Source organism: Marinomonas sp. A3A, assembly GCF_018336955.1.
In the GTDB taxonomy this organism is placed as follows: domain Bacteria; phylum Pseudomonadota; class Gammaproteobacteria; order Pseudomonadales; family Marinomonadaceae; genus Marinomonas; species Marinomonas lutimaris.
The window spans coordinates 2669465-2727135 of the sequence record NZ_CP025532.1 but is presented as its reverse complement, the minus strand read 5'-3'; the positions used below and the strand labels follow the sequence as shown (position 1 = coordinate 2727135).

The 57671-nt window shown below is 43.2% G+C and carries 53 protein-coding genes, 11 tRNA genes and 1 other RNA gene (1 of these 65 cut by a window edge); 58 read left to right on the top strand and 7 right to left on the bottom strand.

Going from position 1 to position 57671, the window contains the following annotated elements; translation table 11 throughout:
• Both asd and CYL31_RS12725 read right to left on the bottom strand, forming a co-directional pair.
• On the bottom strand, window positions 1-838 hold the 5' portion of the coding sequence (asd, locus tag CYL31_RS12730) for an archaetidylserine decarboxylase (protein ID WP_212915589.1). It extends 23 nt beyond the left edge of the window; only the first 838 of its 861 coding nucleotides appear in the window; it begins with the start codon at window positions 836-838; its stop codon lies beyond the left edge, outside the window.
• A 25-nt stretch (window positions 839-863) separates the two neighbouring features.
• Window positions 864-2336, bottom strand: a complete 1473-nt coding sequence (locus tag CYL31_RS12725) for an HDOD domain-containing protein (protein ID WP_212915588.1) — start codon at window positions 2334-2336, stop codon at window positions 864-866.
• A 120-nt stretch (window positions 2337-2456) separates the two neighbouring features.
• Here CYL31_RS12725 and motA point away from each other — a divergent pair, with 120 nt between their 5' ends.
• The gene (motA, locus tag CYL31_RS12720) at window positions 2457-3311 is read left to right on the top strand and encodes a flagellar motor stator protein MotA (RefSeq protein WP_212915587.1); all 855 of its coding nucleotides are present in this window, start codon (window positions 2457-2459) and stop codon (window positions 3309-3311) included.
• Between the two features lie 36 nt (window positions 3312-3347).
• Window positions 3348-4256, top strand: coding sequence for a flagellar motor protein MotB (locus CYL31_RS12715; protein ID WP_072840555.1), 909 nt, complete (start codon window positions 3348-3350; stop codon window positions 4254-4256).
• Here CYL31_RS12715 and rsgA read toward each other — a convergent pair.
• Window positions 4253-5287, bottom strand: a complete 1035-nt coding sequence (rsgA, locus tag CYL31_RS12710; RefSeq protein WP_072840556.1) for a small ribosomal subunit biogenesis GTPase RsgA — start codon at window positions 5285-5287, stop codon at window positions 4253-4255. The genes CYL31_RS12715 and rsgA overlap by 4 nt on opposite strands.
• A 74-nt stretch (window positions 5288-5361) precedes the next feature.
• Between rsgA and orn the strand changes: the two genes are divergently transcribed.
• The gene (orn, locus tag CYL31_RS12705; RefSeq protein ID WP_212915586.1) at window positions 5362-5919 is read left to right on the top strand and encodes an oligoribonuclease; all 558 of its coding nucleotides are present in this window, start codon (window positions 5362-5364) and stop codon (window positions 5917-5919) included.
• A 102-nt stretch (window positions 5920-6021) separates the two neighbouring features.
• Here the strand turns inward: orn and CYL31_RS12700 are convergent, their stop codons facing one another.
• Window positions 6022-6771 carry a sulfite exporter TauE/SafE family protein gene (locus CYL31_RS12700; protein ID WP_212915585.1) on the bottom strand — a complete coding sequence of 250 codons (750 nt, stop codon included), beginning with the start codon at window positions 6769-6771 and terminating at the stop codon, window positions 6022-6024.
• A gap of 162 nt (window positions 6772-6933) precedes the next feature.
• On the opposite strand from CYL31_RS12700, the gene tsaE reads away from it, so the two are divergent.
• The 33 genes from tsaE (at window position 6934) to mutT (ending at window position 43489) form a co-directional block, all read left to right on the top strand.
• Complete coding sequence (gene tsaE / locus CYL31_RS12695) at window positions 6934-7404, top strand: tRNA (adenosine(37)-N6)-threonylcarbamoyltransferase complex ATPase subunit type 1 TsaE (protein WP_212915584.1); 471 nt, start codon at window positions 6934-6936, stop codon at window positions 7402-7404.
• 86 nt (window positions 7405-7490) lie between these two features.
• A complete protein-coding gene (locus tag CYL31_RS12690; RefSeq protein ID WP_072840560.1) occupies window positions 7491-8819 on the top strand; it encodes an N-acetylmuramoyl-L-alanine amidase in 1329 nt (442 codons plus the stop codon).
• Between the two features lie 59 nt (window positions 8820-8878).
• Entirely contained in the window at window positions 8879-10804 is a 1926-nt protein-coding gene (gene mutL, locus CYL31_RS12685; RefSeq protein WP_212915583.1) for a DNA mismatch repair endonuclease MutL, read from the top strand.
• Window position 10805: 1 nt separating this feature from the next.
• Window positions 10806-11738, top strand: coding sequence for a tRNA (adenosine(37)-N6)-dimethylallyltransferase MiaA (gene miaA, locus CYL31_RS12680; protein ID WP_072840562.1), 933 nt, complete (start codon window positions 10806-10808; stop codon window positions 11736-11738).
• A gap of 87 nt (window positions 11739-11825) precedes the next feature.
• Window positions 11826-12071, top strand: coding sequence for an RNA chaperone Hfq (gene hfq / locus CYL31_RS12675; protein WP_012070321.1), 246 nt, complete (start codon window positions 11826-11828; stop codon window positions 12069-12071).
• Window positions 12072-12106: 35 nt separating this feature from the next.
• Window positions 12107-13396 (top strand): ribosome rescue GTPase HflX, encoded by a 1290-nt coding sequence (gene hflX / locus CYL31_RS12670; RefSeq protein ID WP_212915582.1) that lies wholly within the window; start codon window positions 12107-12109, stop codon window positions 13394-13396.
• 40 nt (window positions 13397-13436) lie between these two features.
• A complete protein-coding gene (hflK, locus tag CYL31_RS12665) occupies window positions 13437-14681 on the top strand; it encodes an FtsH protease activity modulator HflK (RefSeq protein ID WP_072840564.1) in 1245 nt (414 codons plus the stop codon).
• The gene (gene hflC, locus CYL31_RS12660; RefSeq protein WP_212915581.1) at window positions 14681-15562 is read left to right on the top strand and encodes a protease modulator HflC; all 882 of its coding nucleotides are present in this window, start codon (window positions 14681-14683) and stop codon (window positions 15560-15562) included. Before hflK ends, hflC begins: the two co-directional genes overlap by 1 nt.
• A gap of 115 nt (window positions 15563-15677) precedes the next feature.
• The gene (locus CYL31_RS12655) at window positions 15678-15875 is read left to right on the top strand and encodes a DUF2065 family protein (RefSeq protein ID WP_072840566.1); all 198 of its coding nucleotides are present in this window, start codon (window positions 15678-15680) and stop codon (window positions 15873-15875) included.
• Window positions 15876-15887: 12 nt separating this feature from the next.
• The gene (locus CYL31_RS12650) at window positions 15888-17066 is read left to right on the top strand and encodes an ATP phosphoribosyltransferase regulatory subunit (RefSeq protein WP_212915580.1); all 1179 of its coding nucleotides are present in this window, start codon (window positions 15888-15890) and stop codon (window positions 17064-17066) included.
• A gap of 38 nt (window positions 17067-17104) precedes the next feature.
• Window positions 17105-18403, top strand: a complete 1299-nt coding sequence (locus CYL31_RS12645; RefSeq protein ID WP_212918898.1) for an adenylosuccinate synthase — start codon at window positions 17105-17107, stop codon at window positions 18401-18403.
• Between the two features lie 209 nt (window positions 18404-18612).
• Entirely contained in the window at window positions 18613-19311 is a 699-nt protein-coding gene (locus tag CYL31_RS12640) for a response regulator transcription factor (protein ID WP_012070314.1), read from the top strand.
• Window positions 19312-19317: 6 nt separating this feature from the next.
• Window positions 19318-20625, top strand: a complete 1308-nt coding sequence (locus tag CYL31_RS12635; protein ID WP_212915579.1) for a sensor histidine kinase — start codon at window positions 19318-19320, stop codon at window positions 20623-20625.
• Between the two features lie 93 nt (window positions 20626-20718).
• An RNA gene (rnpB, locus tag CYL31_RS12630) (RNase P RNA component class A) lies at window positions 20719-21067 on the top strand.
• A 313-nt stretch (window positions 21068-21380) separates the two neighbouring features.
• Window positions 21381-21836 carry a division/cell wall cluster transcriptional repressor MraZ gene (gene mraZ / locus CYL31_RS12625; RefSeq protein WP_212918897.1) on the top strand — a complete coding sequence of 152 codons (456 nt, stop codon included), beginning with the start codon at window positions 21381-21383 and terminating at the stop codon, window positions 21834-21836.
• Window positions 21833-22771 carry a 16S rRNA (cytosine(1402)-N(4))-methyltransferase RsmH gene (rsmH, locus tag CYL31_RS12620; RefSeq protein WP_212915578.1) on the top strand — a complete coding sequence of 313 codons (939 nt, stop codon included), beginning with the start codon at window positions 21833-21835 and terminating at the stop codon, window positions 22769-22771. Before mraZ ends, rsmH begins: the two co-directional genes overlap by 4 nt.
• Window positions 22764-23042 (top strand): cell division protein FtsL, encoded by a 279-nt coding sequence (gene ftsL, locus CYL31_RS12615; protein ID WP_212915577.1) that lies wholly within the window; start codon window positions 22764-22766, stop codon window positions 23040-23042. The genes rsmH and ftsL overlap by 8 nt, the downstream gene beginning before the upstream one ends.
• On the top strand, window positions 23039-24802 hold the full coding sequence (locus tag CYL31_RS12610; RefSeq protein ID WP_212915576.1) for a peptidoglycan D,D-transpeptidase FtsI family protein: 1764 nt from the start codon (window positions 23039-23041) through the stop codon (window positions 24800-24802). Before ftsL ends, CYL31_RS12610 begins: the two co-directional genes overlap by 4 nt.
• Entirely contained in the window at window positions 24803-26269 is a 1467-nt protein-coding gene (locus CYL31_RS12605) for a UDP-N-acetylmuramoyl-L-alanyl-D-glutamate--2,6-diaminopimelate ligase (RefSeq protein WP_212915575.1), read from the top strand.
• Window positions 26259-27605, top strand: coding sequence for a UDP-N-acetylmuramoyl-tripeptide--D-alanyl-D-alanine ligase (locus tag CYL31_RS12600; protein ID WP_212915574.1), 1347 nt, complete (start codon window positions 26259-26261; stop codon window positions 27603-27605). Before CYL31_RS12605 ends, CYL31_RS12600 begins: the two co-directional genes overlap by 11 nt.
• 14 nt (window positions 27606-27619) lie before the next feature.
• Window positions 27620-28702, top strand: a complete 1083-nt coding sequence (mraY, locus tag CYL31_RS12595; protein WP_212915573.1) for a phospho-N-acetylmuramoyl-pentapeptide-transferase — start codon at window positions 27620-27622, stop codon at window positions 28700-28702.
• A gap of 9 nt (window positions 28703-28711) precedes the next feature.
• Window positions 28712-30061, top strand: a complete 1350-nt coding sequence (gene murD / locus CYL31_RS12590; protein ID WP_212915572.1) for a UDP-N-acetylmuramoyl-L-alanine--D-glutamate ligase — start codon at window positions 28712-28714, stop codon at window positions 30059-30061.
• On the top strand, window positions 30058-31251 hold the full coding sequence (gene ftsW, locus CYL31_RS12585; protein WP_212915571.1) for a putative lipid II flippase FtsW: 1194 nt from the start codon (window positions 30058-30060) through the stop codon (window positions 31249-31251). The genes murD and ftsW overlap by 4 nt, the downstream gene beginning before the upstream one ends.
• Window positions 31248-32321: an undecaprenyldiphospho-muramoylpentapeptide beta-N-acetylglucosaminyltransferase gene (gene murG, locus CYL31_RS12580; protein ID WP_212915570.1), complete on the top strand. Its 1074-nt coding sequence runs from the start codon at window positions 31248-31250 to the stop codon at window positions 32319-32321. The genes ftsW and murG overlap by 4 nt, the downstream gene beginning before the upstream one ends.
• Entirely contained in the window at window positions 32318-33739 is a 1422-nt protein-coding gene (gene murC / locus CYL31_RS12575; RefSeq protein ID WP_212915569.1) for a UDP-N-acetylmuramate--L-alanine ligase, read from the top strand. Before murG ends, murC begins: the two co-directional genes overlap by 4 nt.
• A 1-nt stretch (window position 33740) precedes the next feature.
• Window positions 33741-34694: a D-alanine--D-alanine ligase gene (locus CYL31_RS12570; RefSeq protein WP_212915568.1), complete on the top strand. Its 954-nt coding sequence runs from the start codon at window positions 33741-33743 to the stop codon at window positions 34692-34694.
• Between the two features lie 3 nt (window positions 34695-34697).
• Window positions 34698-35378, top strand: coding sequence for a cell division protein FtsQ/DivIB (locus tag CYL31_RS12565; RefSeq protein ID WP_212915567.1), 681 nt, complete (start codon window positions 34698-34700; stop codon window positions 35376-35378).
• Window positions 35379-35453: 75 nt separating this feature from the next.
• Window positions 35454-36728 (top strand): cell division protein FtsA, encoded by a 1275-nt coding sequence (gene ftsA, locus CYL31_RS12560; protein ID WP_212915566.1) that lies wholly within the window; start codon window positions 35454-35456, stop codon window positions 36726-36728.
• Window positions 36729-36767: 39 nt separating this feature from the next.
• Complete coding sequence (gene ftsZ, locus CYL31_RS12555) at window positions 36768-37997, top strand: cell division protein FtsZ (protein WP_212915565.1); 1230 nt, start codon at window positions 36768-36770, stop codon at window positions 37995-37997.
• 106 nt (window positions 37998-38103) lie between these two features.
• A complete protein-coding gene (lpxC, locus tag CYL31_RS12550; protein ID WP_012070297.1) occupies window positions 38104-39021 on the top strand; it encodes a UDP-3-O-acyl-N-acetylglucosamine deacetylase in 918 nt (305 codons plus the stop codon).
• 143 nt (window positions 39022-39164) lie between these two features.
• A complete protein-coding gene (gene secA / locus CYL31_RS12545; protein ID WP_212915564.1) occupies window positions 39165-41867 on the top strand; it encodes a preprotein translocase subunit SecA in 2703 nt (900 codons plus the stop codon).
• Between the two features lie 15 nt (window positions 41868-41882).
• The gene (gene argJ, locus CYL31_RS12540; protein WP_212915563.1) at window positions 41883-43103 is read left to right on the top strand and encodes a bifunctional glutamate N-acetyltransferase/amino-acid acetyltransferase ArgJ; all 1221 of its coding nucleotides are present in this window, start codon (window positions 41883-41885) and stop codon (window positions 43101-43103) included.
• A complete protein-coding gene (gene mutT / locus CYL31_RS12535; RefSeq protein ID WP_212915562.1) occupies window positions 43103-43489 on the top strand; it encodes an 8-oxo-dGTP diphosphatase MutT in 387 nt (128 codons plus the stop codon). The genes argJ and mutT overlap by 1 nt, the downstream gene beginning before the upstream one ends.
• A 111-nt stretch (window positions 43490-43600) precedes the next feature.
• On the opposite strand, the gene CYL31_RS12530 is transcribed toward mutT, so the two are convergent.
• Window positions 43601-44398 carry a response regulator gene (locus CYL31_RS12530; protein WP_212915561.1) on the bottom strand — a complete coding sequence of 266 codons (798 nt, stop codon included), beginning with the start codon at window positions 44396-44398 and terminating at the stop codon, window positions 43601-43603.
• 140 nt (window positions 44399-44538) lie between these two features.
• On the opposite strand from CYL31_RS12530, the gene ppiC reads away from it, so the two are divergent.
• From ppiC to CYL31_RS12510, 4 genes are read left to right on the top strand one after another with little or no spacing between them, the layout of a single operon-like run.
• Window positions 44539-44817 (top strand): peptidylprolyl isomerase PpiC, encoded by a 279-nt coding sequence (ppiC, locus tag CYL31_RS12525; protein ID WP_212915560.1) that lies wholly within the window; start codon window positions 44539-44541, stop codon window positions 44815-44817.
• 21 nt (window positions 44818-44838) lie between these two features.
• On the top strand, window positions 44839-45264 hold the full coding sequence (locus CYL31_RS12520) for a protein tyrosine phosphatase family protein (RefSeq protein ID WP_212915559.1): 426 nt from the start codon (window positions 44839-44841) through the stop codon (window positions 45262-45264).
• 55 nt (window positions 45265-45319) lie between these two features.
• The gene (locus CYL31_RS12515; protein ID WP_212915558.1) at window positions 45320-45931 is read left to right on the top strand and encodes a helix-turn-helix domain-containing protein; all 612 of its coding nucleotides are present in this window, start codon (window positions 45320-45322) and stop codon (window positions 45929-45931) included.
• 43 nt (window positions 45932-45974) lie between these two features.
• On the top strand, window positions 45975-47321 hold the full coding sequence (locus CYL31_RS12510; protein WP_212915557.1) for a class II 3-deoxy-7-phosphoheptulonate synthase: 1347 nt from the start codon (window positions 45975-45977) through the stop codon (window positions 47319-47321).
• Between the two features lie 96 nt (window positions 47322-47417).
• On the opposite strand, the gene CYL31_RS12505 is transcribed toward CYL31_RS12510, so the two are convergent.
• Both CYL31_RS12505 and CYL31_RS12500 read right to left on the bottom strand, forming a co-directional pair.
• Window positions 47418-48119, bottom strand: a complete 702-nt coding sequence (locus tag CYL31_RS12505; protein ID WP_212915556.1) for a GIY-YIG nuclease family protein — start codon at window positions 48117-48119, stop codon at window positions 47418-47420.
• A gap of 94 nt (window positions 48120-48213) precedes the next feature.
• Entirely contained in the window at window positions 48214-48840 is a 627-nt protein-coding gene (locus CYL31_RS12500; protein WP_212915555.1) for an O-methyltransferase, read from the bottom strand.
• A gap of 238 nt (window positions 48841-49078) precedes the next feature.
• On the opposite strand from CYL31_RS12500, the gene thrS reads away from it, so the two are divergent.
• The 18 genes from thrS (at window position 49079) to CYL31_RS12410 (ending at window position 57628) form a co-directional block, all read left to right on the top strand.
• Window positions 49079-51016: a threonine--tRNA ligase gene (thrS, locus tag CYL31_RS12495; RefSeq protein WP_212915554.1), complete on the top strand. Its 1938-nt coding sequence runs from the start codon at window positions 49079-49081 to the stop codon at window positions 51014-51016.
• An 8-nt stretch (window positions 51017-51024) separates the two neighbouring features.
• On the top strand, window positions 51025-51558 hold the full coding sequence (infC, locus tag CYL31_RS12490) for a translation initiation factor IF-3 (protein ID WP_212915553.1): 534 nt from the start codon (window positions 51025-51027) through the stop codon (window positions 51556-51558).
• Window positions 51559-51651: 93 nt separating this feature from the next.
• Window positions 51652-51846: a 50S ribosomal protein L35 gene (rpmI, locus tag CYL31_RS12485; protein ID WP_012070284.1), complete on the top strand. Its 195-nt coding sequence runs from the start codon at window positions 51652-51654 to the stop codon at window positions 51844-51846.
• Between the two features lie 47 nt (window positions 51847-51893).
• Window positions 51894-52250: a 50S ribosomal protein L20 gene (gene rplT, locus CYL31_RS12480; protein ID WP_012070283.1), complete on the top strand. Its 357-nt coding sequence runs from the start codon at window positions 51894-51896 to the stop codon at window positions 52248-52250.
• A 129-nt stretch (window positions 52251-52379) separates the two neighbouring features.
• The gene (pheS, locus tag CYL31_RS12475) at window positions 52380-53375 is read left to right on the top strand and encodes a phenylalanine--tRNA ligase subunit alpha (RefSeq protein ID WP_212915552.1); all 996 of its coding nucleotides are present in this window, start codon (window positions 52380-52382) and stop codon (window positions 53373-53375) included.
• Window positions 53376-53397: 22 nt separating this feature from the next.
• Complete coding sequence (gene pheT / locus CYL31_RS12470) at window positions 53398-55782, top strand: phenylalanine--tRNA ligase subunit beta (RefSeq protein ID WP_212915551.1); 2385 nt, start codon at window positions 53398-53400, stop codon at window positions 55780-55782.
• Window positions 55783-55786: 4 nt separating this feature from the next.
• Entirely contained in the window at window positions 55787-56083 is a 297-nt protein-coding gene (locus CYL31_RS12465) for an integration host factor subunit alpha (protein WP_012070280.1), read from the top strand.
• A 289-nt stretch (window positions 56084-56372) separates the two neighbouring features.
• Window positions 56373-56449: transfer RNA gene (locus CYL31_RS12460), tRNA-Pro, on the top strand.
• Window positions 56450-56463: 14 nt separating this feature from the next.
• A tRNA-Thr gene (locus CYL31_RS12455) sits at window positions 56464-56539 on the top strand.
• A 69-nt stretch (window positions 56540-56608) separates the two neighbouring features.
• A tRNA-Thr gene (locus tag CYL31_RS12450) sits at window positions 56609-56684 on the top strand.
• A gap of 41 nt (window positions 56685-56725) precedes the next feature.
• Window positions 56726-56801: transfer RNA gene (locus tag CYL31_RS12445), tRNA-Thr, on the top strand.
• Window positions 56802-56848: 47 nt separating this feature from the next.
• Window positions 56849-56924 (top strand) — tRNA-Thr (locus CYL31_RS12440).
• A gap of 45 nt (window positions 56925-56969) precedes the next feature.
• Window positions 56970-57045 (top strand) — tRNA-Val (locus tag CYL31_RS12435).
• A gap of 55 nt (window positions 57046-57100) precedes the next feature.
• Window positions 57101-57177 (top strand) — tRNA-Asp (locus CYL31_RS12430).
• 29 nt (window positions 57178-57206) lie between these two features.
• Window positions 57207-57282: transfer RNA gene (locus tag CYL31_RS12425), tRNA-Val, on the top strand.
• Between the two features lie 34 nt (window positions 57283-57316).
• Window positions 57317-57393, top strand: a tRNA-Asp gene (locus CYL31_RS12420).
• Window positions 57394-57441: 48 nt separating this feature from the next.
• A tRNA-Val gene (locus CYL31_RS12415) sits at window positions 57442-57517 on the top strand.
• A gap of 34 nt (window positions 57518-57551) precedes the next feature.
• Window positions 57552-57628: transfer RNA gene (locus CYL31_RS12410), tRNA-Asp, on the top strand.
• Window positions 57629-57671 lie beyond the last annotated feature (43 nt).

Here is a 57671-nt window from a genome sequence, read left to right as displayed (position 1 = left end):
AATGCATGCCCATTTTTGTTGGGGTTTCTGCTTGCAAAGATTCTTCCCAATCAACCGCATCTTTGCCAAATAATACGATAGCGGTTGATCCCAGTTTAAATCGTCCCATTTCTTCACCTTTTTTGATTTCAATGTTATTTAGTTCGTTGTAGTCCCAAGTGACGACATTTTTATTGAATGGTGTGACTTGACCTGCCCATATAGTTTCTATGCTGGCAACGATCATAGCGCCAACTAGTATCACTGCCATCGGGCCAGCTTCGGTATCAAAGAGACAGACTGTGCGTTCATTGCGAGCAAATACATTAGGGATTTGTTCGGCAGTTACTTTGTTAACTGAGAATAGCTTGCCTGGGATATGTATCATTTTGGTTAGCTTGCCGGTCAGTGGCATGTGAACGCGATGGTAGTCTTTTGGTGATAAGTAAACGGTTGCGAAAGAGCCGCCAAGAAACTGATTTGATAGAGAGGCATCACCTCCTAAAAGGCTTGTTAGGCTGTAGTGGTGGCCTTTTGCTTGTAAAATTGTGCCATGTTCTATTTTTCCAAGTTGGCTTATTGCACCGTCTGCAGGGCAAGCTATACCGTTATCTTTATCACAGATAGGGCGTAGTTCTGGGCGGATAGCCCGAGTGAAAAAGTCGTTAAAGTTGCGGTAGGACAGTGGGTCGCTGTTGATTGCCTCAGACATGTCTACTTGATATTTTTTGACAAATTGGCCAATAAAAGTGTTTTTTACCCAGTTGTTTTCGCATTCGGCTATTTTTCCAATAGCGCGAGACAGTGTTTTTTGCGGAGTAATGTGTTGTGAAAATGCAAAAAGTTGATCTTTAGTCACGTTGTTTATCCTGATATTGGTGAATTTATAATGTGTTGTGGCTGATTAAAGACACGATCTGTTTTAGGTTTTTATAATCTATTTCGTTGAATTCTGTGCGGGTTTCTAGCCAGAATATGACGGTTTCGTTTTTTGATATCTGTGTGGATGCCAAAATTAGGTGGCTATTTGTATCAATTATTTGATCCGATGTATGTGGAAAGTCTTTTAACAAGTTATCAAGTTTTTGTCCAAATATGTGGATGGCAGAGCGTTTGCTAGATAGTTTTTTAAATACGCTTGATGGTGCGCTCCATTGAATGGCTTTGATCACTTCTATGTTATAGCCAAATTGGTACATGGGGGCTGTTTTGTCATTTTCGTGTTTAAAAATAATGCTGTGTTGTGCGTTTGGTATAGCCTGCTTTATGGTTTTTAATGCCAGTCCAGTTTTTTGTTTTGTATCGTATTCACTGTTTTTACAGAGTGCTTTTTTGAGCGCGGCAATGGGTGATAAGGCGGCTTTTAGTTTTGATTTGCCTGTATATAAATCTGGGTTGAGTAATTGCTGTGCAAGCGGGATTTTTCCACCCGTATTATAGAGTTGTGCGGCCTCTGCACTCGCTAAATGGGCTGTTTGGATTATTTCGCCGATTCGACGATGCATTACTGTAGCAACAACGCGATAGAAAAAAGGTAGGTTTTTGGAATCCCACCGCATAAGGCTGGCTTCGTGGGCAACTTTGTTCGCGCAATATGAAAAAATAAGTGGGTTGTTTATTAGGATAATCAATCTTTTATCTTCTACGAAACCTGGTAGTTCTTCTGGGTGGTGCGCTAGGTGCGCTAGTGTTTGTAGCTCTTTTGTGTTGGGTATGTGTTTGGTTAAAAATGATTCGATGACTTTGTTTGGTGTGTTCCAATAGGTGCATAAGTGAACGGTAAGTTCATCTATGCGGCAGCCTAAAATGCTCAGCTCTGCTTGGCTTGCTTTTTCGCCTTGTTGAATCTTTTTGTTGATAGCTAGCATGGTCGGGTAAGCGTAGAACCACAATAACCATCTTGCAGCATCTCGAAACAGGGTTATCCAGAATATATCATCTTCGTGGCTGGTTAGTTTTTCTATCGCCCAATGTCTGGCTATCGTGGCTGCTTCGTAGCTGGTCTGTAATTCACTTAGGAACGCCATTAAATGAGGCTGTTTTTGTTTGCCTTTGGTTTCATAAGCAACAAATTGTGGAAGTAGTTTTGCGATGCCGTTCATGCCAACCATCGCAGCGGCATGGAAAGGGGTTTTTATTTCGCTATTCTTATTCGGTATGATGCGATTTGCTTCATTTAGAATGGCAAAAGCCAATAGTGGGTCTGAGGCTATATTTGCTTGTATTCCATCAAGCGTGTCCTCTGTTCTTTTGGTTTGAGTCTTTAGGCGAGTTAAATTAACTGCTCTAACAGGAAGTTTTTTATTTTTAAGAAAATGTAGCCATTCATTTAGGCCAGAAGGTGACTTGTCTATCATAGCTGGTTACATTAGAGGCTCGGTTGTAGTTGAGTTTTAAATGCTCTTATATTTTTGATCTCATTAATCATACTGTATATTGAGATGAGAGCATACTTTGTCGGTATTAAGGAAGAGAATATGTTTGCATTAGCTGGCTTGCTAGTGGTTATTGTTAGTGTTGTGACTGGCTATTTAGCATCTCATGGGAATATGTTGGCATTATGGCAGCCTTTTGAAGTTGTTATCATTTGTGGTGCGGCTTTAGGCGCTTTTATGGTGGCGAATCCATTCGTGGTGCAGAAAAAAGTGTTAATCATGTTGCCTCAAGTGATTTCTGGGAGTCGTCATAATAAGAAGTTTTATCTTCAGTTGTTGGGGTTGATGTATTGTTTGTTTCAAAAGAGTCGACAAGACGGTTTTTTGTCCATTGAAGAGGATATTGAGTCGCCTTTCACGAGTGAATTGTTCAATCGCTTTCCTGATGTGGTTCGAGATCATGAGGTAGTGAATTTTTTGACGGATAACTATCGAATTTTTACTTTAACGGGTCTGCCTGCTTATGAAATAGAAGCTATTATGGATAATGAAATTGAACAGATACAGGAAGAGCTGGTAGCGCCAAGTCATGCCTTGACTCGGGTAGCTGAAGCTTTGCCAGGTTTTGGTATTGTTGCTGCAGTATTGGGTATTGTTATTACTATGGGTTCTATTGGTGGGCCGTTAGAAGAGATTGGTGCGCACGTGGCTGCCGCTTTGGTGGGGACTTTCTTGGGTATCTTTTTTGGTTATGGCTTTGTTGGTCCTGCCGCTTCGCATTTAGAAAGCTTAGGGACGCATGAGCTGAAGGCCTATTTATGTATTAAGGCATGTTTGAATTCTATTGTTTCTGGCTATGCGCCTCCTGTGGCTGTCGAAACTGGTCGCAAATTACTTCCTCCAGAAATGCGTCCAAGCTTCATTGAGTTGTCAGATGGTCTTAAGCAATATCGTTAGACTGGGTGCATCGTGCTAAGTTGAGGAGAGTGTTAGATGGCCCTAGGTTCTAATGGGTTAGTAATTCGTCGGGTTAAGAAAATCAAAAAGGGCGGTCATCACGGTGGTGCTTGGAAAATAGCATTAGCTGATTTTGCCTTGGCGATGATGGCGTTTTTTCTTGTTTTGTGGATTATGAGTGTCGCTTCTCCAGAAGAGTTGAAAAGTATCGAGGGGTATTTTCAAGATCCTATGGGTGCATCTACGGCTGGATATAGTGCGAACCCTATAGATTTGGGGGGGAGTCCAGCAAAGAGTACAGAGAAAAAATTAGATCTGCAGTTACCTGAAGCGGGTAGTACTGATATGCAATCTAGAGATAAGCTTCTGGGGAATGGTCCTGATTCTGCAGAGTCTAAGAGCATTAATAACATGCTGCGAGAGGAGATGAGTAAAATGAACACTTTACTCTCTCAGCAGAAAAATATGCGCATTGAGATCACACCACTTGGTGTTCGGATTACTCTGTTAGATGATCCAAATAAGCCGATGTTTGAGCGTGGAAGTGCTCGAATGATGCCTGATATTGAGAATACTTTGCTTAGTATGGCGCCAATCTTCAATAGAGTGACGAATCCAATTGTTATCACCGGCCATACTGATTCATCTAAATTTGGTGGGGCTGGTCGAATTGATAATTGGGATTTATCTGCCCTAAGGGCTAATGCGGCGCGGCATATATTAGAAGAAGGTGGTGTTGAGGATAAGCGTATTGCTCAGGTGATAGGTTTGTCTGATACTATTCCTTACAATCGATTTGATACGGATAGTGCAGAAAATAGGCGTATCAGTATTACGTTATTAACGGATGATGCGTATAAGAAATTGCTGGACCAGAATCGTAGTAATTTTGGTAATCCTGGCCAGCAATCTGATTTTAAGTTAACACCTGAAACGGTTTTTTAGAACGCTTGATTCTCTCGTATTGAGTGCTTGATCCTTAAGAAGCTTTGGAAGCGGTGTTCTGTGATTTCACCTTTTTCTAAGGCTTCTAGGATTGCGCACCCCGGCTCTTTTTCATGAGCGCAATCGCGGAATCGACAATAACCAATATGCGGTCGAAACTCGATAAAACCGTTTAGAAGTTCGTCTTCCGAAATATGCCACAAGCCAAACTCTCGGATCCCTGGGGAATCAATAAGATCGCCGCCTTTCGGCATATGAAATAGTCGAGCAGTTGTGGTGGTATGTACGCCTTTTTTGCGCTTCTGTGAAAGCTCACCAACGCTGATGTCTATATCGGGTAGTAGTGTCCCAATAAGGGATGATTTGCCTACACCTGATTGCCCAACAAAAACGCTTGTTTTGTCTTGTAAGAAATCATAAAGCGCTTCCATCCCTGCTTGGTTCTTGATAGATGTCCTGATGATTTTGTAATTCAAATCTTCATAGGTTTTTAGTAGCTTGTCTAAATCTGCTTTGTTGCTGTCATCGATTAAGTCGCATTTGTTAAGTAGTATGACCGGTGGAATACCAACGGTTTCTGCTGCAACTAAGTAGCGATCTATTAAATTGGCGTGAGCAACTGGCTCGGCGGCAATAACAACAATTATATGATCTATGTTGGCGGCAACAGGTTTGATTCTGCCGTGCATGTCTGGACGAGATAGTGATGTATGTCTTGGTGTGGTAGCAACAACGACGCCACCTTCATTTTGTTTTGGGCGCCAGACAACCTTGTCGCCAGTTACAAGTTGGCCTAGATTGGCGCGTAAATTACAGCGTGTAGAGGTGCCAATAAAAGGCTCTTGAGTGCCTTCCACTTCAACTTGTGTGCCGAAGTGAGAAATAATAATGCCTTCAGTTTCAGGTCCTAGGTCGGATGACTGAAGGAGTTCTTCGGCGACATCTCCTCGTTTTTGAGTGCGTTCAACGCGCTCTTTGTGAATTCTTTCGATTCGCCAAGTTTGTTGTTTAGTAAGTTTTCGCTTCGACATTAGATTCGTCTGGTCATAAAGTAAGGCGCATAGAGTATAATGCTTGGCATTGATAATAAAGGACTTGGAAGATTATGAGCTTAAATGAAGAGAATTTAGTGTGGATCGATCTTGAAATGACAGGATTGGACCCAGAAACCGACACTATTATTGAGATTGCCACCGTAGTAACTGATAAGCATTTGAATGTGTTGGCTAAGGGGCCGAGCCTTGCTATTCATCAAGAAAAAGCGGTGATGGATACAATGGATGAATGGTGTACTCAGCACCATGGTGATTCTGGGCTGACGGCTAGAGTGTTGTCTTCGACTATTAGCATGGCGCAAGCAGAAGAGGAAACGGTTAATTTTTTGGCCCAGTACGTTCCGGCTGGAAAGTCACCTATTTGCGGTAATAGTGTTGGGCAGGATCGTCGTTTTTTGTACCGTTATATGCCTAAGTTGGAAGCCTTTTTTCATTACCGCTACTTGGATGTTAGTACAGTTAAAGAGCTTGCAAAGCGTTGGAAGCCAGAGGCGCTGGATGGTTTTTCTAAATCAGGTTCCCATCTGGCTATGGATGATATTTTAGAGTCTATAGGTGAATTGAAGCATTATCGTAAAACCATGTTTGGTTTGGATGATAAGGCTTAAGCGATTTTGTGTTAATCTCTTCTTACGAATTAGCGAGCTTATAAATTGTTTTGAAGCTCGCTAATCGGTTTGTTTCTTCTTTTTTTGTCGTCTATTTCTTTGTTAGCCAAGTCCCGTTATCCCGTCCCATATTAGCTTTACTCCTGTCAGGAAAAGAAAGCTGTACATGACTTTAAAAAATAATACGGTAGATATTTTGTAGTGTAGCCATGCGCCGAGTTGAACGCCTATAAAAGCCACAGGTATAAAGCAAAGTGACAGAAGTATGTTTGAACTATTAAGTTGTCCAAGCATTCCATATGGAATGAGTTTTACATAGTTGATGGCGGTAAAAATAACCGCTGCCGTTGCTACGTACTGTGTCTTGTCTAGATTTGCTCTAAGTAAATAAACGCTCATTGGTGGTCCGCCAGCGTGAGCAATAAAACTTGTAAAGCCGCCAAGTGCGCACCAGAGTTTTCCGGCCAGAGTGCTGAGTGGTTTTAGCGGTGTTGTTCGGCTCTTTTTTGGCCATGAATTTAGCGTGAAGCCTACCGCGATAATCCCTACCATTATTTTTAGCCATTCTGCCGAAAACCATGATGCTGTGAGGCCGCCGATTACAACACCAATAATGGCCGCTGGAATACATCTTATGAGTTGCTCGGTGTTCCATTTGTTCCAAAACTTTTGCACGGTAAATATGTCCATGATGCACAGAATTGGCAGCATTATGGCGGCTGCTAAGGTTGGTGAAGTTTGCAGTGATATTAGCGGGACAGCGATAATGCCAAATGCGCCCGAAAAGCCACCTTTAGATATGCCTGTAATGAAAACAGCAATGGCAATGAGTGAAATGAAAAGCCAGTCCATGTGAATCCTTTGTTGTGTGGTTGTTGTTATGGATGGAAAAGTTAAATTATTATGAGTTATTGGTGCTTGTTTCAAAAGGCTTCTGTATTAGAATTGTCAGAAATAAAATGACCGTGTGGTCAGTGTTTGCTCTATTTTGAGTGGGAAAAGGATCGATAGGTAATGCAAATAGAAAAAGATGTTTATGGCGAAGAAGCAATGGAAAGCTTTGGTGAAGCTTTTTCGTTGGCGCTGGCGTCGGGCGCAGTTGTGTATTTGGAAGGTGATCTTGGGATGGGTAAGACAACTCTTGTGAGAGGGGTTTTGCGCGGTTTGGGATATCAAGGGCCCGTAAAGAGCCCGACGTATACGATTGTTGAGCCTTACGATTTGTCGGGTTTTGAAGCTTTTCATTTTGATTTGTATCGAGTGGCGGATGCTGAAGAGCTTGAGTTTATGGGGATTCGTGATTATTTCACTGACGGAAGTTTATGTTTGATTGAGTGGGCTGAAATGGGGCGCGGAGCCTTGCCGGAAGCGGATTTGGTTATATCATTGAGCTTGATTCGACAAGGGCGTCATGTGTCTGTAGATGCCTATACAGAAAAAGGTAGAGCGGCTTTAGATGTTTTACGAGGCGCTATAACTTCTTGATGTATAGAAGACTTTACTATAAGTAAGATTGAGATCCATTTAATCAGCAGTTATAGTGTGTCAGATATACTAGCTAGCTGTCTGATATGCATACTAAATTTCGTACTTATCTATTTATTTTTGTCAATTTAATTTTGTCTTTGTCAACCTGTAGTGTTTTGGCTGCAGAGGTTCGAGATATACGTGTTGCCCAGCAAGAAGGGGTGACGCGTTTGGTGTTTGAGCTTTCTGAGGCGGCAGAGCATCGAATTTTTCCTCTTTCAAATCCTGATCGCGTTGTTTTAGATATCAGTGGCGTCGATTTGAATGCGTCTGTTGTTAATGGCTTATCGGCATTATCTTCCGATGTGTTGATGCGCGTACGTTACGCTAGGCGAGACACTGGTGTTCGTTTTGTACTTGATCTAGGTCAGGCTGCTAAGGCGAAAAGTACTGTATTGGCGGCAAATGGTACTTATGGGCCTAGGATATTGGTTGAGCTTGAGTATGGTGCTAGAAAGCCTGCGACCATAGTAAAAAGCTTGGCGAGCTTATCCAAGGAAAAACGCGATATTGTGATTGCAATTGACCCTGGGCATGGAGGCAAAGACCCTGGTGCCTTGGGGCAATACAATGTGCGAGAAAAAGATGTTGTGCTCTCTATTGGTCGAGAGTTGGCAAGTAGAATTAATGCGGTTGATGGCTTTAAGGCTGTTTTGACTCGATCAACGGACACCTATCTTCAGCTTCGAGATCGATCGAGGGTTGCTCGTGAGGCCAATGCAGATTTGATGATTTCTATTCATGCGGATGCGTTTACCAAATCTAGTGCTAGAGGTGCTTCTGTTTGGGCGCTTTCATTGAGTGGTAAGAGTTCTGAAATGGGGCGTTGGTTGGCTCAACAAGAAAATTCTGCCGATCTGGTGGGGGGGATTTCGCTGGATGATAAAGATCAGTTACTTGCTGAGGTTTTATTGGATATGTCGATGAACTCTACTATTCAAATGAGTTTGAATATAGGTAAGAGTGTTTTAGGTGAAATGAAAGGGGTTGCTGTTTTGCATAAAGACAGTGTTCAGCAGGCGGGTTTTGTTGTGCTGAAATCGCCAGATATTCCTTCTATATTGATAGAAACTGGTTTTGTTTCGAATAAAACAGAGGCCAAGAATTTGTCGAGCAGAACTTATCGTGTGAAATTAGCGGATTCTATTTCAAAGGGTGTAGTTGAATATTTTACTAAAAATGCCCCTGATGGAACCTTGGTCAATTGGAAGCAAAAGAAAAATTCTGATTATGTTTATACGGTTAGTAAGGGGGACACCTTGTCCGAAATTGCTCGTCGTAATCAAGTGTCTTTACCTGTTTTGCGGCAGGCCAATAATTTGAATAATGATGTTATTTGGATTGGTCAGAAACTTGTTATCCCTGCAGGGTAAAGTCTTATTGAGGCCTTTTTTGTTTTTCAAAAGGGCTGTTTTCACATCAAAGGTCGTTCATGCAAAGAATTAATCTTTTATCTCCACGTTTAGCCAACCAAATTGCCGCGGGAGAGGTGGTTGAACGACCAGCTTCCGTTGTTAAAGAGTTGCTTGAAAATAGTCTTGATGCAGGAGCCTCTCAGCTTGATATTGATGTGGAGCAGGGTGGTGTAAGGCGTATTAAGATTCGTGATAATGGTGCTGGCATCATGAAAGACGATTTGTCTTTGGCTTTAAGTCGTCACGCAACGAGTAAAATTATTACGCTGGATGATTTGGAAGCTGTGCGCACGTTGGGATTTCGTGGCGAGGCGCTGGCCAGTATTAGCTCTGTTTCGAGGATGCACCTTACTTCTCAGGCAGAAAATGAAGTGGAAGCTTGGCGAGTTGAGGCGGAAGGGAAAGATATGGCGACAGCCATTCGACCTGCATCGCATCCTCAAGGTACTACGATTGAGGTGCGAGATTTATTTTTTAACACACCGGCTCGTCGAAAATTCCTTCGTACTGAAAAGACAGAATTTGTTCACTTGGAAGAAGTGGTAAAGCGATTGGCATTGAGTCGTTATGAAACTGGCTTTCGTCTAAGTCATAACGGCAAGCAGGTTTATGATCTTCGTCCTGTTACCGATCAGCTTCATGCTGAACATCGGCTAGCAACCTTACTTGGTAAAAAGTTCATTGAAAACTCCTTGACGCTGGATGTTGAGGCGGCTGGATTGCGTCTATGGGGTTGGATTGGTTTGCCGACTTTTTCTCGTTCTCAGGCGGATTTGCAGTATTTCTTTGTTAATGGTCGAGTTGTTAAGGATAAGTTAGTCGCTCATGCTGTTCGTCAGGCTTATCGTGATGTTTTGTATAATGGTCGCCATCCTACTTTTGTGTTGTATCTAGAGTTGGACCCTTCGACAGTCGATGTGAATGTCCACCCTACTAAGCACGAAGTGCGCTTCCGAGATGGGCGTTTGGTGCATGATTTCTTATTTAGTCGAATTCATAAGGCGATTGCAGATGTGAGGCCTGAATCTGATGCTGCGCCTACGGGTATGAATGATTCCGCTAATAATGAGTCTGCTGCTTATGGTGCGAATATTACGGAACAATCCGCTTTGCCGCTGTCCAATCGACCTGTGTCTAGTTCGATGGATTGGATGCGATCTACTTCAAATTCATTGGGGACTTCAGAAGTGCGTGGGCAGCTTGATGGCATGAGTCGTCTTTCTGGTTATGCGCAAGAATATGTTGCTAAGACTGAGGAAGTTGATCCTGAAACGGGCGAAATAAGAGAGGTTTCTCCCCCTGGCGCTTTAGGGCAAAGTGAAAGTCCGTTTGTGAGGCAAGAGGGTGATTATCAGGCCGTGCCGCCGTTGGGTTTTGCGGTAGCTCAGCTGCACGGAGTGTATATTCTTTCTGAGAGCGAGCAGGGGCTTATTCTGGTGGACATGCATGCGGCTCATGAGCGAATTGTTTATGAGCGAATGAAAACAGCGTTTTATCAGAAAAATATATCGTCTCAGCCTTTGTTAGTGCCGATAAATATTGCGGTTTCGCAAAGTGAAGCTGATCTTGTTGAAGAAAGCGGTGAGGTTTTTGAGGCCTTCGGTTTCCGTGTAGAAAGAACTGGGTTAGAAAGTGCGATGGTTCGCGAGGTTCCCGTTATACTGATTCGAGGTGACGTAGAAGGTCTTGTGCGTGATGTTATTAGTGATCTGTCTGCTAATGGCGTATCGGATCTTATGGAGTCGCGGGCGAATGAATTGATGGCGTCAATGGCGTGCCACGGTGCTGTTCGTGCAAATCGTAAGCTTACGATTGCGGAGATGAATAGCCTTCTTCGTGATATGGAGGTGACTGAACGCAGTGGGCAGTGTAATCATGGTCGACCGACTTGGGCGCATTTGAGTATGTCCGATTTAGATAAACTCTTTTTGAGAGGGCGTTGATATGACAAAACCGCATGTTGTGTGTTTGATGGGGCCGACGGCATCAGGTAAAACAGGTTTGGCAGTTGAGTTGGCTGAGCAGCACAATTTTGAAATTATCAGTGTCGATTCTGCTCTTGTTTACAAAGGAATGGATATTGGTACGGCCAAGCCAGATGCAGCGTTACTTGCAAGGGCTCCACATAGGCTAATTGATATTATCGATCCTCTTGAATCTTACTCCGCTGCTGATTTTGTTTTGGATGCAGTTGAGCATTCGAAAGAGATTATTGCTAAGGGGAAAACGCCACTTTTGGTGGGTGGGACTATGATGTACTTCAATGCCCTACAAAAAGGCTTGGCGGAAATGCCGCAAGCTGATGCGGAGCTTAGGGCGTTAATTGAGGTTGAGGCGGCTGAGAAAGGTTGGGGGTCCTTGCATGAAGAGTTGCAAACCTTTGATCCTGAAGCGGCGTCTCGCATTCATCCTAATGACCCGCAGCGTTTGCAGCGCGCTATTGAAGTGTATCGCTTGACAGGCAAGACCATGACTCAGTTCTGGGCGCAGCAAGAGGCTGTCTCTTTACCATTTGATATGATTAATATGGCGGTGATGCCGAAAGAGCGAAGTGTGCTTCATGAGCGGATAGAGCAACGTTTTTACGACATGATGGATCAAGGTTTTTTGGCTGAGGTGGAAGGGTTTTATCATCGTGGTGATTTGACTGTTGATATGCCCTCCATGCGCTGTGTTGGTTATCGCCAACTATGGCAATATTTAGACGGTGTTGATTTGCTAGATGATGCTATCTTTAAGGGAGTGGTCGCCTCTCGCCAATTGGCAAAAAGGCAGCTTACTTGGTTGAGAGGGTGGGAGGATTTGATGATTTTTGATAGTTTGTCGAAAGATCTTGTACCTGAAGCCTTGAATTACATAGAAAGCAGGATTATATAGGGAAATAAATAAAGATTTGGTGTAGTATCTACAGTATTGTTTTATCAATAATTAATTTAATTTTTTTGCTTGTTTAAGGAGATTACAATGTCAAAAGGGCAATCATTACAAGACCCTTATCTAAATATTCTACGTAAAGAAAGAGTGCCAGTATCCATCTTTCTTGTAAATGGAATTAAGTTACAAGGTCAAATCGAATCATTCGATCAGTTTGTGATTCTATTGAAAAATACTGTTAGTCAAATGGTTTACAAACATGCCATTTCTACAGTTGTACCTTCCCGTACAATTCGCATCCCGTCTCCTGATCAGCCGGAAGATGACGCTGAATAGTTTGTCTGTAATAAGACAAGCAGAGGAATACTAGATTGTTTTTTGAACGTCCAGATAGTGGTGAAATAGCTGTATTGGTCCATATAGATTTTCACGATCAAAGTGAATCTTATGGACCGGAAGAGTTTGTTGAGCTTGCTATTTCTGCTGGTGCTGACCCTGTTGCTGTTGTTTCAGGGACTCGCCAGCGTCCAGATGCTAGATACTTTATTGGTACTGGCAAGCTAGCAGAAATTAAAGATATTGTTGATCGAGAAGAGGCGCAGGTTGTGCTTTTTGATCATGCACTATCTCCCTCCCAAGAGCGTAATTTAGAAAGTGTTTTGCAGTGTCGTGTGCTTGATCGTACAGGGCTTATACTTGATATTTTTGCTCAACGTGCACGTACCCACGAAGGTAAGTTGCAGGTAGAGTTAGCTCAATTACAACATATGTCGACTCGTCTTATTCGTGGTTGGACACACTTAGAGCGCCAAAAAGGCGGTATAGGTATGCGTGGGCCTGGTGAGACGCAGCTTGAGACTGACCGTCGATTGCTTAGAGAGCGTATTAAAGCCATTCAAAAAAGATTGGCGAAAGTGGGTTCTCAGCGTGATCAGAATCGTCGGTCTCGCGATCGATCTTCTGTGCCAACTGTTTCGTTGGTTGGTTATACCAATGCGGGTAAGTCTACTTTATTTAATCGTGCAACGGGTGCAGATGTGTATGCGGCGGATCAGTTGTTCGCAACACTTGATCCAACGTTGAGGCGTCTAGATATAGAGCAGATTGGCTCTATAGTATTGGCTGATACGGTTGGGTTTATTCGTCAATTGCCCCATAGATTGATTAAAGCATTTCAGGCGACATTAAAAGAGTCGTCTGAGGCGGATTTATTGTTACATGTTGTTGATGCTGCTGATATTTCTCGTGATGAAAATATGAAGCATGTTGACTCTGTGTTGGAGGAAATTGGTGCTAATGAAGTTCCAACTTTAACTATATTTAACAAAATTGATGCATTACCGACGGCAGAACCTAGAATTGATAGGGATGCTAACGGGAACCCTTTTCGAGTTTGGTTGTCTGCTCGTGATGGGCAAGGTATTGATTTGCTTAAGCAAGCCATTGCTGAGTTGTTGGCAGAGGATGTTTTTAGTGAAACACTTTATTTGTCGAGCAAGTATGGGCGTTTGAGAGCTATGTTGTTCGAGCATGGAGCTGTAAAATCGGAGCGCTTTGATGAGGCGGGTCGTTTTGTTCTTGAAGTAAAGTTGCCTAAGAAAGATTATTTGCAGATTTTGGCTCGTGCGGGCATGTCTGAGGATCAGATAGAAGCTGTGTGAGCTGTACAGGATTATCATTAAAATAAAGTGGAGATGTAGTATGGCCTGGAATGAACCGGGTAATAACGACAATGACCCATGGAATCCAGATAAAAACCGTAATAATGGTGCTGGGCGCCCCGATGGAGATCGTGAAAAAGAGACCAATAATGACCCGTGGGGTCGTAAGCCTGGAGGTAAAGAACAGGGTCCTCCAGACTTGGATGAAGCCTTTCAGAAGCTGATGGGAATGCTTGGGGTTAAAAAAACTCGCAAATCCGGTGGTTCTAATGGCGGCGATTCCGGTATGTCTGGCAAATTTGGCGGTGGCTTGATTGCTATTGTGCTAATTGCTTTGCTTGCCTTGTGGGCGGCTACAGGTGTTTATCAGGTCGATCAACAGGAGCGTGGTGTCGTCCTTCGTTTAGGTAAATACCATTCTACCGTTATGCCTGGTCTTCATTGGAATCCACCAATGATAGATTCTGTTAGTAAGGTGAATGTAACTAAGGTTCGTTCCCATGATCACAAAGCGCTAATGTTGACGGTTGATGATGCCATTGTTGAAGTGGGTGTTTCTGTACAATATTCTGTGCAGGATCCAAAGAACTTCTTGCTTAATGTTCGTAATCCTGAAGAGTCACTTGCTCAGGTCACTGAAAGTGCGCTTCGTCATGTTGTTGGTGGTTCTGAAATGGATCAGATCTTAACGGAAGGTCGTGAGTTGTTAGCGACGGAAGTTAAGGCGCGTATTCAGGACTACAGTGATGCATATGGCACTGGCTTATTAATTTCAAAGGTTAACGTTGAAAATACTCAGGCGCCTACACAAGTGCAAGAGGCATTTGATGATGTTATCAAGGCGAAAGAGGATGAGTTGAGAGTTCGTAACGAAGCTGAGTCTTATGCAAATGGTATTATTCCTGAGGCTCGTGGTCGTGCTCAACGTATCCGAGAAGAAGCGGAAGCTTACCGATCTGAGATTGTTGCTCGTGCTAGCGGTCAAGCGGATCGTTTTGACAGATTGTATCGTGAGTACACTAAGGCGCCAGACGTAACTCGTCGTCGTTTGTATATAGAGACGATGGAGTCGGTCTATAAAGATGTGAATAAAGTTGTTGTTGATACTAAAGGTGGAAATAACATGATGTATTTGCCTCTAGATCAGTTGATGAAGCAACGTGCGGAGTCGTCTAAAGGGGCGGGTTCTGTAAATTCAGGGAATATTGGGGCGTTAACAGATCAAGTACTTGATGAAATACGTAAGCGCCAAAGTGCAACAGTTCGTAGAGAGGGCAGAAACTAATGAAAGGCTTTTCTTTTTCAGTTTTATTTGTTGTTCTTCTTGGTGTGCTGATTGCTTCCCAGACGCTTTTTGTTGTCAATGAGACCGAGCGTGCGGTTGTACTTAAGTTTGGTGAGGTTGTCCGGGATGATGTGGCGCCTGGTATTCACTTTAAACTGCCGATTATGAACGAAGTCAAAAAATTTGATGCTCGTGTTTTGACAATGGACTCTCGTCCTCAGCGTTATTTAACGTTGGAGAAGAAGGCTGTTATTGTTGATTCTTATGTGAAGTGGAAAATAGACTCCGTTACTAAATTCTATCAGGCAACGTCTGGTGATGAGTTTGTGGCAAATCGTGTATTGTCTTCTCGTGTAGATACTGGGCTTCGAAATAAGTTTGGTGAGCGAACTATGCATGAGGTGGTTTCTGGGGAGCGTGATCAGTTGATGACTGAGTTGCGTGACGACTTGAATAAAGTTGCTCAGAGTGAGTTGGGTATTTCTATTGTTGATATCCGAGTTAAGCGCATTGATTTGCCGCCAGATGTTAGTGAGTCTGTTTATCAGCGTATGAGAACTGAACGTGAGCGTGAAGCTCGAGAGCATAGATCAAAAGGTCTAGAGCTTGCTGAAGGTATTCGTGCGGATGCAGATCGTCAGCAGGTAGTTTTGGAGGCTGAGGCTCAACGTGATGCAGAGATGATTCGTGGTGATGGTGATGCTAAAGCAGCCGCTATTTACTCTAAGGTTTATAAGCAAGATCCTGAGTTTTACGAGTTTTACCGTAGTCTTCAGGCGTACCGTGAAAGCTTTAACGGTAACAATGATTTGTTTGTTCTTGAGCCTGATAGCGAATTCTTTAAGTATCTGAATAGCTCTACTAGTCGTAGTGCTAAATAGAGTAGATATTCATCAATAATCGTACATGAAGCCTATTTGTTAAAATGGGAAACATGGTACTATTACACAAACCGGGCCTGGCCCGGTTTTTTAATGGTCAAAATAAAGAGAATCTATGCAGGAATTGTTGCAGTCGCTGCTGGTTGGCGTCAGCCTTTTATTGATCGCCGAGGGGTTTTTGCCATTTCTCGCTCCAAATATCTGGAGAGAAATAATGGTCAAAGCTATCGCGAGCTCAGATTGGAATTTACGTATTCTGGGCGCGGTTAGTATGTTTCTTGGATTAATGCTTCTTTTGCTGACTCGAAGCTAAGAGGATAATTTAATGACATTAGCAGATCGCTGGTTACTTCCTGAGGGCGTTGATGAGGCGTTGCCTGAACAGGCCGCTAAGATCGAGCACCTTAGAAGAACTCTGCTTAATCTCCATGAAAGTTGGGGATATCACTTAGTAATACCTCCTCTTTTAGAGTATCTGGATTCCCTTCTTACGGGTGCTGGCTCAGACCTAGAAATTGAAACATTTAAAGTTATTGACCAGTTATCAGGTCGACTTTTAGGTATTCGTGCCGATTTTACATCCCAGGTTGCTCGTATCGATGCTCATTGCCTTAAAGATGATGGTGTGCAACGTTTGAGCTATTGCGGCAGTGTTTTAAGAACAATGCCTGCTGGCTTAGATGGTACTCGTAGCCCTATTCAGTTAGGGGCTGAAATTTATGGTCATGGCGGCGTAGAAAGTGATGTTGAAGTTTTGTCTTTAATGTTGCAGACCTTGTCTACGGCCGGCTTGTCTAATCTCGTTCTTGATCTTGGGCATGTTGATGTTGTAAGTGGTGTGCTTGCTGCTTGCGGTCTTAGTGCAGATCAAGAAGGTAAGTTGATTGAGCTTTACAAGGCTAAAGATTTGCCGGAGCTTGATCGATATGTTGAAGGGCTTGATTGTTTACGCGATATTCAGAAGCAGTGGCTGGTTGGTTTGCCGCGCTTGTGTGGTGGCAAAGAAGTGTTGCTGCATGCGACAGATTTGCTTGGAGGGGTTAGTGAGTCAATTCGTGATGCGATTGTCTTGCTGCAAAAAATAAGTGATTCAATTTGTCAGCGTTTTCCTAAGGTTGGATTGCATTTCGATCTGAGTGATTTGGTTTCTTACAGTTACCATACTGGTGTTGTTTTTGCTGCTTACGTTCCTGGTCATGGTAATGCAATTGCTCGTGGCGGACGTTATAACAATATTGGGCAAGTGTTTGGTCGGTCTCGTCCGGCTACAGGTTTTAGTACGGATGTGAAAGCCTTGGTTGCTTTGACTGATATTGTGGTCAATAAGCCAAAAACTGTTCTGTCGCCAATTTGCTCAAGTGATGAGCTTTGGCAGAAAGCGAATTCCTTACGCGCTGAGGGATATCGAGTGATAGAGGTCTTGGACGACATTTACGCTGGAGATGCTGATTTTAAGCTGGAATTTGTTGATGAAGCTTGGCAGTTGATGCCGGTTCAGAGCTAGACTTTTCTTTAAGAACTATCTAAATGAGACCTGAAATTATGGGTAAAAATGTTGTTATTCTAGGCACTCAATGGGGCGATGAAGGTAAGGGTAAGGTTGTTGACCTGCTTACTGAAGATGTTGCTGCGGTTGTACGTTTTCAAGGTGGTCACAATGCAGGCCATACTCTAGTTATCGATGGCAAGAAGACAGTCTTGCATTTGATTCCTTCTGGCATCTTGCGTGAAGGTGTTCAATGTATCATCGGTAACGGTGTTGTATTGTCTCCAGCGGCATTGAAAGCTGAAGTGCTTGAACTTCTTGAACAAGGTGTTCCGGCGGTTGATCGCTTGAAAATTAGCGCGGCTTGTCCACTAATTCTTCCTTATCATATTGCTATTGATCAGGCTCGTGAGCTTGCTAAGGGCGAGAAGAAGATTGGTACAACTGGTCGTGGTATTGGGCCTGCATATGAAGATAAGGTAGCACGACGCGCAATTCGCGTTGGCGATATATTAGACTCTGAGCGTTTCGCTGCTAAGCTTAAAGAGGTGCTTGAGTATTATAATTTTGTCCTAACTCAATACCACAAAGTGGAGCCAATCTCTTTTGATGAGGTTTATGCTGCTGGTTTAGAAATGGCGGAATTCTTGCGTCCTATGGTGGCTGATACTATTACTTTGTTGCATGACTTGCGTAAAGCGGGTGCGAACATTATGTTTGAAGGTGCTCAAGGTTCATTGTTGGACGTCGATCACGGTACTTACCCTTATGTAACGTCTTCAAATACAACGGCTGGCGGCGCTCCGGCGGGTACTGGTTTTGGTCCTTTGTACTTGGATTACGTGCTTGGTATTACCAAGGCTTATACTACTCGTGTTGGTTCTGGTCCTTTCCCGACTGAGCTTTTTGACGAAGACGGTGAGCGTTTGGGTAGTCGAGGTCATGAATTTGGTGCTACTACTGGTCGTTCACGTCGTTGTGGTTGGTTTGATTCAGTTGCTTTGCGTCATGCGGTTCAGATTAACTCAGTTTCTGGTATCTGTTTAACTAAACTGGACGTGCTTGACGGCTCTTCTGTCATTAAAGTTTGTGTTTCTTACGCAGATGAAAATGGTAATCCTGTTGCTGGTTCTTTGGTTGATAGTGAAGGGTACGAAAAAGCTAAGCCAGTTTATGTGGAGCTTCCTGGTTGGACTGAATCTACGGTAGGTGCAGAAAATTTTGAAGCGTTACCAAAAAATGCTCAAGATTATATCCGCTTCCTAGAAGAGCAGGTTGGTGTGCCGGTTGATATTATCTCTACTGGCCCAGATCGTAATGAGACAATTGTTATTCGCGATCCTTTTAAACAATAAATCCTATTTACTGGGTGTGTTGTTAGTAAAAAGCCGCTTATTGCGGCTTTTTTTGTTTTTATGGGTAGCTAAGTTCATCATATTAGTATTCTTTGTAAATAGAGTGAAAAGAGGGGGAGGAGTTTGTCTGGCGCTAGGGTAATATTTACAATTGAAATTAAGGCGATATAACTGCCTGCTAAATAATGAAAAAATGAGAGGAAATATTTATGGTTAAGTTATTGCTTGCTGATGATGATGCTCGTTTGTCGGATTTAATTAAAGAATACTTTGATGGCGAGGGTTATGAAGTAGCGCATGCTTGGAATGGTCGTGAAGCATTAGAGCTTATGGCTGCTGATATGCCTGATATTGTTATTCTCGATGTTATGATGCCGGAATTAGATGGATTTGAAACTTTAAAGCAGATCCGTAATAAAAGCTCAGTGCCTGTTATTATGTTGACAGCAAAGGGTGATGATATTGATCGTATCCTTGGTTTGGAAATGGGGGCAGATGATTATTTGTCTAAGCCATTTAATCCACGAGAATTGTTGGCTCGAATTAAAGCGATTTTGCGTCGAGCTAGTCAGGAGCGTGAGGATGATCCAACTGCTGATATAGATCTCTCAGGTGTATTGCTACGCCGTAAAGATCGTACCGTGTATTTGGAAGGTGAGTTGGTTGAATTGACTACGTCTGAATATACTTTGTTAGAATGTATGTTGATGGCGCCAGGTCAGGTATTAACGAAGCAGGAGCTTTCTGAGAAGGCTTTGGGTCGTAAGCTGACTATGTATGATCGTAGTTTGGATATGCATATTAGTAATCTGCGTAAAAAAATTGGCAATTTAGAAAATGGTGATCCTCGAATCAAAACCGTTCGTGGTGTAGGCTATATTTTTGTGTCAAATGAGCAAGGTGCTTAGTTTTTTATGAAAAATACTTTTCTACGTGTGTTTCTGGTGGTGTTACTGTCCAACATTGTTGTGGTTAGTGTTGGTTTAGGGATGGTTCAGTTTATCCAGAAACGTAATCAGGTATCGGCTGATTTACTGGGAGATGTTGGTGTTCAGTTGGTAGCTGGGTATGAAAAGTTTGGTATTACTTCTTTGCAAGAAGAAACAAAAAAGGCTGAGAAGCGCTTGTCTGGCACCATTTATCTTTATCAAGAAAATGGCCGTCCTCTTTTAAAGCCGTTGCCTCGTAATTTTAGAGAGCAAAATACACCGAGTGTAACCAGTCGACCTGCAGCAGATTTTTTGCACAGTCAGTTTATTCAGGTTATAGGTGGGAATAATGTTCAGTATTTGCTGATTTTTAAACCAAATCCTGAGATTAGCTCTCTTGCTCCTGAGGCGGTGGTGGGGTTCTCTTTATTGGGTTTGCTGGTGTCTAGTGGTGTCTTGGCTTACTGGTTGCTAGGGCCTCTGTTGAAGTTGCAGCGAGTGGCTAGATCTTTTGGTCAAGGTGATATGACTGCTAGGGTTGAAAGTAAGTTGGCCCGAAGGAGTGATGCTGTTGGTAAGCTAGCTCGTGAGTTTAATGAGATGGCGGTTAGGATTGATACCTTACTATCATCGAAAGAGCGGCTTATGCGAGATGTGTCTCATGAATTAAGGACGCCACTAGCAAGGATTGAGGTGGCGCTCACTATTGCAGAGGATAAGTATGCAACGGAGGCGCAAAAAGGTTACTTAAACCGTATTCGCACGGAGCTTCATGAGTTGGATGAACTTATCGGTCAGGTGCTTACTTTGAGTCGGCTCGAAGCTGCATCTCTTATCAAAGAGGAGATGCCTCTTCAGGAGTGGCTTGATGATATCGTGGCTGATGTCAGTTTTGAGAGTCAGTTGAAGGGTATTTCCGTATCTAAGGTGGGTCGTGTTCCAAAAACTATATTGGGTGACCCTCTTCAGTTGCGTCATGCCATTGAGAATGTGCTTCGTAATGCCTGCTTTTATGCGGGTTGTAATGGTGTTATTGAACTCGAAACTCAAGAAAAGGCTGGGACGGCTTTTATCTATGTGCGCGATAATGGGCCTGGCGTTTCTGACGATAAACTAGAGAAAATCTTTCATGCATTTTATCGGTCGTCAGAAGCAAGGGAGGCAAATAGCGGGGGTTTTGGTGTGGGGCTTACTATCTCTCAGCGTATCATTCGGGCTCATAAGGGGCAGATAACAGCTAAGAATCGCGATGAGGGTGGTCTTGAAGTGTGCTTTGAGTTGCCTGTTGCTTGATTTTTAGCCTTATTTTTTTGAATCTGCGATAAAATTTTCTGCTTTCGAGAAAGCGCTTGTTATTGTCTCTATAGATAAGTAATATGCGCCTCGCAAGTTGGCTAGGCAGTCGCCGCTCAATTTATTGGGGGGAGGAAAGTCCGGGCTTCGCAGGGTAAAGTGCCAGGTAACGCCTGGGGGGCGTGAGCCTACGGAAAGTGCAGCAGAAAATACACCGCCTAAGCAGTTTACTGCCGGTAAGGTTGAAATGGTGCGGTAAGAGCGCACCGCGCGACTGGTAACAGTTCGTGGCTAGGTAAACCCCACTTGAAGCAAGACCAAATAGGAACTCTTTGGCGTGACCCGCGCTGAGTTCGGGTAGGTTGCTAAAGACGTGCAGTGATGTACGTATTAGATGAATGACTGTCCACGACAGAACCCGGCTTATCGGCCAACTTGCAATTTTTTCCTCAGTGTTTTACCTGTTTTTTATTTCATAAGCACCATTATAGATGGTGCTTTATGTTTTATCTCATTTCGATATCTTCTACTTCTACTTTTATCTCTTATTTGTGCTTGCTGCTGTAAGCGGCTTTCTTTTGTCTAAAGGTGTCGTTTTGTGTTTTCTTTTCTCTTTTAGCCTCTCTATTTCTCTGCTTTTTGCTCCTTTACAAAATCATTGCATCTATTTTTGCCTATTTGGTTGGTTTTTTTTTACTCTTTTTCATAAATAGTGTTAAATTGTGGGATAAAGTGTCGATAAGTGGGATATGGCAATGTTTCGTGGGATTCATCAGGTGAGTGTAGATGTGAAGGGGCGAATGTCGCTTCCGGCACGCTTGCGCGATGATCTTGCCCAATATGACGACGATGGGGTGGTTGTGACCATTGATCCTGTTTCTCGATGCCTGCTGCTTTATCCCTTGTCTGAGTGGGAAATAATTCAGCAAAAATTAGATAAATTGCCAACGTTTCAGCCACAGGCTCGGCGCTTACAGCGTCTTTTGGTTGGCCATGCTACTGATTTGGAAGTGGATAAAGCGGGACGAATTTTGTTGCCTGCGCCGCTGCGTGAATTTGCTCGGTTGGATAAAAAATTAACGATTCTTGGTCAAGGTAAAAAGCTAGAGATCTGGAGCCAAGAAGAGTGGGAAGCGCAGCGCGAAGATTATTTGTCCCAAGATGCTCTTGAGGACTTACAAACTGAAACCATGATGGATATTTCTTTATGACAAAGACGATGGCAGAACACATAAGCGTAATGCTTAATGAGTCCGTCGATATGCTAGTAACCGATACCAATGGCCTGTATGTCGATGGGACTTTTGGTCGTGGTGGGCATACTCGTTTGGTTTTGGATCGATTAGATAAAGGTCGTTTGCTTGGTTTCGATAAAGACCCAGTGGCGATTGGCTATGGTAAGTTACTAGAACAAGAAGATTCCCGTTTCTCTATTGTTCAAGACAGTTTTGCCAATATGGCTGAACATATTTCTGATGTGTTTGGTGTCGATAAAGTTGATGGTGTGATGATGGATTTGGGTGTGTCTTCACCTCAGATTGATGACGCTGAACGTGGCTTTAGTTTTATGAATGACGGTCCGCTCGATATGCGGATGAATCCAGATAAGGGTATAAGCGCAGCGCAGTGGGTTGCTACTGTTAGTGAAAAGGATATGGCTGATGTGATGTATCAGTATGGCGAGGAGAGATTTTCTCGTCGTATTGCAAAAGCTATCTGTGAATATCGCTCTCATACTCCAATTCTAACAACGCTTCAGCTTTCAAAAATTATCGCTGAAGCGAATCCTGCTTGGGAGAAAGGTAAGAACCCAGCTACTCGTGCATTTCAAGGTATTCGAATTCATATCAATAATGAATTAGGTGATTTAGAAGTTGGTCTTGATGCGGCTGCTGAGGCTCTAAAAGTTGGTGGTCGATTAGCGGTTATTAGCTTCCATTCTCTTGAAGATCGAATTGTTAAGCGCTTTATGAAATTGAAAGCAAAAGGGCCGGAATTGCCGAGACACTTGCCAATTCGAAATGCACATCTTGATATCAAGTTTAAGACAATAGGTAAAGCGATCAAGCCATCTCAATCCGAAGTGAGTGAGAATGTGCGCTCTCGTAGTGCTGTTCTACGCGTTTTGGAGCGTGTCGGTGATTAAGGCGCGCTTTTCACCGTCAGTATTTGCTGTCGGTGTTGTGTTTTTGGCAGCCGTTTCTATTGCTGTCGTGATACAGGTTTACGATTTTAGAAAAGACTTCTCTTACCTTCAAACATTGAAGCAAGACGAAGTGGATTATGAAGTGAAATGGGGACAGTTGCTTCTTGAACAAAGTGCGCTAACCCAGCCGAGTCGCTTAGAGCAGGCGGCTATTAAAGATTTAAATATGCATGCACCCTCTCAGGATGAATTGATAATAGTGAAACCATGAGTATTGATAACAGTGTTCACACCCCAGGAAAATGGCGCTTTAGATTTGTCTATGGCGTCGCTTTGTTATTGTTTCTTATTGCAGGTGGTCGACTTTTCTATTTGACCGTGGTTGATAAGGCATTTTTACAAAACCAAGGCGAGATTCGGGCTGTACGGACTGAGGCTATTCCGGCAACTCGTGGCATGATCCTAGATCGTCGCGGAGAGCCTTTAGCGGTTAGTACGCCGACTTGGACTATTATTGCCAATCCAAGAGCCTTGTGGAAGCTTCCACGCGATCCTTCTCTAAATATTGGTCCAGAACAAGAGATTAAACGTCTGGCTGAAGTTATGGGGGTTGGTCGTGCTTGGTTGCAAGAGCGATTCGAAGCCAATAAAACTCGCTCTTTTATGTACTTGCGTCGTCAAATTCCACCTCATGAAGCGGATGCTATCATGGCGGCTAAAGTTGTTGGTGTTAGTAAAACCAAAGAATACAAGCGTTTCTATCCTGCTGGTGAAGTGGCGTCTCATGTTGTTGGTTTTACTAATATTGATGATAAAGGCCAAGAGGGGATGGAGCTTGCTTATGATCAAGCGTTAGAGGGGCAGCCTGGTCGTCGAAGCTATGTGAAAGATCTTTCTGGCAATATCATTCGAGGTGTTGGCGTTGAAGAGGCTGAGCACCCGGGAGAGAATATTGAGTTAAGTATCGACCTTAGGTTGCAGTATTTGGCTTATCGAGAGCTTAAAGCGGCAGTGACTGAGCATCGAGCTACATCTGCGTCGGCAGTGATTTTGGATGTTAAAACGGGTGAAATTTTGGCGATGGTGAATCAGCCATCCTATAATCCGAATGATCGTTCTAAATTAGAGTATGAGGAGCTACGTAATCGCGCGGTGATTGATTTGTTTGAGCCGGGTTCCACTATGAAGCCGTTTACTATTTCGGCAGCGCTAATGTCTGGTCAATATACAACGGAAACAACGATTGATACTTCTCCAGGTTATTTGCGTTTTGGTCGCTTTACTATTCGTGATGCTGCCAATTACGGTGTGATTGATTTTGAAAAGTTACTTATTAAGTCAAGTAACGTAGGGGCATCGAAAATTGCCTTATCGCTTCCTCAAGATGCGGTTTGGAATATGGATTACGAGTTGGGCATTGGTTCGCCAGTTGGAATTGGTTTCCCTGGGGAGGCCTCTGGTGTTCTTCCATCACATCCTAAATGGCATCCATCAGAGATTGCTACTTTGTCGTATGGTTATGGTTTATCTGTTTCAACATTGCAATTGGCTCAGGCTTATATGACCTTGGCTAATGGCGGTTACCGTGTGCCAGTTACTATTTTCAAACAAGATGCACCCGCAGATGGTAAGCAAGTTATACCGCAAAAAGTCGCTCATGATGTCGTGAAGATGATGGAGTCTGTAGTGACGCGAGGCTCAGGTAAAGCCGCACAAATCCCAGGTTATCGTGTTGCAGGTAAAACAGGTACTGTTCATAAAGTCGGTTCTAAAGGTTATGAATACGATCAGTATATTGCCTTGTTTGCAGGTGTTGCACCTGCATCAAATCCCAGATTGGCAATGGTGGTGATGATCAATGATCCGAAAGGACGTGAGTATTATGGCGGTGAAGTTGCAGCGCCAGTATTCTCTCGTGTGATGGAAGGAGCATTAACGACTCTGAATATTTATCCTGATCTACCTGAAGGGCTTAGGGAGGTTCGCTTAGAGCCTAAAAAAGTGCCTTATCAAGTTGTGCAGGGTGGTTAGATGGGGCAAATAACTCATGCTCAACTGCTTAGCTTAGCGGGTTATCCTTTGGGGGATAATCCGCATTCTGCTTTATATAGTCATCTAGAAACGGATAGTCGTAAAGTCGATGTGGAAAGCGTTTTTTTTGCTTTACCTGGAGTTGCTTCAAACGGGTGGGATTATTTAGATAATGTCGTCGCTCTAGGTTGTGAAGTGGCGGTGGTTCCTGCTGAATTGAATTTGCATCATGATGATATTGAACTTGTTTCTGTTGCCGATCCGGCAAAGCTTTTAATAGCTTGTTTGCATGGTTTTTTTGGGCGAATGCCTCGGCAGATGGTTGCGGTAACGGGAACGAATGGAAAGTCTTCTATTTGTTTTTATATCGCTCAACTTGCTAAATATATTGGTTTTTCCAGCGGCTTAGTTGGAACTTTTGGTGTAGGGCCTTTAGATCGTTTGTCTGAGGCTAAGCAAACCACACCAGATCTTCTTTCTTTGCATCTAACTTTAATGCAAATGGCTGAAACAGGCGTCGATTTTGTTGCTTTTGAAGCGTCGTCGCATGCTTTGGATCAGGGGCGCATTGAAGGTGTGCCTTTTCAAACCGCTGTGTTCTCGAATCTCTCTCGTGATCATCTTGATTATCATGGTGATATGAATTCCTACGCTTTAGCTAAACGGCGTTTGTTTTCTTTTAATAGTTTGTCTCATTCCATATTTTGTCTTGATGATAGTTATGCCAGTTTTATGGCGGAAGGTGCGGTTGAATCAAGTTGTCATTATTACAGTGAGCAAGATACGCGAGCTGATTTTTATGTAAAGCAGTTAACGCTTGAGTCAGCGGGGTGTCGGTTTGTTTTGTGTCATCCAGAAGGTGAAACTCCTGTGTTTTTGCCCTTGCTAGGGCGCTTTAATGTTCAGAATGCCTTGGCGGCTTTAGCTAGCCTTTGGTATGGGGTTAATGATAAAGCGACATTAATAAGTGGTTTATCTACTCTGAGTGGCGCGCCGGGCCGTATGGATAAAGTTCAATTGCCAAATGCACCCCTTGTTGTGGTTGATTTTGCACACACTTCAGATGCTTTGGAAGTGGCTTTGCAGGGATTAAAAGAGCATACCAATGGTCGATTGATCTGTGTATTTGGTTGTGGTGGTGACAGGGATAGAGGTAAACGACCTTTAATGATGGCGGCAGCTATGCAAAATGCAGATTATGTATGGTTGACGTCTGATAATCCTCGTACAGAGCCTATAGAGCAAATTTTTTCAGATGTATTGGCACAAACAAACGATGATGACGCGTTTAGTTTTGAGCCTGATCGAAGAGTAGCTATTCGCCAGGCTGTATTGTCGGCTGGTCCCAACGATGTTGTCCTTATTGCTGGAAAAGGGCACGAGTCTTACCAAGATATTCAGGGTGTAAAGCATCATTTTGACGATAAAGAAGAGGCGCTGAAGGCGATAGAAGCTTATGTTGATTAATCTTACTCTTTCGGATATTGCTCGGGCTTGTGATGGCGAACTTGTCGGTGAAGATTGCGATCTAAATGCAGTTGTTACCGATACTAGAACCATCTCGGCAGGTTGTTTGTTTGTTGCCTTGAAGGGTGAGCGTTTTGATGGGCATGATTATATAGAGCAAGCAGTGCAGAATGGTGCGGTTGGTGTTGTCTCGGATCGAAATGTTGGAGTGCCTAATTATGTTAAAGTGGCAGATACCACATTGGCTTACGGTGCTATTGCGCGTTTGATTCGAGATGCCTTCAAAGGGGTTGTTGTATGTATTACCGGCAGTAATGGTAAAACAACCGTAAAAGATTGGTTGGCGCAGTCTCTTGCTGAGAAAAATGTGCTAAAAACACGCGCCAATTTGAATAATCAGATTGGTGTGCCGAAAACGCTTTTTGAATTGGATGATAATCACGATGTTGCGGTAATTGAGGCCGGAACCAGTTTTACTGGTGAAATACCATTACTGGCAAAAATTGCGTTTCCTGATGTGGTGATATTAACAAATGCCAGCGGAAGTCATTTTGAAGGGTTGGGCGGCCTCGAAAGTATTGCTAAAGAAAAAGGCGCGTTGATTTCAGGTTCTGCGGATAATGCCAGTGTCGTCTTAAATGCTGATGATGAATACTTTGATTATTGGTGTGGTTTGGCGGGTAATCGCCAAGTGTATTCTTTTGGATTTACTGAGTCTGCTGATCTTTATACTTCTGATATTGAATTGGGGGCAGAATCAAGTTTGGCGATGTTTCATTATGATGGAATGGCGTTACCGGTCGTTGTTGCTGGCGCTGGAAGGCATCAAATTGCAAATGGCATGGCCGTAGTTTTGGCTATGTTGATCATGGGGATTGATTTTAAGCAGGCGACTGGTAAATTAGCCGCCCCAGTGCTGGTTTCGGGGCGATTAGAGCGACTTAAAGCGAAAAATGGCGCTGTATTAATCAATGATTGTTACAATGCTAGCCCATCGTCTGTTGAGGCTGCTATTGATGTTCTTGCTATGCAGCCAGTAGAGGAAACTTGGTTGATCTTGGGGGCTTTGGCTGAGCTTGGTGCTCAGCGAGATGCGATTCATCACGGTTTAGGGATATATGCTAGAGACAAAGGGATTTCGTGTTTGATTTGTGTTGGTCCCGTAGCGGGTATTGCAGGCGCTGCTTTTAGAAGTAAAGGTGGCAACGCTATATTTTGTAATACCCATAATGAAGCGGCCACAGTTGTTCGTCCGCTAGATAAAAAACACGCTATTTTAGTTAAAGGCTCTCGCTCCGCTAAAATGGAAAATGTCATTGAAGCATTAATTAATTAGGATATTCCTTACCAATGTTACTTCTGCTAACTGCTTATTTAAGTAAATACCATACATTTTTTACGGTGTTTAACTACTTGTCTCTGCGTGCCATTTTAGGTGTTCTTACTGCATTGGCTATTTCTCTATTGATTGGCAATAAAGTTATTGTTTTATTGCAGCGTTTGCAGATTGGTCAGGCGGTTCGTAGTGATGGCCCTCAAACTCATTTAGCTAAAGCGGGGACGCCAACTATGGGTGGCGCTCTTATTATATTTTCGATATCTGTTAGTACGCTTTTGTGGGGGGATTTACGTAACCAGTATGTTTGGGTTGTTTTATTGGTTATGTTGGCATTTGGGGTTGTTGGTTGGGTTGATGATTACAGAAAAGTGGTTGAGAAAAATCCACGTGGTCTTCCAGGTCGATGGAAATATTTTTGGCAGAGTGTATTTGGTTTAGCGGCTGCATTTTATTTGTACTACACCGCAAGTACACCAGCTGAAACGGCTTTGCTTGTGCCTTTATTTAAAAATGTCGCTATTCCTCTTGGGGCGTTTTTTATTGTGCTGACCTATTTCGTTATTGTAGGTACCAGTAATGCGGTGAACTTAACGGATGGGTTAGATGGTTTAGCTATTTTGCCGACTGTGTTGGTGGGTGGTGCTCTCGGTGTATTTGCGTATCTAACAGGTAATATCCGCTTTGCAGATTATCTGCTTATTCCTTATGTGCATGGCTCAGGGGAGTTGCTGGTGTTTTGTGCTGCTCTTGCTGGGGCGGGTTTGGGCTTTCTATGGTTTAACACTTACCCTGCGCAGATTTTTATGGGTGACGTAGGGTCTTTGGCTCTGGGTGCGGCATTGGGAACCATTGCGGTTATTGTTCGCCAAGAATTAGTTTTGTTTATCATGGGCGGTGTTTTCGTCATGGAAACGGTGTCGGTGATTTTGCAGGTGGCTTCCTATAAGTTGACCAAGCGAAGGATCTTTAGAATGGCACCGATTCACCACCATTTCGAATTAAAAGGTTGGGCTGAACCTAAAGTGATTGTGCGTTTTTGGATTATCACTGTTTGTCTTGTTTTAGTAGGCTTTGCCACCTTAAAAGTACGTTAGGAGTTTTGCATGTCGTTGATCGGGTCAGATCGGGTAAGAGCCGTTGTCGGCTTGGGTGCGACAGGCTTGTCTTGCGTACGCTTCTTAGCTAGCAAGGGAATTGAGTTTTATGTGGTGGATTCTCGTGAAAATCCACCTGGTTTAGAGCAGGCGAAAGAGTTTTGCCCCGAGGAGCGAATTTTTACCGGTAGCTTAGATGCGCTTGAAACTCTAGGTGTAACTGAGCTATTTGTAAGTCCTGGTATTGCATTGCGTACACCAGTCTTGGCTCGATTAGCTGAGCGCGGCGTTGCAATGCGTGGTGATATCGATTTGTTCTGTGACTATGTAGATGCGCCTTTTGTTGCTATTACAGGGTCTAATGCTAAAAGCACGGTTACGACATTAGTGGCTTTGTTGCTTCAGGCAAGCGGAAAAAATGCAAAGGCAGGCGGTAATTTAGGTTTACCTGCCTTAGATCTTCTTGCTCCAAATACTGACTTCTATGTGCTTGAGTTGTCTAGCTTTCAGCTTGAAACAACGCATGCGCTACAGGCCGACTTGGCTTGTCTTCTCAATGTCTCTGAAGATCATATGGATCGTTATAAGGATCTTTATGAATATCAGCGAGTCAAACAAAAAGTCTATCGAGGCTGTAAAGCGGCTGTCTGTAATAAGCAAGATATCTTAACCGCACCACTGTTAGCAGAAGGGGTGCCTGTTCGTGCCTTTACGACAAAAAGCCCAGATTTGAAAGAATATGGCATGCTTAAGGATGGCGATGGTTCTTGGTTGTGTAAAGGTGTTGAAAGGCTTTATCACACTTCTCAAATTGCTTTGAAGGGTTCTCATAATCACGCTAATGTTTTGGCCGCTTTGGCGATGTTGGAATTGCTTGGTGTGGATGTCATGTCTGAGGCGGTTAGAAAAGTATTGGCAGAGTTTGGCGGTTTGCCTCATCGCTGTGAAACAGTTCGAGCGCTTCAAGGGGTGACCTATATTAATGATTCAAAAGGCACCAATGTTGGCGCGACGTTAGCTGCACTTGAGGGGCTTGGATCGGCTTCTGCGAAAAATATTTTGCTTATTGCTGGCGGGGAAGGAAAAGGGGCAGATTTTCGTGCTCTTGCTAAGCCTGTTAAGGATTTTGTGCGGACTGTTTATTTGTTTGGTAAGGATGCTGATCGTATTGCTGAGGTTTTGTTATCGGATACCGAAGTAAAGCACTTTGATACTCTAGATCAAATTGTGGCTAGCATTGGTCGGGATAGTAAAGAGGGTGAGATTGTTTTATTTTCGCCTGCTTGTGCCAGCTTGGATATGTATAAAAATTACGAAATGCGCGGTGCACATTTTGCTCGTTTGGTTGCTGAGCTATGACATGGTTGAAAGTATTTGACCGAGTGTCTCTTCGTGAGTTTGCGCAGGTTGATGCTATTTTTGTTGCTGCAGTTGTCTCGATTTTAGCGCTCGGAATGGTGATGGTGTCGAGTGCGTCAATCTCAATTTCCGAAACGATTCATGGGCATCCTTATTTTTTTATGGGAAGGCAGGGCTTATACCTATTGATTGGTTTGGCCTTTGGTTGGTTGTTATTGTCATTACCAACTCATCAGTTGCAGCAATGGGGCATTTTGATGATGGGGTTATCTCTCATCTTGCTGATTCTTGTTCTCCTGCCTGGTATTGGTAAAAGTGTAAACGGTAGTCGTCGCTGGATTAATCTGATGGTGTTTAACCTTCAGGCTTCAGAAGTTGCAAAAGTTTGTATGGTGGTTTACGTCTCGGGTTATTTGGTACGAAGGGCTGACCGCGTTAGAGAGGGTTGGGTCGGCTTCGTTTTGCCACTTTGTCTATGTAGTATTTTTCTTCTGTTTTTGCTTTTCGAACCTGACTTCGGTGCATCTGTAGTATTGCTGGGTACGGTGATGGTGCTGCTTTTTTTGGGTGGTGCTCCTCTTTATCAGTTTTTGCTGTTGATGATTGGTGCTGTTTCAATGTTGGGTGTTGTTGCCATTTCTGAAAGCTACCGCTTAAAGCGCTTAATGAATTTTATAGATCCTTGGGCGGACCCTTTTAATGAAGGCTATCAGCTTAGTCAGGCCTTAATTGCATACGGTCGTGGCGAATGGTTTGGCTTGGGGTTGGGGAACAGTGTTCAGAAGTTGTCTTATTTACCTGAAGCTCATACAGATTTTGTGTTTTCTATTTGGGTCGAAGAGACTGGCATGTTTGGCGGTTTGTTGCTGATTTTTTTGTTTGCTTTAATGGTTGCTCGCGCCTTTAAAATTGGTCGTCAGGCTATGACCTTATCTCGTCCGTTTGCCGCTTATATGTGCTTTGGTTTTTCTATTCTTATCTTGGCTCAAGTGATTATTAATATTGGTGTAAATACGGGCTTTTTGCCAACTAAGGGGCTCACTCTGCCATTGATTAGCTATGGTGGTAGTAGTCTGATAATTACCTTGGGTAGTTTGTTTGTTGTTGCACGCGTGGATATTGAAAATCGTCGTGCTGAGAATGGTCAGGATTCTGGCGAGTCACCGAAAGCAAAAGAGAGTGCGAAATGAGCGATGTTAAAAGAGTCGTAATAATGGCTGGCGGGACCGGTGGTCATATTTATCCTGCATTGGCTTGTGCTCAGAGTTTTAAAGATAAAGGTTTAGATGTTCAGTGGCTTGGCTCTAAAGGCGGGATGGAAGAGTCTCTTGTGCCTAAGCATGATATTGAATTGCATTCTTTGTCGATCAAAGGGGTAAGGGGAAAGGGGGCGCTTGGACTTTTGGCGGCTCCTTTTAGGATTTTGCATGCGATTGGTCAGGCTGTGGCTGTTTTGCAGAAAATCAAACCTGATGTTGTTTTAGGTATGGGGGGATTTGTTGCTGGTCCTGGTGGCGTTGCGGCTCGACTTTTGGGTATTCCTTTGGCAATACATGAGCAAAATGCCGTTGCGGGAACGACCAACAAATTACTGTCTAAACTGTCGAGTGTAAGGTTGCAGGCTTTTGATGGGGCTTTGTCTAATGCTGTTAGTGTAGGCAACCCTATTCGAAATGACATTTTAGAGCAGCGTGTTCGGGTGCCGAGAAGTGGCACGGCAAGGCCATTGCGATTGCTTGTTGTTGGTGGGAGTTTGGGGGCACAAGCAATTAATGATGTTATGCCTAAAGTTCTGGCTGAATGGCCTTTTTCTCAGCGTTTGGATGTTTGGCATCAAACTGGCATTCGCAATTTTGAAGCGGTATCAGAACTTTATAAAGAGGCGAAAGTGGACGCTCGGGTGGAAGCCTACTTGGATAATATGGATCAGGCATATTACTGGGCTGATATTGTTTTGTGTCGAGCGGGTGCTATGACAGTGAGTGAATTGGCTGTTGCGGGTTTGCCATCGATTTTAGTGCCTTACCCACACGCTATAGATGACCATCAGACGGCTAATGCGCGTTATCTAGAAAAAGTCGGGGCGGCGTATTTGTTGCCTCAGCCACAGTTAAGCTGTGAAAAAATCATCTCTTTGCTTTCTGAGTTTGTCGAAGGTGAAGAGAAATTATTGAAAATGGGAGAGCAGGCCAAATTGGTTGCTCATCCAAATGCGACACGAGACGTTGTTGCACATTGTTTAAGGTTAATAAAATCATGATTGATAATAAAGCTCAGTACGATATTCCTACGATGCGCCGTATTCAAAATATCCATTTCATTGGTATTGGTGGTGTTGGTATGTGCGGTATCGCCGAGGTGCTGCATAATCAAGGTTATCAGGTGTCGGGATCAGATCTTAAAGCGTCATCTACTACAGAGCGTTTGGAAGAGTTAGGTATCAAGATCTATTTTGGACATTTAGAAGAAAACGTATATGACGCTCATGTTATCGTGGTATCTACCGCGATAAATGAAAAAAACCCAGAAATTATCTGGGGTAAAGAGCATAGAATTCCGATTGTCCGAAGAGCGGAAATGTTGGCTGAGCTAATGCGCTATCGTCACGGTATTGCTGTCGCGGGCACTCATGGTAAAACCACAACGACCAGTTTGATGGCATCTATATTGGCGGCTACTGGTGAAGCGCCAACATTCGTGATTGGTGGACGCTTAACCAGTGCTGGTGCGAATGCGCAATTGGGTAGCAGTGCTTATCTTGTTGCAGAGGCAGATGAAAGTGACGCTTCGTTCCTGCATTTGCAGCCTCAAACTGTAATAGTAACCAATATCGATGAAGATCATATGGATACTTATGATGGCGACTTTGAAAAGGTTAAGCATACTTTTATTGAGTTTGTGCATAACCTGCCTTTTTATGGTTTAGCTGTGTTGTGTGTCGATGATGAAAATGTTCGTGAAATCTTGCCATCTTTGAGTCGTCCGGTTTTAACCTATGGTATTGATCAAGAGGCCGATTTTTATGCGACGGATATTGTGCAAACTGGTCGTTATTGTGAGTTTTTAGCGCACCGCCCTGAAGGTGAGCCGCTGAAGATTCGTTTGCCAATGCCTGGGCGTCATAACGTACTTAATGCGCTTGCTACGATTGCTGTTGCCACTGATTTGGGGGTTGAAGCAACAGCCATTCAGGCAGGTCTAATGGGCTTTGAAGGTGTGGGGCGTCGCTTCCAAGAGCAAAAACCACTAGAGCTTCCTAATGGCTCAAGTGTGATGTTTGTGGATGATTACGGACATCATCCAAGTGAAGTGTTGGCAACTATTAAGGCGATACGTGCCGGCTGGCCTGAGAAGCGCTTAGTAATGGTTTATCAGCCACATCGTTATACTCGTACTCGTGATCTGTATGAGGACTTTGTTAGGGTCTTGTCTCAGGTGGATGTTTTACTATTGCTGGATGTTTATGCTGCTGGTGAAACGCCGATTAATGGTGCTGATAGTCGTTCTTTGTGTGGCAGCATTCGTCAGCGCGGTAATGTGGATCCTATTCATGTTGGTGGTGAGGCGGACTTACGTTCCATTTTGAGTAATGTCTTGCGTGAAGGTGATCTGTTAATTACCCAAGGTGCTGGCGATATCGGTATGGTTTCTAAAAACTTATCTGTGAGCGGAATTTAATATGTCTAAAACACTAAAAGAATCTGTCGTTGCAGTGATTTACGGTGGTCGTTCAGCAGAACGTGAAGTTTCAATGCAAAGCGGCCCTTTGGTCGCAGAAGGGCTTAGATCTAAAGGTTTTCAGGTTGTAGAAGTGGATCTTTATGGGCCTGATGCCGCGTTAGATCCAATTGTTCAATTACAGTCTATTGAATTTGATTTTGCTTTTATTGCTCTGCATGGTGGTGAAGGTGAAGATGGTCGAGTTCAAGCCTTGCTTGAGATGTTTGGTAAGCCTTATACGGGTAGTTCGCCTTTGGCATGCGGTCTGGCTATGGATAAAGTCTTAACTAAACGTTTCTGGAATGGCATTGGGATTCCAACTCCTGCTTATTTGTCTTTTGTCGATCATGCGAATGCGGATGTAATCGAGGAGCAGATGTCTTATCCAGTGATAGTTAAACCCTCTAGAGAAGGTTCTACTATTGGTATTAATAAGGCGATGAATAGGGCTGAGCTTGATGATGCTCTTGTGAAGGCGCTTGAGTATGATTCTGATATTTTGGTTGAAGAATTTGTCGATGGGCCTGAGTTTACTATTACGATTATTGATGATGTAGCGTATCCGGCGATAGGTTTAAAACCTGCTCCAGACCATAAGCTCTATGACTATGAGGCAAAATATATAGCAGATGATACTGAATATCTGCTGCCTTGTGGTTTAAATGAAGATGATGAAAATGAGCTGCAAATGCTGGCTCTGGATGCTTATCGCTCATTAGGTTGTTCTGGCTGGGGGCGTGTCGATGTCATGCGAGATCAAGCTGGTGTGTTTTGGGTGTTAGAGGTTAATACCGCGCCAGGTATGACATCTCATAGTTTAGTGCCTATGGCGGCCAAGTATGTAGGGATTGACTATGCTTCGCTCGTAGAAAAAATTGCGCAAGATGCTTGGGATAAAGTAGGGCGTAATTGATTTATGAGAATAGCGGCACTTATTGGGGCGGTTTTGTTGATATTGTTGGCCACTTTTCAGGGAAATGATTCACCAGAAACTTGGTTTGCTATTCAAAAGATCGAGATCAAAGGTGATCTGAAATATGCCACAGAGGAAGAGTTGCAGTCTGACTATTCTTCTTTGCTTGGTCAAAGCCTTCTTAGCGTCTCTTTATCTGATGCTTTAGCCACTGTTTTGTCATCGGAATGGGTGGCAAGTGCAGAGATTCGTAAAGTTTGGCCAAATACGTTGCAGGTGCTTGTTCATGAACATACGCCTCTTGCATACTGGGGGGATGGGCAATTGATATCCACCTCTGCGGTAGTTATTACGCCGCTTAAGGTGCCTGATTTGCCGCTTACTAAACTGTACGGTCCTGAAGATTCAAGTGATGTTGTGTTAGAGCAGTTTGGCTTGGTTAGTCAGGTGTTAGCTTCAACGTCTTTACGTATTTCTACTCTCACCCTGGAGCCAAGGGGGGCGTGGAGCATCATTTTTACGAATGGTGTAGCGGTGAAGCTAGGTAGAGAGGATATTTTAGAAAGATTGCAGCGCTTTATAGCGGTGTATAAAAGTGATTTATCGGGTAGAATAGACCAGATAACCTCAGTCGACGCTCGCTATCCTCATGGGGTAGCGGTAGGTTGGAAAAAAAATAAATGATATTGGCCTGTTTGTTGCTTTTTTATACAGAAGCGCAGGTCTTTTCAAAACAGCACGTAATGCCGGGAAGGTGAAATGATAGTCGGTTTGGATGTAGGCACATCGAAAGTTATCTGTTTGGTTGGCGAAGTTCTGGCTGATGGTAGTTTGGAAATTGTCGGTATTGGCTCTCATAGTTCAAAAGGCATGAAGCGTGGTGTGGTAATTAACATCGAGTCAACGGTTCAATCGATTCAGCGTGCTGTTGAAGAGGCTGAGTTGATGGCGGGGTGTAATATACATTCTGTTTATGTCAGTGTTGCTGGTAGCCATATTCGTAGTTTGAATTCTCATGGTATTGTTGCTGTCAAAAACGGTGAAGTGCAAAAAGAAGATATAGATCGAGTTATTGATGCAGCTCAAGCTGTGCCAATTTCTTCCGATCAACGAGTGCTTCATATTTTGCCTCAGGAGTATCACATTGATTCTCAAGAAGGAATTAAAGACCCTCTTGGAATGTCTGGTGTTAGGCTTGAAGCGAACGTGCATTTGATCTCTGGTGCAGTTAACGCTGTGATGAACGTTGAGAAGTGTATTAAACGATGTGGTTTAGGTGTAGATGGTGTCATCTTATCTCAGCTTGCTTCTAGTGAGTCATCGCTCAGCGAAGATGAAAAAGATTTAGGTGTTTGCTTGATCGATATCGGTGCGGGAACATCTGATATTGCTGTTTGGATTGATGGTGCATTGCATCATACTGCAGTCGTTCCAGTTGCTGGCGATCAGGTTACAAATGATATTTCGATGGCTTTACGCACGCCAACTCAGCATGCGGAAGAAATTAAAGTGAAATATGCGTGTGCTATGTCTTCTATGGCATCAGCAGATCAAGTTCTTCAGGTGCCAAGTGTTGGTGATCGTCAGCCAAGATCAATCACTCGTCATGCTTTAACCGAGGTTGTTGAGGCACGATATGAAGAAATTTATAATTTAATTCTGGATGAATTAAGACGCAGTGGTTATGCGGAGCGTATCCCTGCAGGTATTGTAATTACTGGTGGTACGTCGCTTATGGAAGGTGCGGCGGAGTTGGCTGAGAAGGTTTTTCAGATGCCAGTTCGATTATCTTTACCAGATTGTACTAAAGGAATGTCTGACATTGTCGATAACCCTATATATTCAACAAGTGTTGGATTATTGGCTTATGGTAGTAAAGAGGCTGAAGTAACCGAGATCTCGAAGCGGATGATGTCTAAGACGCAAACTAAACGAGAAACATCAGTTCTGGCTCCTAAAAAAGAAATCGGGCCATCCTTCAGTGCAACGAAGGCATGGCAGAAATTAAAACACTGGTTTCAGAGTTATATTTAGTCAGAATTGATTGTGAATTTATTGAGGAGCGATAAGCCCATGAATGTCTTTGATTTAGCCGAAGATAATTTATCAGATAATGCTGTTATTAAAGTTATCGGTGTCGGCGGCGGCGGCGGCAATGCTGTACGTCATATGCTTGAAAATCGATTGGAAGGTGTTGAATTTATTTGTGCCAACACTGACTCTAAAGCGCTGATAGGTTTTGAGACAGGGGTCTCTTTGCAGTTAGGCTCAACCATCACTAAAGGGTTGGGTGCTGGGGCAAATCCAGAAGTGGGTAGGGATTCGGCATTAGAAGATCAAGAGAAAATTACTCAGTTGTTGACGGGTGCAGATATGGTATTCATCACCGCTGGTATGGGTGGTGGAACAGGTACAGGTGCTGCACCAGTTATTGCTAAAGTGGCGCGAGAGTTGGGTATTTTGACGGTGGCTGTTGTAACTAAGCCTTTTCCTTTTGAGGGTCGTCGTCGTGCAAGAGTTGCTGAGGAAGGTGTTAGGGAGTTGCGTGAAAATGTCGATTCTTTGATTACCGTCCCAAACGAGCGTCTTTTGCCAGTATTAGGTAAAAATATTTCATTGTTGAAGGCGTTTGGCGAAGCTAATAATGTTTTGTTTAATGCGGTTCAGGGTATTACAGATTTGATTATGCGACCTGGTTTAATCAACGTCGACTTTGCAGATGTAAGAACGGTTATGTCTGAAATGGGAATGGCGATGATGGGTACGGGGTCTGCGTCTGGCGAGGATAGAGCTAGAGTAGCTGCTGAGGCTGCAATACATAATCCATTGCTTGAAGATATCAACCTTAGAGGTGCGCGTGGCGTGCTAGTAAACATTACAGCAAACGAAGAAGTTGGTTTGTCTGAATTTACTGAGGTTGGTGGCATTATTGAAGAATATGCATCGGAAGATGCTACTGTCGTGATTGGTTGTGCAATTGATCCTAGTGTAGGTGATGAAATGCGAGTCACGGTAGTTGCAACTGGTTTAGAGGGTCGCTCTGCAGGTGAAATGAAGTCTGCTGTTGGTGAATCTGTTGTCTCTCAACCAGTTATGGCAAAGGTAGAGCAAGTTGTTGAAAGTGATAACGCTAAAATGGCAGTTGCTCAGTCTGTGCCGAAACCTTCACATCATGTGAAGGCGGAAGTGGTGGAGAAAAGCTTGGATGAAAAGAAAGAGTCTGTTGATTCTTCCTCTATTTCAAGTGGCGATAAATTATCGTATTTGGACATTCCGGCATTTTTGCGTCGTCAAGCTGACTAGTTTGAGTAAAAACGATGCAATATCAAGACGTTGGATTGTATAAAAAATGTGTTATTGATACTATTTTTCAAAGAGTAGTATCCAGTCATAAAAATGTAGGAATATAATGGTACGCCAACACACACTTAAAAACATTATTCGAGCAACTGGAGTGGGTTTACACTCTGGCGAGAAAGTGTATTTGACACTGAAGCCTGCGCCTGTGAATACAGGTATTGTATTTGTTCGTACAGACTTGGATCCAGTTGTAGAGATTCATGGTGATGCGCGAGCAGTCGGATCAACAAATTTTGCTACGGCTTTATGTCAGGGTGATGTGAAGGTAAGTACTGTAGAGCATTTGTTATCTGCAATGGCAGGTTTGGGTGTAGATAACGCTTATGTAGAAGTAAGTGCTAGTGAAATTCCTCTTATGGATGGAAGTGCTAGTCCTTTTGTTTTTCTTCTGCAATCGGCAGGTCTAGAAGCTCAAAATGCGCCAAAAAGATTTATTCGAGTCAAGAAGCCTATCAGAGTCGACGAGGGTGATAAATTTGCCTCTCTTGAGCCTCATTCAGGTTTTCGCTTGTCTTTCACAATTGACTTTCAGCATCCAGCTATTGGTGAAGATGTTCAAAGCACATCATTTGATTTCTCAACGACTACTTTTGTAAAAGAGATTAGCCGTGCCAGAACATTTGGTTTTATGAAAGATCTTGAATACTTTAAAAACAATAACCTTGCTCGTGGTGCAAACATGGAAAATGCCATCGTACTCGATGACTACCGTGTGCTAAATGACGAAGGTTTGCGTTATCGAGATGAATTGGTGCGTCATAAAGTATTAGATGCGATAGGTGATCTTTATCTTCTGGGTCATAGCTTGATTGGTGAGTATAAAGCTTATAAATCTGGTCACGCATTGAATAACAAGCTATTGCTTGCCTTGCTTGAGCACCAAGATGCTTGGGAATATGTTGTTTTCGAAGATGAAGCGCAAACAACACCAATCTCTTATGTAGAGCCTGCTTTTGTTGGTGCTTAGTAAGTGATTAATTCTTGATCGTATTTTAAAAAACCAGACTATATGTCTGGTTTTTTTGTATTTAGGTCCTTGATATTTCATGTTTTGTCACACATTACCATGATAGACTGTCTTTATTACTAATTGGCTACGATGAGTTCAAGATGTTAGGAACTGTAATTAAAAAAATTGTCGGCACAAAGAATGACCGAGAAGTTAAACGATATAGAAAAGTCGTTGCACAGATAAACCAACTTGAAGAATCTTTCCACAAATTATCCGATGATGACTTGTCTGGAAAAACGGGCGAGTTCCGTGATCGTCTCGCAAAAGGCGAGTCGTTAGATTCTATTTTGCCTGAGGCCTTTGCTGTAGTGCGAGAAGGCAGTAGTCGTGTTATGGGGATGCGCCATTTTGATGTGCAGTTGATCGGTGGCATGGTTCTAAATGAAGGTAAAATCGCCGAGATGCGTACCGGTGAAGGTAAAACGCTTGTAGCGACATTGGCTGTTTACTTAAATGCTTTGTCTTCTAAAGGGGTTCACGTAGTCACAGTGAACGATTATCTGGCTAAGCGTGATGCCAACTGGATGCGCCCTTTATATGAGTTTTTAGATATGAGTGTTGGCGTTGTGTTTTCTGGTCAAGATCGTGACGAGAAAAAAGCGGCATATTTATGTGACATTACTTATGGCACCAATAACGAATTCGGTTTTGATTATCTTCGCGACAATATGGTGTTCCGTTTGGAAGATCGTGTTCAGCGTGATTTAAACTTCTCTGTTGTTGATGAGGTGGACTCAATCTTGATAGATGAGGCTAGAACGCCTCTTATTATATCTGGTGCGGTTGAAGATAGTTCAGAGCAATATCGTAAAATTAATCAACTAGCTCCTTTATTGGTTAAGCAAGAGGACGCGGAAGGTGAAGAGCCTTCCGGTCATTACGTTTTTGACGAGTCTCAGCGCAGCATTGAACTGACAGAAGATGGTCACTCTTTTGTTGAGGATTGGTTAGTTGAGCAAGGTATGCTCGCGGAAGGTGAGAGTCTTTATGCGGCTGGTAATCTTTCTCTATTGCATCATGTTCATGCTTGTCTGAAAGCTCACGTGATTTTCAAGAAGAATATTGATTATGTCATCCAAGGTGATCAGATTGTCATTGTTGATGAGCATACTGGTAGGACTATGGCTGGCCGTCGCTGGTCTGAAGGTATTCATCAGGCAGTAGAGGCCAAAGAAGGTGTCACTATTCAGGCTGAAAGTCAGACATTGGCATCAACAACCTTTCAGAACTATTTCCGCTTGTATGAAAAGCTGTCTGGTATGACGGGTACGGCAGACACTGAAGCATTTGAGTTTCAGCAAATTTACGGGCTATCCGTTATTGTTATCCCTACTAATCGTCAGGTTCAGCGCAAAGACTTCAATGATTTAATTTATATGTCTACTGAAGATAAATTTGAAGCCATTGTTTTGGATATTGAAGAGATTGTTAAGCAAGGTCGCCCTGTTCTGGTTGGTACAGCTTCGATTGAATACTCTGAGCTTTTATCCAATTACCTAAATCAGAAAGGTGTTAAGCACAACGTTCTTAATGCTAAGCAGCATGAGCGCGAAGCTGAAATTGTGGCTGATGCAGGTCGTCCTGGTGCGGTTACAATTGCGACAAATATGGCTGGTCGTGGTACGGATATTGTGTTGGGTGGCAACCTTCAGGTTGAGTTAGCTAAGCTGGGTGAAAATGCCAGTCAAGAAAGTATTGATGCGCTAAAAGCTGATTGGAAAGCCCGCAATGAGTCAGTTCTTGCTGCCGGTGGTTTACATATCATTGGTACAGAGCGCCATGAATCACGCCGTATTGATAATCAACTTCGTGGCCGTGCTGGACGTCAAGGTGATGTTGGTTCGTCGCGCTTTTATTTGTCTCTAGAAGATAATTTGATGCGTATCTTCATGTCTGACCGCATCAAAAAAATGATGATGGCGCTTGGCATGGAGAAAGGTGAGGCTATCGAACATAAGATGGTTTCAAACGCTATTGAAAAAGCGCAGCGTAAAGTGGAAGGTCGTAACTTCGATATTCGTAAACAGTTACTTGAATACGATGATGTGGCGAATGATCAGCGTCAGGTAATTTACCGCCAACGTTTTGATATGATGGTGTCGGAAGATCTTTCTGAAGCTATTTCTGCAATGCGAGAAGAAGTTGTTACTAGCTTGGTTGATGAGTTTATTCCACCTCAAAGTATTTTCGATATGTGGGACCTTGAAGGGTTGGAAGAGAAGGCTCGTAACGAATTTGGTCTAGAGCTTCCTGTTGCGAAATGGGTAGAAGAAGATAAGAAACTTTATGAAGAACCTTTGCGTCAGAAAATATTAGACACGTTTGTTAATGATTATCAGGCGAAAGAAGAAATTGCTGGTGAACAGCCATTTAGAGCTTTCGAGAAACAGGTGCTGTTGCAGGTTCTTGATACACTGTGGAAAGAGCATCTTCAGACGATGGATATGCTTAGACAGGGTATTCATTTACGTGGCTATGCGCAAAAGAACCCTAAGCAAGAATATAAGCGTGAGTCGTTTGAATTATTTCAAGGTTTGTTAGAGCAAATTAAATATGAAGTAATTCAAATTATTACTCGTGTGAAAGTTCAGTCTGCTGAAGAGGCTGAGAAAATACAGGAAGCACGTAGACAGCAAGAGGAAAAAACGACCATGAATATGATTCATGACTCGTTAGATTCCTTGTCTGACGGTGGTTCTGATTCTGCTGGTGGTCAAGAGTATCCTAAAGTGGGTCGCAATGAGCCTTGTCCATGCGGTTCAGGTAAAAAATACAAACAATGTCACGGTAGTCTTGTTTAATTGGAGAAAGTTTAAATGGCTGTAGGGTTGCATGATTTTCCTCTTATTCCTGAAATAAAAGGAATTAGAATTGGTGTTGCTGAAGCTGGTATTAAAAAGCCCAACAAAAAAGATGTTGTGATTTTTGAAATTTGTGAAGGTGCATCAGTTGCTGGTGTTTTTACTCAGAATGCTTTTTGCGCTGCGCCTGTGCGTATATGTCAAAAACATTTAGGCTTGGCTGATAGCCGTTATTTGCTTATCAATACGGGTAACGCAAATGCCGGTACGGGTAAGACTGGCCTAGAGACGGCTCTTAAGACTTGTGAGGTTTTGGCTGAAGGGACTGGAGTCAGTGTCGAGTCAATTTTGCCTTTTTCAACAGGTGTTATTGGCGAGCCATTGCCTGTGGCAAAAATTGTTGCAGCCATTCCTAAAGCGCTTGAAAATTTGTCCAGTGATAACTGGAAGTCCGCTGGTGTTGGTATTATGACTACCGATACTTTGCCAAAGGGTTCTGTGCGAACTTTTGAATTTGATGGCGTAACTTATAATATCGCAGGTATTTCGAAAGGTGCAGGTATGATTCGTCCCAACATGGCGACTATGTTGGGTTATATTTGCAGTGATATAGCGATGGATGTGGATGTTCTTCAGTCTATATTGAAAGATGTGGTGAATAAGAGCTTTAATCGCATTACGGTTGATAGTGATACATCTACAAACGATTCTTGCATTGCTGTGGCAACGGGCATGGCTGGAAATGCGAAAGTCTCTTCTGTCGATGAGCCTTTGGCACAAGCTTTTATCGCTGCATTTACTGAGGTTATGCAAGAGTTGGCGCATGCTATCGTTCGTGATGGTGAAGGTGCGACAAAGTTCGTGACTGTTGAGGTTGTTGGTGCGGCTGTAGAGTCTGATGCAACCAAAGTGGCTTTTGAAATCGCCCACTCTCCTTTAGTGAAAACGGCGCTTTTCGCTTCTGATCCTAACTGGGGGCGAATTTTGGCAGTTGTTGGTCGTGCTGGCGTTGAGGGTTTGGATGTTGATCGTGTTCAACTTCATATTAATGGCTTTGAAGTTGCCCGTGATGGTGGTCGTTCTCCAGATTATCTTGAAGAGCATGGCAAGCAGGCAATGGCGCCACAAGAAATCCATATAGTGCTTGATTTGGGTATGGGGTCTGAGTCTGATATTGTTTGGACAACAGACTTTTCTCACGAGTATGTCACTATCAATGCTGAGTACCGTACCTAATGTTGGTTAGAGTTGCTGTTGGTATTATTCTTCGTGATGGTGCTGTCTTCATTGCTCTTCGTAAGTCAAGTCAGCATCAAGGTGGTCTGTGGGAGTTTCCAGGAGGCAAGTGTGAGCCTTCTGAATCTGCTGAGATGGCTTTGGTGCGAGAGTTGAAAGAGGAGTGCGGTATTGCTGTTACTGAAAGTTCTTTCTATAAAACGATCTCTCATGATTATGGTGATAAGCAGGTAGAGCTTTGTTTCTATAAGGTAACAGCTTTTGATGGTGAGCCAGTAGGAAGTGAAGGTCAGGAGGTGAGTTGGGTGCTTATTTCTAACTTGTCGACTTATCAGTTTCCTGATGCTAATCAGCAGATTGTTTCTGAGTTGATGGCGGCAGCTTGATTTAAATTTTTCCAGTGTTTGGTTTTAGAAAAAAAGAGCTTCAACTGAAGCTCTTTTTTTGTTTTTAATCTTTGAGTTGAGCTTTGGTAAAAGGCTTCAGTGACCAGATAGTTAATTTAGAATTTTTGCTAATAGTTTTCTTACCACGCTTGGTTCAAAAGGTTTTCCACATATCGCATCAACACCCTCTTGAGCGATATTTGATAGTTGGCTGTCTTCTGAGTTTGAACTTACCATTAGTATTGGTATGTGTGCTAATGCTGGATCTAGTCTAACGGCTTCAGTAAGTTCTCTGCCGTCCATTTCTGGCATGTTGTAGTCGGTAACAATGAGATCAAATTCCATTTCGTTAAGAAGTGCGATTGCTTCTTTACCATTTTCCGCGAATTGTATGTCTTCAATTCCCATTGTGTTTAGTGTTTTACTGACGTGTTTTCGTGCCATGCGGCTGTCATCTGTAACCAGTACGCGCAGATTTTTGGGGTCGAATAATTCTAGGTCAATTTCCTCTTCAACAATAAGGTCTAAGGTTGCGTGAATGGCGCGAGTAAGATCTTTTTGATTGAATGGCTTGGGTAGAATGGCAAGTACGCCGGATTGTCTTAGGTGTTCTAGATGTTCTCTGTTTCTTTCGCTAGAGATTAGCATAAAACACTGATTTTCTGTTTCTTCATTGTTTCTGATTCGGTCAATGAGGTCATTGGCGGAGCCGTCAGGGAGATACATGGAGGAGATGACAAGATCTGGTGGGAAGGAGAGTAGTGAAGTGATTGTTTCTTGGATATTGTTCGCGTATGAAATTTGTTTTATTCCGGTTTCTTCAAGTGCTTTAGTGATGATTTTCCTTTGCATATCTGATGGTTCTACTAGAAGAAAGGATAGATCGCTTATTGCTGCATAAGTACTCATATTGTAAAGCTGCCTATATGTTTATGTTGATACTGCTTTTTGCCAGACTAATTTAGGGTTTATGATCGCTTATAGTTAATTCTATTATACTAAATAGGTTAACATGTTTTATCTAGTTTATTTGATTGGTAGGGTTTTGAATGTCAACGGCAAGTGCGTGTCATATTTTGGTTAAGACAAAGGCTGAAGCGGAGTCTCTAAAGTTAAAGTTGGATAAAGGTGCTGACTTTCATAAATTAGCCAAGCAGTTTTCTACTTGTCCCTCGGGAAAAAAAGGGGGCGACCTTGGTGAGTTTCGTAAAGGGGATATGGTGCCAGCTTTTGATAAGGCAGTTTTTAGTGGTCCTTTATATAAAATTCAGGGGCCTATCAAGACGCAGTTTGGTTTTCATCTTATAAAAGTGTTATATCGTTCTTAAATTTATTTAAGGGGAAAGTTTATGGGGAATGTTATTCAGCTTGATGTCTCTTATTTTGTTGCTCCTCAATTGGTTGAAGCAGATCTTGTTTTGCTTAAAGAGCAGGGTTTTGAACGAATTATAAATAATCGCCCAGAGGCTGAGTCTGATGATCAGCCTTCAGGGGAAAGTATTCGTGCTGCGGCTGAGGCTTTGGGCATGGAGTATGTGAGTAATCCAATGGATTTGTCTAAGTTATCTCAAAAGCAAGTTGATCTTCAGGGAAGCGCTTTGTTTGAAGAAAAAAAGACGCTTGCGTTTTGTCGGACGGGTACTCGATCTTCGGTGTTGTGGTTGCTATTGCAGAATGCTAAGGGTGGCGACTCTAGTGATCTAATGTCTTATGTATCAGGCAAGGGTTTTGATCTTTCCCGTTGTGCTTTAGCAATGGCGCCTTTATTAACTTGATGGTGTTAGTGGGTTTCTTTTCATAAGCTCTTTTAGAAAGTGGTATTGGTAAAATATGGTTAGTCGTCCGTCATTAGAAACAGCCACGGCATCCGACCCTGATCGGTTTGTTGAGCCGCTTGAGCTTGGTAAGCGTGTGAAGGAAATTCGTTTAGCAAAAGGCTGGACGCTTGAAGAGGTGGGGAAAAGAACAGGGATAGCTCGTTCGACGCTTTCAAAAATCGAAAACGATCAGGTGTCGCCGAGTTTTACTATCGTGCAGAAGTTGATTAATGGCTTAGAAATGGATTTGCCTCAGCTTTTTGTTGAGGCGAGTGAGCATTCGATTGCTGGTCGTCGAGATATTACTCGTAAAGGAAAAGGTGAGCCGCACCCAACAGCAACTTATGAGCATGAGCTATTAAATTACTCTATTAGTCGTAAGAAAATGGTGCCCTTTAAAACAACGGTAAGGGCTCGATCTTTTGCTGAATTTAAAGAATGGGTGCGTCATGATGGCGAAGAGTTTTTGTTGGTGTTGCAAGGTAAAATTAATTTTTTCTCTGAGCTCTATGAGCCTATTGAATTAAAAGAAGGTGATAGTGTGTATTATGATGCCACTATGGGGCATGCGGTTGTTTCCTTGTCGGTAAAGGATGCAGAAATACTTTGGGTTGTTGCTCGTTAATATACGTAAAAAAATAATGAATAGAATAAGGTTGTAGAAAATTATGTCACAGTGGAACTTAACAAGTTGGAGAGAGAAGACGGCGCTGCAGCAGCCAGTTTATCCTAATGCAGAGCATTTAGCTCAAGTCGAAAATACATTAGGAAAAATGCCTCCTCTTGTTTTTGCGGGTGAAGCGCGCCAGCTAAAAAAGGCTTTGGCGCAAGTTGCTAATAGGCAGTCATTCTTGTTGCAAGGTGGTGATTGTGCTGAAAGTTTTGCGGAGTTCCACGCCAATAATATTCGCGATACCTTTAAGGTTATGCTGCAGATGGCTGTGGTGCTTACCTATGCCGGTAAATGCCCAGTGGTGAAAGTTGGTCGTATGGCTGGGCAGTTTGCTAAGCCTAGATCAGCTGGCACTGAAGTGATTGGTGGTGTTGAGCTGCCTAGCTACCGCGGTGATATTATTAATGGTATCGATTTTACTGAGCAAGCTAGGGTTCCAGATCCTGAGCGTTTGGTGCAAGTTTACAACCAAAGTGCATCAACAATGAATTTGCTTAGGGCTTTTGCTCAGGGTGGGTTTGCAGATTTGCATCAAGTTCATCAATGGAATTTAGACTTTTTGAATGCGAGTCCAGCGGGTAGTCGTTTTCAAGGTGTTGCAGATAAGATTGATGATGCTTTGCAGTTTATGGAGGCGTGTGGCATTGGTCCTGGTTTGGCGCAATTGAAAGAGACTGATTTTTATACTTCTCATGAGGCATTGTTGTTGCCTTATGAGCAGGCTTTGACTCGCAAGGATAGCTTGACTGGTGAATGGTATGATTGTTCTGCACACATGTTGTGGATTGGGGATCGTACTCGTCAATTAGATGGTGCTCATGTAGAGTTTTTACGTGGTGTGCAAAACCCAATTGGTGTAAAAGCAGGCCCTACAATGGACCCTGAGGACTTATTGAAGCTGTGTGATGTGCTGAACCCAAATAATGAGGCGGGGCGCTTGAATATTATTGTGCGCATGGGCGCTGATAAAGTAGAAGATGGCATGCCTAAACTAATCCAAGCAATTCAGCGTGAGGGTAAGCAAGTGGTATGGAGCAGTGATCCAATGCACGGTAATACTGTCAAGGCTTCTACTGGTTACAAAACTCGACGTGTTGATGATGTGTTGAGAGAGGTGCAGCAATTCTTCCAAGTTCATAATGCTGAGGGAAGTTACGCAGGTGGCGTTCACTTTGAAATGACAGGTCAAAATGTGACTGAGTGTGTTGGTGGTGCTTTTGAAGTGACTGAAGCTGACTTGGCTGACCGATACCATACTCATTGTGATCCACGTTTAAATGCGGATCAGTCTTTGGAGTTGGCGTTTATGATTTCGGAAACCCTTAAAAAAGCAAGATCTTAATTTTTTAATCTGTGGCTTTTAAATGGACAAGGTTCAGATAATAAAAAAGCTCAGTTAAATTAATAACTGAGCTTTTTTTGTGTCTAGCTTTTGAGATTAGCTTTTGCGTCGACGGAATGCAGACGTTGCAGATTTGGATGTCACATCAATTTTTGCCATGATGAGAGCCATTTCTTCCGCTTCGGCTTGCTGTTGTGACTTTAGCTTTTCTTCACGTTCTTTTTTTGATGCCTTTTCAGCCTCGCTTAGCATCTTTTGAATGCTTGCCTTGCTCTTTGTGCGAGCAGGTGCTTTTTTCTTTTCTGCGGCCGCTGCAGCTAGTGGTGCGCTTACTCGGTCTTCGCCGATGAGCTCTCCAAAGAATGATTTTGCTGTTGGCGTTGGCTCAAGCGTTTTTTTTGGGAGTTCAACGGTCTTTTTTGCAGCTACTTTTCTTGTTTTTTTAGGTTGTTCTGCTGTTGATACGCCATTTGCGTCAAACAATGCTTTCTTGCCAAGGTTTAGATTAGTGGCTTTTTCAGCGGTTTGAGCAATTTTATAGCCGCGCAAACTTTCGCCGTTATAAATAGAAATGTAGTCTGTTTCTAACTCATAAAGCTCTTCTTTGTCGCTTGTTTCAAATAGTTCTTCAACTGTAAAAGCGTCAACGCCATTCTCCCTAATGTCGTTGTATAAAGGAAAGTCCAAACCTTCGCTGGTTGCTTCTACGTATTGTTCGAAACGTTGAAAGCCACTATTGAAAGACGTTCCAATGTAGTGTTTGCCGGAGATGTTATTTGTGATTTTAAAAACGACCAAAATCGCTGCCTCTTACGTAATATCTTTTTAATAGCACATAAACCCCATTCACCTAAGGTGACCCAAAGGTGAATGGGGTTTATAAGAAATAGGGTTAGTGTTTTACGACGATATTAAGACCGTCACGAACGTTCAGATGAACGTTTTCAACTCGATTGTCTTGCGCGATTAAGCGGTTGACTTGGTTGACAGCAATATCGCTGTTTTCTTTCGGGTCTAGAACTCTTCCTTGCCATAGGGAGTTATCGATAATGATAAGGCCACCAGATCTAACTAGCGGTAGTACTGCTTCGTAGTAGTTTAGGTAGTTACGTTTATCGGCATCAATAAAGACAAAGTCGAATTCCCCTTCAAGGGAATTGATCGTATCGAGAGCAGGGCCAAAAATCGCTTTGATTTTCTTGCCGTGTTCACTACGATCAAAAAAAGACTGAGCAAATTCAATCGCTCTAGGATTGGTTTCACAGCAAATAAGTTCACCATTTGCTGGCATGCCTTCTGCAATTGACAATGCTGAATAACCAGTAAACATGCCAATTTCTAAGGCGCGCTTTGGTTGTGCAATTCTTGCCAGAAGTTTCAGCGTGCGGCCAATGGTCTTTCCTGATAACTTATTCGGGTAGCCCATATCTGAGTAGGTCTTTTCAACCAGCTCAATTAATAGGTCAGGTTCTGATTGAGTTGTCTCAATGCAGTAGTCGTCAAGATTATTGAGATCCATAGTGCCTTTTGATAAATCAAGTCTGTGTGAAACGAAGGCTAATTTTACTCCGCATGCGGAGAATGTCTATGGCTTAAAGAGAGAAAAAGGGCTTGATTTTTGTCGATGACCGCTACATGCAGAAAAAAGGCTTATTTAAATTAGATTCGCATGAATAATCGAAAAATGATAGTTTATGCGCTGAAATTTACATGTGCTCTTTGGTATGGAGCACCACTGACTCCGATAGGGGAATAAAATGCCTATAATTACTTTGCCTGATGGCAGCCAACGTTCTTTCTCAACTCCAGTAACTGTTATGCAGGTCGCCGAGGATATTGGTCCTGGTTTGGCTAAGGCCACAGTTGCGGGTCGCATAGATGGTCAGCTAGTTGATGCGTGCGAACTTATTTCTGACGACGCTAAGTTAAGCATTATTACAGGGAAAGACCCTGAAGGTGTGGAAATCATTCGTCACTCGTTTGCGCACCTTGTTGGTCATGCTGTTAAGCAGTTGTATCCGACAGCAGAAATGGCAATCGGTCCTGTGATTGATGAAGGTTTCTATTACGATATCGCTTACGAACGTCCTTTTACACCAGATGATTTAGCAGCCATTGAAAAACGCATCGCTGAATTGGTTAAGACGGATTACGATGTTGTTAAGAAAATGACGCCGATAGCCGATGCTCGTCAGCAATTTGTTGATCGTGGAGAGACTTATAAGGTTGCTTTGATTGATGATATGGATGAATCGACAAAAGAAGTCGGTTTGTATTATCACGAAGAATACATGGATATGTGTCGTGGCCCTCATGTGCCGAATACTCGAGTATTGCGTCATTTCAAATTGATGAAGTTGGCTGGAGCTTACTGGCGCGGTGATTCAAATAACGAAATGTTGCAGCGTATTTATGGTACGGCTTGGAATGACAAAAAAGAATTAAAAGGCTATTTAACGCGTATTGAAGAGGCGGAAAAGCGTGACCATCGTAAGTTGGGTAAAAAGCTAGACCTTTTCCACCTTCAAGAAGAAGCGCCTGGTATGGTGTTCTGGCATCCTAAAGGGTGGCGCTTATATCAAGTTGTTGAGCAGTATATGCGTCAGAAGCAGCTTGATAATAATTATCAAGAAGTAAAAACACCTCAGATCGTTGATCGTGTGCTTTGGGAGAAATCAGGGCATTGGGGTAAGTATCATGAGAATATGTTCACTACGCATTCTGAAAACCGTGATTACGCTGTTAAGCCGATGAACTGTCCTTGCCACATACAAGTGTACAATCAAGGTCTTAAAAGTTACCGAGATCTGCCGTTCCGTATGGCTGAGTTTGGATCGTGTCACCGTAATGAGCCATCAGGCGCATTGCATGGTATTATGCGCGTACGTAACTTTGTTCAAGATGATGGGCATATCTTTGTAACGGAAGGGCAAATTCAGCAAGAAGTATCTGAGTTTATCGATTTGTTGCATGAGGTTTATGCTGATTTTGGCTTTGATAATATTGTGTATCGCTTGTCTACTCGTCCTGAGCAGCGAGTTGGTTCTGATGATGTTTGGGATAAGGCTGAGAAAGCATTGTCTGAAGCTTTAGATTCCGCAGGACTAGATTGGGAGGAGTTACCGGGGGAAGGGGCGTTTTATGGTCCTAAGATTGAGTTTTCACTGAAAGATGCCATTGGTCGAGTGTGGCAATGTGGTACAATTCAGGTTGATTTCTCAATGCCAACTCGCTTGGGAGCGCAATATGTATCGGAAGATGGCTCTCGTCAAACACCAGTTATGTTGCATCGTGCGATTGTTGGATCGCTTGAGCGTTTCATTGGTATTTTGATCGAAGATACAGAAGGTGCCTTTCCGGTCTGGCTTGCACCTGAACAAGTTGTTATCATGAACATTACTGATCGCCAAGCAGACTATTGTTCTGATTTGGAAAAAAGATTGAATTCAAATGGCTTTAGAGCAAAACTTGACTTGAGAAACGAGAAGATCGGGTTTAAAATCCGCGAGCATACTCTTCAAAGAGTGCCGTACATGATCGTCGTCGGTGATAAAGAAGTAGAACAGCAACAAGTTGCCGTTCGTACTCGTACTGGCGAAGACCTTGGAGTGATGAGTATTTCCGATTTTGAAGGTTTGCTTCAACAAGAAATTGCTCGCCGTAGCCGTAAACAAGAAGTGGAGATAGTACTATAAAAGGTAATATGAATCGTGGGCGTGCAGCTGGTAAGCAGCGTCCTCAAATCAACGAGAACATTCGAGCAACTGAAGTACGTTTAATCGCTGCTGATGGTGAACAAGTTGGCGTTGTCTCTTTAGAAGAGGCACTAAAAGCAGCTCAAGAAGCTACTTTAGATCTAGTGCAAATTGCTGATTCAGATCCGATTGTTTGCAAAATCATGGACTACGGTAAGCATATTTTCGAAGCGAAGAAAGCGAAAGCTGCTCAAAAGAAAAATGCGAAGCAGATCCAAGTGAAAGAAATGAAATTCCGTCCAGGGACGGAGGAAGGGGATTATCAGGTAAAACTCCGCAACCTGATACGTTTCCTTGAAGGCGGGGATAAGGCTAAAGTATCACTACGATACCGCGGTCGTGAAATGGCCCATCAGGAGCTTGGCATGCAGCTTATGAATCGAGTCGCAGTAGACTTAGAGGATTATGGTGTAGTAGAGCAAGCCGCGAAAATGGAAGGTCGTCAATTGACGATGGTGCTAGGCCCCAAAAAGAAGAAGTAATTTTAAATAATTTAGCTTTAAGGGCTTCGGCTCTTAAGGACTGATTTATTAAGAAATTACACTAACATTAACGAATGCGAGAGTGGTTTTATCATGTCCAAAATTAAGTCACACAGTGGCGCAGCTAAGCGCTTCAAACGTACCGCGAATGGTTTTAAGCATAAGCAGTCTCATACTAGTCATATTTTGACTAAGAAATCGACTAAGCGTAAGCGTCATCTTCGTTCTATGAACCAGATTGCGCAAAGCGACAAAGCGTTAATTGTACGCATGTTGCCATACATCTAAGTCTAGATTTTTTTAGTTCATTAATTTATTAGTATAAGGTTTATATTATGCCTCGCGTAAAACGTGGTGTTCAGGCTCGTCGCCGTCACAAGAAGATTTTAAAGCAAGCTAAAGGTTACTACGGTGCACGTAGCCGTGTATTTCGTGTAGCAAAACAAGCTGTTATCAAAGCTGGTCAGTATCAGTACCGTGACCGTCGTCAGCGTAAGCGTCAATTCCGCGCATTGTGGATTGCTCGTATTAACGCTGCTGCACGTATCAATGGTCTATCTTACAGCCGTTTCATTGCTGGCTTGAAACAAGCTGCAATTGAAATTGACCGTAAGGTTTTGGCTGACCTAGCTGTGTACGAGAAAGAAGTTTTTGCTGCTATCGTTGAAAAAGCGAAAGTAAGCTTGGCTTAATTTCTGACGTAGCCTTAGGGTGATTCGATCTTGAAGGATTTCATCTTAATAGAAAGAATCACTCAATGCAGTCTTTGATAGGGGAAGAGCCAATGGTTCTTCCCCTATTTTATTTTTTGGAGTGTGTAAATGGAGAACCTAAAGCAGATTCTTGCTGATGCGCTAAGCGCAGTAGCTGCGTCTGAGAGTGAGTCCGCATTGGATGATGTACGTGTGCATTATTTGGGTAAGAAGGGCGCTCTGACTGCTTTGTTGAAACAGCTTGGTAATGTTTCTGCAGAGGATAGGCCAAAATTTGGTCAATTGGTTAATGAGGCAAAAGATCAAGTTCAAGAAAAAATTACTGAACGTAAATCGTCGCTTGTTAACGCAGCGTTAGAAGCCAAATTGGCAACTGAAACAATTGATATTTCTCTATCTGGTAAAGGTCAAGAGGTGGGTGGTCTGCATCCTGTGACTCGTACTATGGAGCGTATTGAAACCTTTTTCCGTGGTATTGGCTTCGATGTGGCTTCGGGGCCAGAAATTGAAGATGATTATCACAACTTTGAAGCTCTAAACATTCCTGCGCATCATCCAGCGCGAGCTATGCAAGATACCTTCTACTTTAATCCGTCAACCGTGCTAAGAACGCATACATCTCCTGTTCAAGTGCGCACAATGGAAACGACTCAGCCGCCAATTCGAATTATTTGCCCTGGTCGTGTTTATCGTTGTGACTCTGATCAAACTCATACTCCTATGTTTCATCAGGTTGAAGGTCTATTGATCGACGAAAATATTTCGTTTGCTGATCTGAAGGGGATTTTGCAGCAATTTTTGAATGTCTTCTTTGAAGATGATTTAAAAGTTCGCTTCCGACCAAGTTACTTTCCATTTACTGAGCCTTCAATAGAAGTGGATATCATGCGAACCAATAGCAAAGGCGAAGAGTCTTGGCTGGAAGTGTTAGGTTGTGGCATGGTGCACCCGAAAGTGCTTGAAATGTCAGGAATTGATTCTGAGAAATACACTGGTTTTGCTTTTGGCATGGGCGTTGAGCGTTTTGCGATGCTGCGCTACAAAGTAGACGACCTTCGTATGTTCTTCGAAAACGATTTGCGCTTCCTTAAACAATTCAAGTAACCAGTCGACCTAGGATGTTTTTATGAAAATTAGTGAGAATTGGCTAAGAGAGTGGGTCAATCCAGACATCAGTAGCGATGATTTGGTTGCTCAGATAACGTTAGCTGGCCTTGAAGTGGATGAAGTGTTACCTGTTGCCTCTGAATTTTCAGGTGTGGTAGTAGGGGAGATTATCGGAGCTGAGCCTCATCCGAATGCTGATAAGTTGCAAGTTTGTCAGGTGTCTGATGGCGTAGATGTTTTTCAGGTAGTTTGTGGTGCGCCAAATGCGCGTCCAGGTATCAAGATTCCATTTGCTAAAATTGGCGCTGTTCTAGGTGCAGATTTTAAAATTAAAAAAGCCAAACTTCGTCAAGTAGAGTCTTTTGGTATGTTGTGCTCAGCCTCTGAATTGGGATTGAGCGACGACCATGATGGCATTATGGAATTACCAGCTATTGCGAAAGCGGGCGAAGACTTCCGTGCTTTTTTGAATCTTGATGATCAGATTATTGATGTAGATTTAACCCCTAACCGTAGCGACTGTTTAAGTGTTGCTGGCTTGGCTCGCGAAGTGGGTGTTTTAAATAAAGCTGATGTGACACCGGTTAGCGTCACTCCGGCCGACATTGCTATTGATGATGCTTTCCCAGTGCGAGTAGATGCGGCAGATGCTTGTCCTCGTTATTTGGGGCGTGTTGTGCGTGGTGTTGATGTTAAAGCTCAGACTCCTTTATGGATGGTTGAGAAGCTCCGTCGCAGTGGTATTCGTTCTATCGACCCAATTGTAGATATCACTAATTATGTGATGCTTGAGTTGGGTCAGCCGATGCATGCCTTTGACTTGGCAAATTTGTCAGGTTCGATTGTTGTGCGAATGGCCAAAAAAGATGAAAAAATCGTCTTGCTTGATGGTCAGGAAGTGACACTTCGTGATGATACTTTGGTTATCGCTGATGAAAAATCACCACTAGCTATTGCTGGCATTATGGGTGGCGAAGGGTCTGGGGTTAACGAAGAGACGAAAGATATCTTTTTAGAGAGTGCTTTCTTTGCGCCATTGTCTTTGGCTGGTAAAGCGCGTTCTTATGGTTTGCATACAGATTCCTCTCATCGATTTGAGCGTGGCGTAGATGCAACTCTGCAAGAGCGAGCAATTGAACGAGCTACTGCGCTAGTTGTAGGAATAGCTGGCGGTCAAGTTGGTCCAATTACGCATGCTGTTAATGAGGCTTCTTTGCCTGAAGCGGCATTAGTAACCCTGCGTCGTAAAAAGCTTGATCAGTATTTAGCAATGTCTATCGACAAAGATCTTGTGACAGATATTTTGACTCGTCTCGGTTTGGAGATGGTTGAAGTCACTGAGGAAGCTTGGACGACAAAAGCACCATCTCATCGCTTTGATATCGCCATAGAAGCTGATTTGATCGAAGAGGTTGCCCGCATCTACGGTTACGACAATCTTCCTTCTTCTATGCCTCAGGCTGCGGTCAACTTTACGCCTTTGTCAGAGACTAAAACTCAGATTCAAGTATTGCGTTCGATCTTGGTGTCACAGGGTTATCAAGAAGCGGTTACTTATAGCTTTATTGATCCTGTGTTGAGCAAGCAATTTCTACCTAACATCGAGCCTGTGCCATTGGCGAATCCTATTTCAGCAGACATGGGTGTGATGCGTCCAAGTTTGGTGCCGGGATTGGTTAAAGCGTATCTTTACAATCAGAATCGTCAGCAGTCACGTGTTCGTTTGTTTGAAACGGGTCGTCGTTTTATTGGTTCTGTTGAGGCTTTGGCTGATTTGGATCAGCAGCAGCAAGTGGCCGGCTTAATTGCGGGTACTCGTCATGCTGAAGCTTGGTATCACGGCAGTGAGAAGGTTGATTTCTACGATCTGAAGGCGCACGTGGAAGCCTTGTTTGCTTTAAATGACGGTGGTAAGCCAACTTACGAACGTTCTAGTTGTGAATTTTTACATCCAGGCCGTTCCGCTGATATCTTTTTAGGCGGTCAGTTTGTAGGTTTGATGGGAGAGTTGCATCCACAATTGTCTAAGACATTGGGTGCGAATCAGTCTATCTATGTATTTGATATTGCTCTAAACGCGGTATTAAATGCAACTTTGCCAGAGTATAGGGCTGTTTCTCGTTTCCCTGAGGTTCGTCGTGACCTGGCGTTGCTGGTTGACCGTTCTGTGCCTGTGAGTGAGTTGGAGAAGGTGATTTCAGCAACGGCTGGCGATGCGCTTAAAAGTGTGTTGGTTTTTGATGTTTATCAGGGCCAAGGTATTGATGAGACGAAAAAAAGTGTCGCTTTGGGCTTGACGTGGCAGCATCCTTCACACACTCTTAGTGATGAAGAAGTGAACAACTCAGTTGAACAAACTGTTGCAGCCTTGTCTGAGCAGTTGGGAGCCGTTGTAAGGGGGTAGATTTATGGGATCGTTGACAAAAGCGGACCTTGCTGAAAATTTAGTGGATTCAATTGGTCTAAGTAAAAAAGACGCCAAAGATCTTGTAGAAGGTTTTTTTGACGTGGTGCGAAGTTCACTAATAGAAAGACAGCAAGTTAAGTTGTCGGGCTTTGGTAATTTTGAAGTGCGTGAAAAGAGTCAGCGCCCTGGTCGAAATCCTAAGACGGGAGAAGAAATCCCAATTACCGCGCGTACCGTTGTTACTTTTCGACCTGGGCAGAAGCTTAAGTCAAAAGTAGAAGACTATATGCAAGAGTAGCTTTGTATGTTTCTAAAAAAAGCCATCCGCTTGGATGGCTTTTTTGTATCCGACTGTTCTGTGTGCCTATTTATCTAGTGTTTAGCCTTAAGGTGTGTCTCTTTACTATATAGGGCTAATATGGAAAGTAGAATCATATCTAGATCAATGTTTAAGCGATGAACTCCTAAAAATCTAGCGTCATGATTAAATTGAAAAAAAGTTTATAAAAGTCTTCCCTTTTCAATTCGTTATAGTAATATACGCACCCGCTGACAGGGACAGAGTTTAACTCTTTAGCTGTTGGTTTCGGGGCGTAGCGCAGCCTGGTAGCGCACTAGCATGGGGTGCTAGTGGTCGCAGGTTCAAATCCTGCCGTCCCGACCAAAAATTTGAGAAATGCCGCTATAGCTCAGTTGGTAGAGCATCTGACTTGTAATCAGAGGGTCCCGAGTTCGACTCTTGGTGGCGGCACCATAATTTGGTCAAAGTTTCTTTCTTTAGGAATAAAGATTAGAAATAAAAAAAGATTTTGCTTTTATTAAAGCCGCTATAGCTCAGTTGGTAGAGCATCTGACTTGTAATCAGAGGGTCCCGAGTTCGACTCTTGGTGGCGGCACCACTTCTTAGGAAGTTATTTAAAAGTGAACTGCGTCATGTAATGCCGCTATAGCTCAGTTGGTAGAGCATCTGACTTGTAATCAGAGGGTCCCGAGTTCGACTCTTGGTGGCGGCACCATTTACTTGCGATATGTGAGTGAATTGAAAAATTTGATTTAGCGTTAAGCCGCTATAGCTCAGTTGGTAGAGCATCTGACTTGTAATCAGAGGGTCCCGAGTTCGACTCTTGGTGGCGGCACCACCTACTTAATAAAGTAAGTTGGGATAGAAACGTTAAACAATGATTGGGTGTGTAGCTCAGTTGGGAGAGCGTCGCCCTTACAAGGCGAATGTCGGGAGTTCGAACCTCTCCACACCCACCACTAACTAGGCAGTGGGCTTCTTACTTAGGTAAAGGCAAAAGTACTAGACCATGTTGGAGTGGTAGTTCAGTTGGTTAGAATACCTGCCTGTCACGCAGGGGGTCGCGGGTTCGAGTCCCGTCCATTCCGCCATCTTTCGACAAGATGTAAAACTACGAGTCGGGTGTGTAGCTCAGTTGGGAGAGCGTCGCCCTTACAAGGCGAATGTCGGGAGTTCGAACCTCTCCACACCCACCACTTATAGAAGAGTGGTTAAACAATCTATGACAACGGAGTGGTAGTTCAGTTGGTTAGAATACCTGCCTGTCACGCAGGGGGTCGCGGGTTCGAGTCCCGTCCATTCCGCCANTTACTTTTAATGAGAAGTAAGTTGGCAAGCGTTACCATCATTATGATGGGTGTGTAGCTCAGTTGGGAGAGCGTCGCCCTTACAAGGCGAATGTCGGGAGTTCGAACCTCTCCACACCCACCACTTATAGAAGAGTGGTTAAACAATCTATGACAACGGAGTGGTAGTTCAGTTGGTTAGAATACCTGCCTGTCACGCAGGGGGTCGCGGGTTCGAGTCCCGTCCATTCCGCCANTTACTTTTAATGAGAAGTAAGTTGGCAAGCGTTACCATCATT

Coding starts and splice junctions, on each gene's coding strand:
- ppiC (WP_212915560.1), top strand. CDS start 44,539: ATGTCAACGGCAAGTGCGTGTCATATTTTGGTTAAGACAAAGGCTGAA.
- pheT (WP_212915551.1), top strand. CDS start 53,398: ATGAAAATTAGTGAGAATTGGCTAAGAGAGTGGGTCAATCCAGACATC.
- thrS (WP_212915554.1), top strand. CDS start 49,079: ATGCCTATAATTACTTTGCCTGATGGCAGCCAACGTTCTTTCTCAACT.
- CYL31_RS12645 (WP_212918898.1), top strand. CDS start 17,105: ATGGGTAAAAATGTTGTTATTCTAGGCACTCAATGGGGCGATGAAGGT.
- pheS (WP_212915552.1), top strand. CDS start 52,380: ATGGAGAACCTAAAGCAGATTCTTGCTGATGCGCTAAGCGCAGTAGCT.
- rplT (WP_012070283.1), top strand. CDS start 51,894: ATGCCTCGCGTAAAACGTGGTGTTCAGGCTCGTCGCCGTCACAAGAAG.
- CYL31_RS12605 (WP_212915575.1), top strand. CDS start 24,803: ATGGGGCAAATAACTCATGCTCAACTGCTTAGCTTAGCGGGTTATCCT.
- murG (WP_212915570.1), top strand. CDS start 31,248: ATGAGCGATGTTAAAAGAGTCGTAATAATGGCTGGCGGGACCGGTGGT.
- rsmH (WP_212915578.1), top strand. CDS start 21,833: ATGACAAAGACGATGGCAGAACACATAAGCGTAATGCTTAATGAGTCC.
- CYL31_RS12655 (WP_072840566.1), top strand. CDS start 15,678: ATGCAGGAATTGTTGCAGTCGCTGCTGGTTGGCGTCAGCCTTTTATTG.
- argJ (WP_212915563.1), top strand. CDS start 41,883: ATGGCTGTAGGGTTGCATGATTTTCCTCTTATTCCTGAAATAAAAGGA.
- ftsA (WP_212915566.1), top strand. CDS start 35,454: ATGATAGTCGGTTTGGATGTAGGCACATCGAAAGTTATCTGTTTGGTT.
- CYL31_RS12610 (WP_212915576.1), top strand. CDS start 23,039: ATGAGTATTGATAACAGTGTTCACACCCCAGGAAAATGGCGCTTTAGA.
- CYL31_RS12570 (WP_212915568.1), top strand. CDS start 33,741: ATGTCTAAAACACTAAAAGAATCTGTCGTTGCAGTGATTTACGGTGGT.
- hfq (WP_012070321.1), top strand. CDS start 11,826: ATGTCAAAAGGGCAATCATTACAAGACCCTTATCTAAATATTCTACGT.
- mutL (WP_212915583.1), top strand. CDS start 8,879: ATGCAAAGAATTAATCTTTTATCTCCACGTTTAGCCAACCAAATTGCC.
- CYL31_RS12515 (WP_212915558.1), top strand. CDS start 45,320: ATGGTTAGTCGTCCGTCATTAGAAACAGCCACGGCATCCGACCCTGAT.
- CYL31_RS12700 (WP_212915585.1), bottom strand. CDS start 6,771: ATGGACTGGCTTTTCATTTCACTCATTGCCATTGCTGTTTTCATTACA.
- infC (WP_212915553.1), top strand. CDS start 51,025: ATGAATCGTGGGCGTGCAGCTGGTAAGCAGCGTCCTCAAATCAACGAG.
- CYL31_RS12600 (WP_212915574.1), top strand. CDS start 26,259: ATGTTGATTAATCTTACTCTTTCGGATATTGCTCGGGCTTGTGATGGC.
- motA (WP_212915587.1), top strand. CDS start 2,457: ATGTTTGCATTAGCTGGCTTGCTAGTGGTTATTGTTAGTGTTGTGACT.
- hflC (WP_212915581.1), top strand. CDS start 14,681: ATGAAAGGCTTTTCTTTTTCAGTTTTATTTGTTGTTCTTCTTGGTGTG.
- rpmI (WP_012070284.1), top strand. CDS start 51,652: ATGTCCAAAATTAAGTCACACAGTGGCGCAGCTAAGCGCTTCAAACGT.
- murC (WP_212915569.1), top strand. CDS start 32,318: ATGATTGATAATAAAGCTCAGTACGATATTCCTACGATGCGCCGTATT.
- CYL31_RS12500 (WP_212915555.1), bottom strand. CDS start 48,840: ATGGATCTCAATAATCTTGACGACTACTGCATTGAGACAACTCAATCA.
- CYL31_RS12690 (WP_072840560.1), top strand. CDS start 7,491: ATGCATACTAAATTTCGTACTTATCTATTTATTTTTGTCAATTTAATT.
- CYL31_RS12715 (WP_072840555.1), top strand. CDS start 3,348: ATGGCCCTAGGTTCTAATGGGTTAGTAATTCGTCGGGTTAAGAAAATC.
- orn (WP_212915586.1), top strand. CDS start 5,362: ATGAGCTTAAATGAAGAGAATTTAGTGTGGATCGATCTTGAAATGACA.
- CYL31_RS12465 (WP_012070280.1), top strand. CDS start 55,787: ATGGGATCGTTGACAAAAGCGGACCTTGCTGAAAATTTAGTGGATTCA.
- rsgA (WP_072840556.1), bottom strand. CDS start 5,287: ATGTCGAAGCGAAAACTTACTAAACAACAAACTTGGCGAATCGAAAGA.
- hflK (WP_072840564.1), top strand. CDS start 13,437: ATGGCCTGGAATGAACCGGGTAATAACGACAATGACCCATGGAATCCA.
- CYL31_RS12650 (WP_212915580.1), top strand. CDS start 15,888: ATGACATTAGCAGATCGCTGGTTACTTCCTGAGGGCGTTGATGAGGCG.
- CYL31_RS12530 (WP_212915561.1), bottom strand. CDS start 44,398: ATGAGTACTTATGCAGCAATAAGCGATCTATCCTTTCTTCTAGTAGAA.
- murD (WP_212915572.1), top strand. CDS start 28,712: ATGTCGTTGATCGGGTCAGATCGGGTAAGAGCCGTTGTCGGCTTGGGT.
- ftsZ (WP_212915565.1), top strand. CDS start 36,768: ATGAATGTCTTTGATTTAGCCGAAGATAATTTATCAGATAATGCTGTT.
- CYL31_RS12640 (WP_012070314.1), top strand. CDS start 18,613: ATGGTTAAGTTATTGCTTGCTGATGATGATGCTCGTTTGTCGGATTTA.
- tsaE (WP_212915584.1), top strand. CDS start 6,934: ATGCAAATAGAAAAAGATGTTTATGGCGAAGAAGCAATGGAAAGCTTT.
- CYL31_RS12725 (WP_212915588.1), bottom strand. CDS start 2,336: ATGATAGACAAGTCACCTTCTGGCCTAAATGAATGGCTACATTTTCTT.
- mutT (WP_212915562.1), top strand. CDS start 43,103: ATGTTGGTTAGAGTTGCTGTTGGTATTATTCTTCGTGATGGTGCTGTC.
- miaA (WP_072840562.1), top strand. CDS start 10,806: ATGACAAAACCGCATGTTGTGTGTTTGATGGGGCCGACGGCATCAGGT.
- secA (WP_212915564.1), top strand. CDS start 39,165: ATGTTAGGAACTGTAATTAAAAAAATTGTCGGCACAAAGAATGACCGA.
- mraZ (WP_212918897.1), top strand. CDS start 21,381: ATGTTTCGTGGGATTCATCAGGTGAGTGTAGATGTGAAGGGGCGAATG.
- CYL31_RS12565 (WP_212915567.1), top strand. CDS start 34,698: ATGAGAATAGCGGCACTTATTGGGGCGGTTTTGTTGATATTGTTGGCC.
- mraY (WP_212915573.1), top strand. CDS start 27,620: ATGTTACTTCTGCTAACTGCTTATTTAAGTAAATACCATACATTTTTT.
- CYL31_RS12510 (WP_212915557.1), top strand. CDS start 45,975: ATGTCACAGTGGAACTTAACAAGTTGGAGAGAGAAGACGGCGCTGCAG.
- CYL31_RS12520 (WP_212915559.1), top strand. CDS start 44,839: ATGGGGAATGTTATTCAGCTTGATGTCTCTTATTTTGTTGCTCCTCAA.
- ftsW (WP_212915571.1), top strand. CDS start 30,058: ATGACATGGTTGAAAGTATTTGACCGAGTGTCTCTTCGTGAGTTTGCG.
- CYL31_RS12635 (WP_212915579.1), top strand. CDS start 19,318: ATGAAAAATACTTTTCTACGTGTGTTTCTGGTGGTGTTACTGTCCAAC.
- lpxC (WP_012070297.1), top strand. CDS start 38,104: ATGGTACGCCAACACACACTTAAAAACATTATTCGAGCAACTGGAGTG.